A 56,617-nucleotide genomic window follows, 5' to 3' on the forward strand; every position below is an offset into this window, starting at 1 on the left:
TCTTGATCTGTAAGGCGACGTCGGAAGGCTGAGTGGAGGGATTGATCCGGGGGTGGGAGCGCAGCGACCGTTTGGCGCAGCCAAACACAGCGAGAGGAGGTGCAGCGAAGCAAACCGTAGGCGCTGCCCCCCGGATCGATCCCGGAGCGAAGGAACCCCGAGCCCCAGCGAGCGGGCCGAACGCAGGAGCAAAGCCTTTTCGGTTACCTTTTCGGCGTTTGGAAAAGGTGACTCGCCGTAAGGGCGAAACCGCCAGTCGCAACCCCCAAAAAAACGGATATACACCCAAAACCCCAAGAACATGGCCGGCCCAAAGGCCGCCAAGACATCCCCAAGGCAAAAATGTTAGCTTGCTTGGCATCAAGCCCGACAACGAGCCAAAACCAATGAAAAAAACTGTCCTGGCCTTCAGCCGCATCACCCCGCCAATGATCGAACGCCTGCAACAAGAGTTCGACGTCATCGTCCCCAACCCAAAAACCGGCGACATCAACGCCCAATTCAACGAAGCCCTGCCCCACGCCCACGGCCTCATCGGCGTCGGCCGCAAACTCGGCCAGGCCCAACTCGAAACCGCGACCAAACTCGAAGCCGTCTCCAGCGTCTCCGTCGGCTACGACAATTACGACCTCGACTACTTCAACCAACGCGGCATCATGCTCACCAACACCCCCGACGTCCTCACCGAAAGCACCGCTGATCTGGCTTTTGCACTGATCATGAGCAGCGCCCGCCGCGTCGCCGAACTCGACGCCTGGACCAAGGCCGGCCAATGGCAAGCCAGCGTCGGCGCCCCGCTGTTCGGCTGTGACGTGCACGGCAAAACTCTCGGCATCATCGGCATGGGCAACATCGGTGCCGCCATCGCCCGCCGTGGCCACCTCGGCTTCAACATGCCGATCATCTACAGCGGCAACAGCCGCAAAACCGACCTTGAACAACAACTCGGCGCCCAATTTCGCAGCCTCGACCAACTGCTGGCTGAAGCCGACTTCGTCTGCCTGGTCGTGCCACTCAGCGACAAAACCCGCCACCTCATCAGCCACCGCGAATTGGCCTTGATGAAACCAAGCGCCATCCTCGTCAACATCTCCCGTGGCCCGGTCGTCGACGAACCCGCGCTGATCGAAGCCCTGCAAAACAACCGCATTCGCGGTGCCGGTCTGGACGTTTACGAAAAAGAACCGCTGGCCGAGTCGCCACTGTTCCGGTTGAAAAACGCCGTAACCCTGCCGCACATCGGCTCGGCCACGAATGAAACCCGCGAAGCCATGGCAAACCGTGCCCTCGCCAACCTGCGCAGCGCCTTGCTCGGCGAACGCCCGCAGGATCTGGTCAACCCGCAAGTCTGGCGCGGATGACAGAACGGGCAAGTACGACAGTACTTGCCCGTTTTATTAAAAAACACAATGAAACACACACCTTGTAATTGAACCCGAACCAAAACCCGAAACAACCGTTATAAACTCTCCTCAACTATCGAATTCACGACAATAAGTTATGGAGAGATTTAACCTTGAACAGCCTTAGCACCGACGAAATAGTACGATATAGTAAAGTCATCCTCATGGCACTTATAAGCTTTTTTGGAATTCTGGTGATGTTCAGCAACTTTACCGACTATGCTTCAAATTATGAGTATGTCGGCCATGTTCTGAGCATGGACACCAGTCTGAAAAACCCCAATATACGCTATCGGGCAATCACTTCCCCCATGCTGCACCACCGGATCTACTGGCTGATCATAACGCTGGAGGCGCTCTATACAAGTTTCTGCCTCGTGGGAACTTATCACCTTTACCGAAAAATAAAACAATCGGCAGCGGTTTTTCATGAAGCCAAAAAGTATGCGGTTATCGGTTTGTTGATCGCAATATTCATTTACTACTTCTGCCTGCAAGTCGTTGGCGTCGAATGGTTCGACATGGACAACTCGGAAATCTGGAACGCCAAGGACTGGGCAAGGCATATAGTCGACTTTATATTCCCGCTAATGATTTTTATCATTCTGAAGATCGAGCAGTGATAAATAAGCGCTCGATCTTCAAAGCGATCAGGCTAACTTTTCCTGCGCTGAAAGTTGCGCTGGCCGAGGCTTGCGAAATACCAATAAGTTACCCAGCATCACCAGTACCAGGCCGGCCAGTGCTGGCGCTGTCCACTGATAACCTTCAGCAAACGCAGAAACGTTCAGTGCCACCACCGGGAACAGCACCGTGCAATAGGCAGCCCGTTCCGGCCCCATGCGCCCGACCAGCGTCAGATAAGCGGTGAAGCCGATGACTGAACCCGGTATCACCAGATACAAAAGCGCCCCGACATAGCGTGATGACCAGTCCATGTCGAACGGAATACCTTTGACCAGGCACCACAGCGATAACATCGCAGCACCGTAGGCCATGCCCCAGGCATTGGTGGTCAGCGGCTTGAGGCCGGCCTTCTGTTGCAGGCTCGAGAGCATGTTGCCCGCCGAGAAACACAGCGTGCCGCACAGCGCCAGACCGAGACCGAACAAGGTTTGCGGGGTAGCCTGATGCCCGGCCAGTTCCGGCCAGAACAACATGCCGAGGCCAGACAGCCCCAGCGCACCGCCCATCAGCACATTGCGCGCAATACGCTGAGCGAAGAACACCCGCGCATTCAGCGCGTTCCACAATGTCGCGGTGGAAAACACCACTGCTACCAGGCCACTGGGAATCCACTGACTGGCCGTCAGGAAACACATGAAGTTCACGCAGAACAGGCACAACCCCTGCGCGACACAGATCAGGTGACCGCGCCGGTTCATCGGTTGCAGACGCCGACTGAGCAGCAGCAATGCAAACAGCACCAGTGCAGCGAGGCCGAAGCGATAAACGATCGACACCGCAATCGCCACCACGCCCAGTTGCCATTTCAGGGCAATCCAGGTGGTGCCCCAGATCAGCACGGTCAGCAGATACAACGAAAGATTCATGACAGAGGCTCCTCGATAGGCCTTGAGTGTCGACTGCATCTGCCAGACTGCGCTTGCACAATCTTGCGCTTTTGTCGCCCGCCGGGCTGGCAGGGCGGCGCCTACGGAGTAGGATGCAAGGCGTTGGAGAGAAACGATCATGTCCGCCATCGATACCCTGCAAGTCTTTCAGGCACTTAACCGTTCGCCCAATGCACGTCTCGTGCATAGCGCCGAACTCGGTGACGGTTTGTCTGCGGCCCTGTGGACCAATCACCATGACGCCCAGGAATACGAGGCGCCGAGTCATCACACTCTTTCCTGCTATATCGCGGGCGGCACCGGCACCTTTCGTCGCGGGCAACCGGGGCACAAAGGCGGGCCGGACAAGTTGTGCATTCTGCCGGCGGATCACCAGTCCGGCTGGGTGATCAACGGCGATATTCGCCTCGCGCACCTGTATTTCAGCGCCGAACAATTTGCCCTGGGTTGCGTCACGCTGCTGGATCGCGAGCCACGGGAAATGCAATTGCGTGAACAGACCTTTCTTGAAGACCCGCAGCAGGCGCAGCGCTTTCGCCAGTTGCTGACGTTGAACTGGGATGAGCCCGCGGAACGTTTGCTGACCAGCAGCCTCGCCCATGAACTGCTCAGCCACACGCTGCTCAGCCAGGTCGGTGCTCGTCAGGGCTTGCGGCTAAAGGGCGGCCTGGCGCCGCATCAGCGCCGGCAATTGGTGGAGTTCATCGACAGTCAGTTGGCCGAACCGATCAGCCTCGGACAACTGGCCGGGATGTGTGCGTTGTCGGAATACCACTTTGCGCGGATGTTCCGTACGAGCTTCGGCCTGCCACCGCATCAATACGTGCTGGCGCGGCGCTTGAGTCGGGCGCGGGAGTTGTTGCGCAGCACTTCGCTGCCGTTGGGGGAGATTGCGCTGGCGTGCGGGTTTGCCAGCGCGAGTCATTTCACTAATCGGTTCAAGCAGGTGTTGGGTGGGACACCGGGCGAATATCGGCTGGCGTTTTTGCGTTGAAGCCTTTTCCCCTCACCCCAGCCCTCTCCCTGAGGGAGAGGGAGCCGACCGAGGTGTCTGGCGCTATACGTCGACCTGAAACACCGAAGCGATTATGTATTCAAAGCATCACGTTCAAGTCGGTGTACCTTTGGAATATCCCCCGGTCAGTCCCCTCTCCCTCGGGGAGAGGGTTAGGCGGGCGGCGTTCCGATGAGGGGTTTTTGATCTTGGCTTAAAACTCCAAAGTGCTGGACAGCGAAACCTGCCGCGAATCGCCCATCGACACGAAGAACCGGCTCGCCGCCGAGGTGTAGTAAGTGCGATCAAACAAGTTCTTCACATTGAGCTGAAACTTGACCTTCTGCCCTTCAACCTTGGTGTCGTAAGTGGCAAACGCATCGGCCACGGTGTAGCTCGGCAGATCAAAATCATTCACCGCGTTACCGGCACGCTCACCGACATAACGAGCGCCAGCGCCGACGCGTAGCTGATCGCCGCCGATCACGCTGCCGAAGTCATACACCGCCGACAATGAACCGGAATTTTTCGCCACATTCTGCAAACGCTTGCCTTTGTAGTCCGGGTCTTCGGTGACTTCGGCATCGGTGTAGGCGTAGCTGCCGATCATGCTCCAGTGCTCGCTCAACTGACCGGTCAGATCCATTTCCAGACCACGGGAGCGCACTTCGCCGGCCGCACTGTAGATCGTCGTCGGGCCTTCGGAATTGGCCACCAGCACGTTGCGTTTCTTGATGTCGAACAGCGCGATGTTGCCGGTGATTTGTCCCGGCATATCGAGGCGCGCGCCCAGCTCCCATGACTTGGCTTCTTCCGGTGCAATGCTGCCGTCGAGCACGGTGCTGCTGCCGCTCAACGGGGCGATGGTCGAGTTGGGTTTGAACGATTCGGTGTAGCTGCCGTAGAACGACAAGGCGTCGGTGTAGCGATACACCAGACCGGCGCGTGGCACCCACTTCTGGCCGTTGCTGTCGGTGTTGGCCTTGAACGGCACGCCTTTGCCTGCGTACTGGTCGTACTCCTGAAAGCGCCCGCCAGCGACCAGAATCCACTGGTCGGTGAGGTGGATCGAGTCCTGCAGGAAGATCGAATCGCTGCGCAGTTCATCGGTCTGCGCGCTGTCGGCGGCACTGACGGTGGTGCCTTCGACTTCACGGCCATACACCGGACTGACGTAGCTGAAAGTGCTCAGGCTTTTCTGGCGGATCAGGTCGGCACGGTAGATCTTGCGATATTCGTCGTCGACGCCGAACACCAGGTCATGCTGCAGGCCCAGCACGTTGACTTTGCCTTCAAGGCTGGCGGTGGTGAAACGGTCGGTGCTGATCGCGCCTTGGGTGCCGTCCATGCTGCGGGTCAGTGTGCCGTTTTTGGTGTTGATGGCGGTGACACGCACCTGGCTGGCGTCGTAGGTTTCACGGTTCCAGCTGTAGCCGAAGTGGGCTTTCCAGTCGTCGTTGAGTTCGTGGTCAGCTTCGAAATGGTAGAGGTCGGAACGCCCTTCCATGTCGTTGAACGGCTCGTCCAGACGCTCGTTGCGCGAGATATCCAGCGGATGATTGGTGCGCGGATCGATCAGCGTGCCACGGTCGAACGGCGTGAGGAATTCACGGTGTTCGTAAGCGAACAGCAGCTTGGTGCTTTCGCCGAACCAGGCCAGCGACGGCGCGATCAGGGTTTCGCGATGGGTGCCGAAATTGCGCCAGTAATCTTCGTCTTCATGATCAAGCACCATGCGATAGGCCAAACCGGTATCGCCCAGTGCACCGGTGCTGTCGAAGGTGCCGCCACTGCCATTCTTGCCGTCGCCGTAGGTCGAGCCACGCAAGGTCAGCGCGTTGTACGGCGTCAGTTCGGGTTTCTTGCTGACCATGTTGACCACGCCGCCCGGGTCCTGAATGCCATAGAGCAACGAGGCCGGCCCCTTGAGCACTTCGACGCGCTCGACCGTGGCGTTCATGCCACGGCCCTGCACGATCGGCATGCCGTCGCGCATGATCGAACCGTTACGGTTGTCACCGAAGCCGCGCGTCATCACCGAGTCTTGCGTGCTGCCGAGCGTGTTGCCTTGAGTGATGCCACTGACGTTGGCCAGCGCATCGTCGAGATTGCGCGGGGCCTGATCGCGGATGACCTGTGCCGCAATCACGTTGACTGTCTGCGGGACTTCCTGCAGCGAGGCCGAGGAACGCATCACCGAGCTGGTTTCCGGTGGCTGATAGCTCATTGAGTCGTTGCGCAACGAGGTTATGGTGGTGGCGCCAAGGTTCAGCGCGCCTTCAGTCGGTTTCGGTTCCAGCGCCAAGGTATGGCTGTCGGTGCGGCGGAAGCTCAGGCCCGAGCCGCTGAGCAGGCGCTGCAACGCCTGTTCGGCGTTCATCTGGCCGTTGACCGCCGGTGCAGTGAGGCCGTACGGCGCTTCATCGGTGTAGACCACGCTCTGCCCGGTGACACGACTGAAGTCGCTGAGGGCTTGGGGAAGCGGTTTGGCGGCCAAGGCGAAATTGAACTGTTTTTGCGTCTGACTGCTGGCCGCTTCAGCGGCGAGCGTCATGCTCGTCGGCAACAACGCCAATGCCGAAAAACTCAACGCCGACACGCCCAACCACTGTTTGACCGAACCCGATTTTGCCCTGGACTTCATTGCTCAATGACCTGTGTAGAACCGCTACGGATGCGAATGGATCGCAGTTTCAGTCACTACACGGATGGGGCAGATGTTTACCTCACCAACATTTGAAAATTATTTTTTGTGGTGTTCGATCGGGCGCCATCGCGAGCAGGCTCACTCCTACATTTGGAATGCGTTCCCCTGTAGGAGTGAGCCTGCTCGCGATGGCTTTAGCCGCCTCAACGCAAAATAATCAGATGCCCCAACACCTGATGCTGCTCAAACCCCATCACTCCCTGCAGGGACCTGAGCACCGCCTGTGGATCCTTGCTCGGAAAACTGCCACTGACCTTGCGCGCCGCCAACTCGTCGTTGAGCACAACAATCCGCCCCGGGTAATAACGCCGCAGATCTTCAACCACCTCGGCCAGCGTCGATTTGTAATACGTCAGCCAGCCCTGGCGCCAAGCCAGTTGCGCCTCACTGTCCGTCGCGTGAAGTTTTTCCGCCGCGCCGTCACCGTAAGCCACCTGCTGCCCGGCCGTGAGAATCTGCTGTTCGCCTTGACGATCGGCCTTTACCCCAACGCGCCCGGACAGCACCGTGACCTGCGCGCCGTGTGGCTGCAGGCGCACTTCGAATTGCGTACCGAGCACCCGCGCCTCGCCCTGCTCGGCCTCGACCACAAACGGATCACCGGTGTGCGTCACGCTGAAAAAACCGGCACCGCGACGCAGCTGCACATGCCGCTCGCCGTGACTGAAATCCACGGCAATGGCGCTGTCGGCATCGAGCGTGACTTGCGATTGATCGGCCAGGGTCACCGTACGAATTTCACCGGGGGCCGAGACGTAATCCGCGCCGAGATCTTCGACCCAACGCTGCGGCTGCCAGCCCGTACCGAGGCTGACCATCAACAGCAGACACGCCGCCATCGCCAGCGCTGCGGACCAACGCAACAGCGGCGAACGACGCGGGCGCGCCATCGCATCGAGATAGCCCTGCAACGCCAACGCCTCTTCAGCGGCCAGTGTCTGCGCCGGACCTTCGCTCAATTCCCAGAGCACTTGCGCCTGCGCGTATGCCTCGGCGTGGGCCGGATCGGCGCGCAGCCATTGGCTGAATGTCAATTGATCGCCAGCACTCGGACGATCGTGCAACAGGCTCAGCCAGGCCAGTGCGGCCTGCTCCTGAGCGGGCGTCGGACGGATGCAATCGGTGTGCTTCACGGTGCTTTCCCTGGCGGACGTGGCGCGGGTTCGCGCAGGCTGGCCTTGCAGGCCTCGAGGGCGCGCATCATATGTTTTTCCACAGCACTTTGGGAAAGGCCCATGGCTTTGGCGATTTGCGCGTACTTGCGACCGTGGATGCGATTGAGCAAAAAGATCTGTCGAGTACGCTCGGGCAACGCACGCAACGCCGCTTCGACATGGCGCAAATCGTTGCCCGCTTCCAGCGCGGCTTGCGGCTCGCTGCCGTGGCTGTGCGGTTCGTCCGGTTGCCAGCCTTCATTGACCCGTGTGCGCGTGCCTTCGCTGCGCAGATGGTCGATGGCAATGTTGCCGGCACAGCGCAAAAGGTAGGTGCTGAGTTCTTCGACCTGCACCAGCGGCCGTCGCCAGAAGCGCAGAAACAGGTCCTGCACCAGATCCGCCGCCGTCGCCCGGCAACCGACGCGCCGGCTCACCAGCGCTTCCATTTGCGAACGCTGGGACAGAAAAACCTGGAGAAAATGCGCACGTGCGCCAAGCGGCTCGTCGTCGCGCGATTCTGGCGGCAGACCGATCAGCACCTCAGCATTGCACCCAGGCTGCGACCGGACTGGCCAACAGGCTCAATCCGGCCAGTGCCAAGGCCAAACGCGGGCGATACGGCAGCAGCAACACCAAGGCCAGCGCACTGAGCATCAGCACGGCGAACCAGTCGACCAGACCGAAGCTCAAGCCGTTGGCCTTCACCGCTGCCGCGAGCGACAAGCACAGCAACAACCATCCGCCGATTTTCAGGCCTTGACGACGACGCTCAGAAGGCTTCTGCCCGAGTAGTTCATCGTGGTGCCGAGGCATCGACAGGCACAACGCGGTGAATCCGGCGTAGGTGAGCAACAAAGGCAAAAGCATCAGTTCGCCCCTTGCTCAAGGATGATCGGCGCAGCCTTTTCTCGACGGGGCTTTTTGGCGCTGGCGGTGTTTGCGGCGCGCTGCATTTTCCACCCAGCCCACGCCAGGAAGAGACCTGTTGCGACGCACGTCAGATCAAAACCGGCCAAGGTCCAATCGCCCTGCATCAGGGTTGCAGCAAGGTTCCACGGCGTGGTCAGCGCATTGACAAGCGGCACCGCGACGAACAGTGCAGCGCCCAGCACAAGCTGTTCAATCCAGGCCTTGCGCCCCGGACGCCACAACGCGTGCACCACACTCAAACCCCAAGCGATGAAGAACGCATTCACTTCCCAATCCGCACGTCCGGCAAGGCTCACCGGCAACAGACGATTGGCCAGAAAGAACACCGCCACCGCCGAAACCAGCCCGGCCATGCTGGCGATGTTCAGCACTTCCACCATTCGCAACTCGAACGGCATCACACCGCTCTTGGCGTGTTTGAGTTGACGCTTGCCGAGCCAGATCACCAGCCCGGTGCCGATCATTGCCGTCCCGGCCAGGCCACAGATGAAGTACAGCCAGCGCAAAACCGGGCCGGCGAAATGGCCCATGTGCAAACCATAGAACGCGCCGCCGACGGCCATCGCCACCGGTTGTTCCGGTGTGCTGCCGAGCCGTTCGCCGGTGACGCCGTTGAAGGTCACGGCGCTGCCGAAATCATGCACCACGCGATCACTGGCGCGTGACAGCACCACGCTGGCATTGGCGTCGTCCGGATTGTTCACTGACAGGCGTGCGGTGGCGCCACCCGACCATTGCTCGCTGGCCTTGGCCAACAGCGGCGCCATCGGCGCGAGTGTTGCGCTCACGTTGGCCCGCTCGGGAGTCTTCGAGGCGGGAAATACTTCGTCGTAGAACTTGCGCACGTCGCTGCCGTAAGACGCGACGATGCTCGCCGGCATGACCATCGACATGAAAATCACCAGGCTGCTGTAAGTGATCATCAAGTGAAACGGCAGCACCAGCACGCCGACGGCGTTATGCCCGTCGAGCCAGGAACGCTGGCCTTTACGCGGGCGGAAGGTGAAGAAGTCCTTGAAGATTTTCTTGTGGGTGATGATGCCGGTGATCAGCGCGACGAACATCACCATCGCAGCGATGGTCGCCAGCCAGCGGCCCCACGGGTAAGGCATCTGCAACTGAAAGTGGAAGCGGTAGAAAAACTCGCCGCCCATGCTTGCGCGGCCCTGCACTTCGGTGCCGGTTTGTGCGTCGAGGGTTTTCGATTCGAAGCGCCCGCGCTCGCCGGGATTGGCCGGCGCTTGCTGCCAGCGCACGGTCAGCCCGGGATCGCGGGCATCAGGCATATCGATCAGCCAGCGTGAGGCGCCAGCGGCATGTTGCTGCAGATAATCCTGGGCCAGGGTCAGGCTCGTCTCGGCACTCACCGAGCGCGCCGGGATTTCCGGCTGCATCCAGTGGCTGATTTCATCTTTGAAATAGGCCAGCGTCCCGGTCAGAAAAATCGCAAACAGCAACCAGCCGAACAGCAATCCGGTCCAGGTGTGCAGCCAGGCCATCGCCTGACGGAAACCTTCTTTCATGCCAGCCCCAATCCACGTGCAGCACCGGAAATGGTCGCCAGAATCACGCTCGGCACCAACAAACCGACCCACGCCGACCATGCGGTGCGGCATGCGAAACACCACAGTACGGCGACCAGATAGACCAGAAACGAAATGGTCATGCCGGTGACCACCGCTTCGGCGCGGCTCAACGGCAACCACAACGTCAGGGTGACGCTGGCCAGCGCGGCAACCAGATAGCCGCCGAACACCGCCGCCAATACTCGCGAGGTGACCGCCAGACGGTAGGACATGGGAAGTGTGGCGAGTTTGCCTTTCATGTTTCGACCCTGAAACGAAAAACGTCCGGCCGATGTGCCGGACTGCTAGGCGAGCAATATTAATGATAAATATTCTCATATGCAAAAGCATCTGATTGCCGGCTGAGCGCTTCACCCCCTACAATGCGAACAGTTCTTGTTCTCTAACGTACTCTCTACCGCGTCAAGAAAGCGCCCGGAGTTCACCGTTGTCGTCCGCCCACCCCGTCGAATCGCTCTATCAGGCTCATCACAGCTGGCTGACTGGCTGGCTGCGGCGCAAACTCGGCTGCCCGGACAGCGCAGCGGACCTGGCGCAGGACACGTTCATCAAGCTGCTGACCGCCCGCGAGCCACCGGTGATCAACGAGCCGCGCGCCTTCCTCACCACGCTGGCGAAGCGCGTTCTGTTCAATCATTACCGCCGGCAAGACCTCGAACGCGCTTATCTCGATACCTTGGCGCAGATGCCGGAGATGGTCGCGCCGTCGGAAGAAGACAAAGCGATCATCCTGCAAACCCTGATGGAGCTGGATCAATTGCTTGACGGCTTGCCGCGTCAGGTCAAACGCGCCTTTCTGCTGGCGCAGGTCGATGGCCTGACCTATCCACAGATCGCTGCGGAACTCGGCATTTGCGTGGCCACGGTCAAACGGCATCTGAACAAAGCGGCGATGCGTTGCTACTTCGCCCTATGAACCGCGCCCCGGATTTCTCTTCGCAAGTGGCCGAACAGGCCGTGCACTGGCTGATGGAAATGCAGCAAGGCGCACTCACCCCGCGTCAGCAACAGGCCTGGCAACAATGGCTGGACGCGCACAGCGAACATCGTCGGGCGTGGGAACACATTCAACGGGTCAATCAGCGCTTGCGCGGTGTGTCTTCACCGTTGGCGCATGCGGCGCTGAACGGACCGAAGTCGGGTAGCCGTCGTCAGGCGCTCAAGCTGCTGCTGATTCTTGGCGCCGGCTCAGCCGTCACCTGGAGCGTGCGCGAACACAACCCGCTGCCGTCAATGCTCGCCGATTACCGCAGTCCGGTCGGCCAGCGGCGCAAAGTGGCGCTCGGTGCTGGCGATCAGTTGCAGCTCAACACCGCCAGTGCGGTGGATGTGAACACTTCAGCACGCCTGATTCGTCTGCTCGAAGGCGAAATCCTCCTGACTGCCGCGCAATCCTTCGAAGTGCGCACGGCGCAGGGCACGCTGAAAACCCACGGTGCACGTCTCAACGTGCGCCAGTTTGCCGATCGTACGCAGGTCGCGCTGTTCGACGGTCGCGTCGAACTGAGCAGCAATGGACGCGCGCCAATGTTGCTGCCGGTCGCGCGCGAATCGAGTTTCACCTCGACATCCGTCAGCGCAGCAAAACCGCTGAATGCCAACAGCGGCGCCTGGGCCGACGGCATGCTGGTCGCGGCGCACATGCGCCTCGGCGACTTCCTTGATGAACTCGGCCGTTACCGTCGCGGGCAGCTCAATTGCGATAAAACAGTCGCCGATCTGCTGATCTCCGGGACGTATCCGCTGGACGACAGTGAGCGAATTCTCGATCTGCTGGAAATCAGCTTGCCGGTGAAAGTGAAGCGCTTCACCCGCTACTGGGTGACCGTCGAAGCGCGGGTTTAAAAAGCAAGATCAAGAGATCGCAGCCTTCGGCAGCTCCTACATTTGGAATGCATATTTCCGGTAGGAGCGGCCGAAGGCTGCGATCTTTTGATCATTGAAAAATAAATGAGCCGTTTTTCGGATCTGGCGTGACAGAGAAGGAAAGCCCCCTTGATTCAACCTTCTCAGGATCATCCGACATGCACCCCACCCGCCTCACGCCAATGGCTCGCAGCCTGCGCAACCTCGTCTTCGGCGCCAGCCTGAGTTTCAGTGCCATGCCTGCCGCACTGGCCGCCGATGCCAAGGCTTATCACATCGCGCCATCGTCGCTGGAAAGTGCGCTCAACCAGTTTGGCCGAGAAGCGGGTGTGCTGATTTCTTTTCGCTCGCAAGTCACCAGCGGCGTGCAAAGCCGTGGCCTGGAAGGCAGCTACACACCCGAGCAAGGTTTGAATGCATTGCTCGAGGGCACCGGCCTGCAAGCACGCGCCGAGGGCAATAACGCCTTCAGCCTGCAATCGGCGGGCGATGCGGCGCTGGAGCTGGACACCTCGAAAGTCGTCGGTGACTGGCTCGGCGACGCGGCGCAGATCAACGTCTTCGAACATCCTGGTGCCCGTGACGTGATCCGCCGCGAAGAATTCGAACGCCAGGGGGCGACCCAGGCACGCGACGTGCTCAACCGTATCCCCGGCGTCAACGCCCCGGAAAACAACGGCACCGGCAGCCACGACATGGCACTCAACTTCGGTATTCGTGGATTGAACCCGCGTCTGGCTGCACGTTCGACGGTGTTGATGGACGGCATCCCGGTACCGTTCGCACCTTACGGTCAGCCACAGTTGTCGTTCGCACCGATCAGCATGGGCAACATGGATGCCGTCGACGTCGTACGCGGCGGCGGCGCTGTGCGCTATGGCCCACAGAACGTCGGCGGCGTGGTCAACTTCGTGACACGCGCCATCCCGGATGAGCCGACGGTCAAGGGCGGCTTCCAGACCGAAACCAGTCCATCGTCGAGCCATGACGGCTTCAAGACCAGCGCCAACCTGCTGGCCGGCGGCACCAATGCCAACGGTCTCGGCGGCGCCCTGCTGTACTCCGGCACGCGTGGCGGTGACTGGCGCGAACACAGCGACACCGAGATCGACGACCTGATCCTCAAGGGTAAATATCAGCTCGACGAGGCCAACAGCTTCAACGCCATGGCCCAGTATTACGAAGGCAAGGCCGACATGCCCGGCGGCCTGAATGTCGCCGATTACGACGCCGATCCCTATCAATCGACGCGCCTCAAAGATCAGTTCTGGGGCCGCCGCACCCTGTTCAACTTTGGCTATCGCTATCAGGAAGATCGCCGCGAGTTCACCGCCAACACGTTCTTCACCAAAACCCTGCGCAGCGGTTATCTGGATCAGGGCACATTCCTTTCGCTGTCGCCGCGCGAGTATTGGGTACGCGGCCTGGAAACCCGTTTCGCCCAAGGCTTCGACCTCGGTCCGACCAGTCATGAAGTCGGCGTCGGCTACCGCTACATCAACGAAGCCGGCCACGAACTGCGGTACCGCACGCCGATCGCCAGCAATGAATACCCGACCACCAACAGCCGCAATGACCGCGACACCCGCGGCGGCACCGAGGCCAATGCGTTCTTCGTCGATGACCGAATCGACATCGGCAAATGGACAATCACCCCGGGCGTGCGCTACGAGATGATCGACTCGCAGCAGACCAACAACCTGACCAACGTCAAATACAAGGGCGACTACAACACCGCGCTGCCGGCGCTGAACGTGCTCTATCACCTGACCGACAGCTGGAACCTGTACGCCAACACCGAAGGTTCGTTCGGCAGCGTGCAGTACAGCCAGATGCCCAACCGCGTGAGCAGCGGCGAAGTGAAACCGGAAAAGGCCCGCACCTGGGAGCTCGGCACGCGCTATGACAACGGCGCGTTGCGGGCAGAGATTGGCGCATTCCTGATCAACTTCGACAATCAGTACGAAAGCAACCAGACCAACGACTCGGTGATCGCCCGTGGCGAAACTCGCCATCAGGGCATCGAGACCAGCGTCAACTACGCGCTGGATGACTTGAGCCCGGCGCTGGCCGGTTTCGATGTCTACGCCACTTACGCCTACGTTGACGCGACCATCCGCGAAGACGGGCCGAACAAAGGCAATCGCGTGCCGTTTTCTTCGAAGCACAAAGGCACGCTTGGCGTCGGATACACCGAAGGGCCGTGGAAGTTGAACCTCGACAGCAGCTTCCAGAGCGACCAGTTCGCCGACAACGCCAACACTTCGAAAGAAAGCGCCGACGGCAGCACCGGCAAGATCCCCGGTTACATGCTGTTCAGCAGCCGCGCGGGGTATGACTTCGGGCCGCAGCTAGCGGATCTGAATGTCGCGGTGGGGGTGAAAAACATCTTCAACACGCAGTACTTCACGCGTTCGTTTGATGACAACAACAAGGGCAAGTATGTGGGGGAGCCTCGGACGGTTTATGTGCAGACTTCTGTGGCGTTCTGAGGATTGAAAAGCCCCTCATCGGAACGCCGCCCGCCTAGCCCTCCCGAAACGTCGGACCGCCCAGAGGGAGAGGGGACTGATTGGGGGATGCTTGCGAGCTACGCCGACCTGAACGTGCTGTGCCGAATCCATAATCGACTCGACCTGAAACCGCTTTGCCGAATCTATAATCGACTCGGTCTTCAGGTCGATGTACCCCGCAAGACACCTCGGTCGGCCCCCTCTCCCTCCGGGCGGTCCGACGTTTCGGGAGGGCTGGGGTGAGGGTCAGCAGGTCAGCGGGTCAGCGGGTCAGCGGGTCAGCGGGTCAGCGGGTCAGCGGGTCAGCGGGTCAGCGGATCATGGTCTAAAGTAAAACTTCAAACCAACTTCACAAGGATCGTGAAGCATGCAAACTCGCCCTACCCTCGCCCAATTCGCTCGCCATCTACGCGTCAATCAAACCGACTGCGAACACCTGCTGTGGCAAAAACTCCGCTCCCGCCAGATCGCCAATCTGAAATTTCGCCGGCAGTTTCCCTGTCCGCCCTATGTGCTGGACTTTTACTGTGCCGAGCTGAAATTGGCGATTGAACTGGACGGTGGTCAGCACTATGAAACCTCGGGACTGATTCATGACCAGCGCCGGACACGCTATCTGAACCAAAAGGGCATTGAAGTCGTGCGCTTCAGTAATCTTGAGATGATCCAGCAGATGGACGATGTGCTAGAGCAAATCATAAGAATTGCGGCGAATCGAAAAATGCCCTCACCCTAACCCTCTCCCAGAGGGAGAGGGGACTGACCGGGGGATGCTTTAGAAATGCATCGACCTGAACGTATTGGACCGAATCCATAATCGACTCGGTCTCTCAAGTCGACGTACCTCTTCAGACACCTCGGTCGGCCCCCTCTCCCGGAGAGAGGGGGTACTGATGGCGGGATGCTTCAGAAATTCATAAACCTGAAAGTACATCACCCGAATCCATAATCGACTCCGTCTTTCAGGTCAACGTACCTCTTCAGACACCTCGGTCGGCCCCCTCTCCCGGAGGGAGAGGGCTGGGGTGAGGGGCCGCTCTCTTATGCCCTGCGCAAAAACCGCCACAAACAAAAACGGGCCTGCTTCCGCAGGCCCGTTCTCATTGGGTGGCTTACAAAATCAGCGCATCAACTGTTGATCGCTGCCTGCTCATTCTCATCAAATTCTTCCGCCAAGAGCTTGTCATTGGCCTTGCCGGTGAATGGCACTACAGCGGCGCGTGGTTTACCTCGCAGTTTGCCGAACAGGTGCTCCAGTGCGTGCTCGAGTTTTTCGGCAGCGCCGTCGATTGCCTGTTCCAGCGAATCGGCTTTATGGGTCACGGAAATCGGTTGATGGCCTTTTGGCCGCGCTTCCAGTTGGCAGCGCAAGTCATGGGGACCTGGTTTGTCACCGTTCTCGTCGCTCAGGTGGACTTCGACACGGGTCAGGTCTTCTTCATAACGGTCGAGCGTGCTCTCAATGGTTGTACGTACCCACTCCTCCAGTCGTTTACTGCCTTGAACATGGTTATCGCTGTTGACTTGGATTTGCATAGTTCATCCCTTATTTCAGCTAGCTCGTGAGAGGCCTTGAGTTGAATTTCCTGACCTCCTGGTTACAACAATCGGCCCGACCGGCGAACATTTCAACCCCTAAAAAAAGATAAATATTCATTCGCAAAAAAAGCCGGACACCCGAGCAAAGCACTGTTAAGGTCGGGAGTTGGGTCGCTTTGCAACCCGGCAAATTTTGCCCACAATGCCCCGTCGTCCAAGGGGTGCAAGCGGCAAAAAACCCCCGCCTCTTCCACCAGCCAATCATGCACCGCACGCACGCCAGGATGGCTCAAGGCCCCCGGCGCATAGAGCAACACGTAGCGTTTGTGATTGGGCACCGACAGGCCGAACGGCACAATCAACGTCCCCCGTTCCAGCTCATCATTGAGCAACGTGCGCCGGGCAATCGCCACGCCCATACCGGCAATCGCCGCTTCGATGGTCAGGTGATTGCGATTGAAAGTGTGCCCGCGCCGTACGTCGGCGCCCTCGAAGCCGATCGCGTTCAAATAAAATTCCCATTCCGCGTATTCATAACTGCCACGCCAGGCAGTGATGTCGTGCAGCAGCGGAAAATGCACCAGATCCGCCGGCCCATGCAGTGGCGGTCGTCCACGCAACAGGCTCGGCGCGCACACCGGGAAAATCTGCTCATCGAGCAACGCTGTGGATAACAAACCCGGGTAACTGCCGTCGTTCAAGTCGATAGCCAGATCAAAGTCACCCTCGTGCAACGGCACGCTGCTGTCCTCGGCCACCAGCCGTAGCTGAATGTCCGGATAGCGCTGCTGCAGACGTGGCAAACGCGGCGTCAGCCACTTGCTCAAGAACGAGGGAATCGAACGCACCCGCAAGATTCCGCTGATCATCCCGGCATCCAGTCGACGCAATTCCGCATCAATGCTGCCGTACGCCTCGTTGACGGTAATGGCCAACCGCTGCCCTTCTGCACTCAATTCCACGCCGCGCGCACGCCGGTGAAACAGGCGAAAACCGAGGCGCTCCTCCAGTTGGCGAATCTGCTGGCTGACCGCTCCCGGCGTGATGTGCAGCTCTTCCGCACAGCGGGTGAACGACAGGTGCCGCGCGGCACAGGAAAACACCTGCAGCCAGACGTATGTCTGGGCATGCAATTGACGACTCATCGTTTAGTCCTGCTAAAGGCTTACTTAGGAAGTTTCGTTAGTCACGTAGGACCGAGGTAGGCAGTATCGCCGACATTGCGCTTGTCCTACAAAAAATGGCAGCGATTCCTACTCCATTGCTTGTAAGGGTTTAGCATGGCTATCAGTGTTTTCGATCTATTCAAAGTCGGCATCGGCCCGTCCAGTTCCCACACCGTCGGCCCGATGCGTGCTGCCGCGACCTTCGCTCAGGCGCTGATTGATCAGCATTTGTTGAACGATGTGCGTCGTGTGGAAATCCGCTTATACGGCTCGCTGTCGGCTACTGGCGTCGGTCATGCCACTGACCGCGCCACGGTCATGGGCCTGATGGGTGAGTGGCCGGACAGCATCGATCCGGCGACCATCGATCCACGCATCCAGCAATTGCGCGAGACAGGCCAACTGTCCCTCGCCGGGCAAAGAGAAATTGCCTTCGACTGGCAGCGCGATCTCCTGCTGCTGGACGAGAGCCTGCCCTACCACCCCAACGCCATGTCGCTGACAGCCTTTGGCGAAACGGCCGAGCTGTTCGAGCAAACGTACTACTCGGTCGGCGGCGGTTTCATTATCGAAGCGGCCGAAGCGGAGTCCGGCGTAGCGCCGGCCGGTGATGTGGCGTTGCCGTACGACTTCTCCAGCGCCGCTGAACTGCTTGCACTGTGCAAACAGCACAACCTGCGCGTCTCCGAACTGATGATGGCCAACGAGCGTGCGTGGCGCACTGACGCGGAAATCCGTCAGGGCCTGCTGCACATCTGGTCGGTGATGCGCGAGTGCGTCGAACAGGGTTTGCGACACGAAGGCATCCTGCCCGGCGGGCTGAATGTGCCGCGCCGCGCCGCGAAATTGCATCGCAGCCTGTTAGAAATCGGCAAGCCGAACGTGATCAGTTCGACGCTGTCGGCGATGGAATGGGTCAACCTGTTCGCCCTCGCCGTCAACGAAGAAAACGCCGCGGGCGGGCGCATGGTCACCGCACCGACCAACGGTGCAGCGGGGATCATCCCGGCGGTTCTGCACTACTACATGAAATTCAATCCGGATGCGTCTGACGATGACGTCGTCGCTTTCTTCTTGGGCGCGGCCGCCGTCGGCATTCTCTGTAAGAAAAATGCCTCGATTTCCGGCGCTGAAGTCGGCTGCCAGGGCGAAGTCGGTTCGGCCTGTGCGATGGCCGCTGCCGGCCTCGCGGACGTGCTCGGCGCCACCCCGGAGCAACTGGAAAACGCCGCCGAAATCGGCCTTGAGCACAACCTTGGCCTGACCTGCGACCCGGTCGGCGGCCTGGTGCAAGTGCCTTGCATCGAGCGCAACGCCATCGCCGCCGTAAAAGCGATCAACGCCACGCAAATGGCCCTGCGCGGCGACGGCAACCACTTCATTTCCCTCGACCGGGTGATCCGCACCATGCGCGACACCGGTGCCGACATGCATGACAAATACAAAGAGACTTCACGGGGCGGCCTGGCTGTGAACTGGGTGGAGTGCTGAGGCGCATTCCCTGACTGCCCCGGCAGACCGCATTCGACGGTCTGCCAACCGTGAGCCCGAGCAAGAATAATAACGAGGCGATACCGATGACCGATGTACGTACACCTGCTGCCGAAAAACCCGCTGTAGACCGCACACGCAATACAGAAACCACCCACAAGGGCTGGAGCAAATTCGACACCACCTGGATGCTTGGCCTGTACGGCACGGCGATCGGTGCTGGCACCTTGTTCCTGCCGATCAACGCCGGTGTCGGCGGTTTCTGGCCGTTGCTGATTCTCGCCGTGCTGGCCTTCCCGATGACGTTTTTTGCCCACAGGGGCCTGACTCGCTTCGTGCTGTCCGGGCGCTCCGGGGACATCACCGAGGTGGTCGAAGAACACTTCGGCATCGGCGCCGGCAAGTTGATCACGTTGCTGTATTTCTTCGCGATCTTCCCGATCCTGCTGGTGTACAGCGTGGCGCTGACCAACACCTTGAGCAGCTTCCTCGAACACCAACTGCACATCGCCCCGCCGCCTCGGGCGATCCTCTCGCTGGCGTTGATTCTGGGTCTGATGGCCATTGTCCGCTGTGGCCAGAGCGTCATCGTCAAAGCCATGAGCGTGCTGGTTTACCCGTTCGTCGCCGCCTTGCTGCTGCTCGCGGTCAGCCTGGTCCCGAACTGGAATGGCGCGTTTTTCGCCAGCGCCCAAGAGGCGATGCCGATGTCGGTGTTCCTCAAGACAATGTGGCTGGCGATCCCGGTAATGGTGTTCTCGTTCAACCATTCGCCGATCATTTCCGCCTTCGCCGTTGATCAGAAGCAACGTTACGGCGATCAGGCCGAACGCAAGAGCAGCGGCATCCTTGCCATGGCTCACGGCATGATGGTCATCACGGTGATGTTCTTCTGCTTCAGCTGTGTGCTGGCGTTGTCGCCGGCAGATCTGGCAGCGGCGAAGGCGCAGAATATTTCGATCCTGTCGTACCTGGCCAACCACTTCCAGACTCCGGTCATCGCTTACGCCGCGCCGCTGATTGCACTGGTGGCGATCACCAAATCCTTCCTCGGTCACTACATCGGCGCCAGCGAAGGCTTTCAGGGCATGATCGTGAAAAGCCTGCGCAGCCGTGGCCGGGTGATGTCGGCGAGCTGGCTGAACCGAGCGACCGCGCTGTTCATGATCCTCAGCTGCTGGGCGGTGGCAACGTTCAACCCAAGCATTCTCGGCATGATCGAAACCCTCGGCGGGCCGGTGATTGCCTGCCTGTTGTTCCTGATGCCGATGTACGCCATCCGCCGCGTGCCGGCCTTGCGCCAGTATTCCGGCCAGGCTTCCAACGTGTTTGTGGTTCTGATCGGCCTGATTGCACTGTCAGCGATCATCTACTCGTTTCTGCCCTGAAAACGCGCCATAAAAAAAAAGGCGAGCCATGTGGCTCGCCTTTTTTATTCCCATGTTCATTGTTCGACAATTTTTCCGGCACAGCCCTTGCAAACTCCCCCTGTAGGAGCTGTCGAGTGAAACGAGGCTGCGATCTTTTGACCTTCATGACCGAAATCAAAACATTGAAGATCAAAAGATCGCAGCCTTCGGCAGCTCCTACATGAGTAACCAGGACAGGACACGGAATGGCCGGTGATCCGGTTTGGCGAACCAACCCGATCACGGCCGGTCAACAACTGCACGTTCAATCAGGCGGTGACGCATCATGGACAACCCTTTTCAGATCATTACCGATGCCTTCGCGCCGGACTATCAGATCAATCTGAGCATTCAGGGCCTGGACGGCAGCATCATGCTGACCCTGTCCAACAGCGGTCACATCGTGGCCAAACGCATGATCAGTGCCGAGCAGCGCAACGATCCTGCGCGCCTCAAGCGCCTGGTGCAGAGCATTCAATTCGGCATCGCCATCGAACAGGGTCACAGCGCCATGGCAATCCTCGAAGCGATGACCAGCGGCACCGGGCTGACCCCGCCACCGCCACGCGTCATCGGCCAGCCCCGACCGACGGCCGGGCTTTAAAGCTCGCCCTTTTCGACTTCAGGATGCTCGCTGGAACCGCTACCCAGTGTGCGCTGCGGTTTCTCGATCTTCACCGAAGGAAATTGTGACGAAGCGTAACGCACCACCAGAATCGCCAGCGCCAGCAGCAGAATCCCGCCGCACAGGTAGATGATGCCCATGTCCGGCGGGTTGTGGTGCGAGACGTTGGAGATCAGCAAACGGGTCAGCGCAGTGATCGCCACGTAGATCAGGAAGCGCACCGGCATGTGGTTGGTCTTGAAATAAATCCCGACCATCGCCCCCAGTTCGAGATAGATGAACAGCAACAGAATGTCATCGATCTTGATGTGGCCTTCCTCGAGCATGCCGAGAAACTCCATCACCGCCGCGTATGCCGTCACCGCACCGATGGCAAACAGCGCCAGGTAGTGGAAGGTCTCGACGAACAGGTTGCCCAGGGACTCGGCCAGTTGATGCACGTTTTGCCGCAGTTTCTCGGCCCAGTTGATTTTCACGATGAGGTTCCTTAGCCCGATTCGAGCGGATGATGCGTGTTGGACGTGACGGTTTTCTGCACGTAACGATTTTCATGCAGAAAAGAGGCCACGCCATCATGGCGAGCCGCCGCCAAACCCGCGCCGTGGCGTTTGGTCGCACCGCTGTGCTTTTGTGGGAGCGAGCCTGCTCGCGAATGCAGCGACACGGTCTCCCTGACAAACCCGAAATCCGGTCTACATTAAAAAGCCACTACCCATGGCGCAGGGATTCGCTTATCCTTTTCGCTGTATATGGATACAGTAGTCGTCAAGACAACTTAATGTGAAGGCATGTGAGGTGGTGAATGGCCGTCGAAGTGGTATACCGCAGCAGCCGAGATCTGGAGCGCTTGTTCATGGATAAAGCCGAAGCTGACCGTCATGACAAAATGCTCGAACTGGCCGAATATCTGGCCGATGTGCTGCAAAAAGCCGTTCCGTCCCTGACGGAGCAGCAAGTGGAGGAAGCCGGGATCTACATGGCGAAGAACCGCGATGTGTTCGCCCGGGCGTTCAAGAGCCAGCCGGATGCACTGTCCGAACTGCTCAACGCCCCGGCCGAGGCTGCTGAACAAGCTGAGGTGGTGGAAGCAGCTGAAGCGCTGGCCAAGCCTGCTAAAGCGGCAAAAGCGCCGAAGTAATCAGCGCCACATCAAAAGATCGCAGCCTTCGGCAGCTCCTACGGGGATAAATATTCCAAATGTAGGAGCTGCCGAAGGCTGCGATCTTTTGCGTTTCAGCGATATAAAACCTTTTCCGCCAACTCATCCGCCACCCGCGCCGGCGAACGCTTCTCCGCCTGCGCATGGGCGAACACCTCGGTCAACCGCGAACTGATCTTCGACAGATGCGCGGTGATCGTCGGCAATTCCTCTCCGCGATGCTTCAGCGAAACATAGATCAACCCTCCGGCGTTGATCACATAATCCGGCGCATACAGAATCCCGCGCCGCTCCAGATGATCAGCCACGTCCAGATGCGTCAGTTGATTGTTCGCTGAGCCCGCCACTGCCGAGCAACGCAATTGCGTGACGGTGTGGCTGTTCAGAACTGCGCCCAGACCGCACGGCGCAAGAATGTCGCAAGGCGTACTGAGCAACGCATCGTTGGCGATCGGGTGGGCATTGAGCTGCTCCATCGCCAACTGCACCTTACCGTGGTCGATGTCGCTGACCAATAGTTCGGCGCCCGCCGCATGCAGTTGTTCGGCCAAGGCGAAACCGACGTTGCCCAGCCCCTGGATGGCCACGCGCAAGCCTTCGAGGTTATCGCTGCCCAGACGAGCCATGGCCGTCGCGCGAATGCCGGTGAATACACCCATCGCCGCGTGCGGGGCCGGGTCGCCGGCCGAGGTTGTGCTGGTGACGTGTTGGGTCTGTTGGGCGATGCAGTCCATGTCGGCCACCGAGGTGCCGCTGTCGATGGCAGTGATGTAGCGGCCATCGAGCTGATCGATGCAGCGACCGAACGCTTCAAACAGCGCTGCGCGGTTCTCCACATGCGCCGCACGCACGATCACGGCGACGCCGCCGCCCTGCTCCAGCCCCGCCAGCGCAGCCTTGTAGCTCATGCCCTGGGCGAGGCGAATGGCGTCCTCGACAGCCGATTCGTCATTGGGGTAGGCAAGGTAACGACATCCGCCCAAGGCTGGCCCGAGGCGACTGTTATGAATGGCAATGACCGCCTTCAACCCGGACACCGGGTCAACGCTAAGGTGCAGCGATTCCAGGCGAGTGCTTTGCATGAGCGCAAACATCGTTGGGCTCCCGAATCACTTCTTGTAGAACGCCAGTATAGGCCTGCGCCTGAAAATTGCTGGAGCGCACCGGAATAAGCGCCTGAGCAGACCACGGCTTTGCGGCATAACCATAAACCTGCGCAGCGGGGGTACTGGACGAATGGCACGGACCGGGCTAAAACGAGGCATTCCCCGGAGATTTCGATGAGTGCGCGTCAACGTTTTTTCGAATGCCTGCACCGTTCACCGCCCGCGCTGTTCGAAGCCGCGCTGTGGATGGCGGCCGAGCACGAAAAAGCGGTCGATCCCGAAGCGCTGCTGCAAGAATTCAAAGACCTGCAACAACGTGTCAGTTACGGCTTGCCGATGCTGCCGGTCAGTGAACTGGCGCAGCCCCTGTTGCGCCGCATGACTGATCTGGGCTTTGCCCAAGACGACTTCCTGCCGCTGCGCCCGCAGGCGGCGCTGTTGCACAAAGTGATGCAGACTCGTCGCGGCCAGCCGCTGGCATTGGCGCTGATTGCTCTGGAGTTGGCGCGAGGGCTGGAGATCCCGCTGGTCGGGGTCAATTTCCCCGGGCACTTCCTGTTGCGGGTGCCCGGTGCCGATCACTTGCTCGATCCGTGTGGCGGCCGGCGTCTGTACCCCAATGATTGTCGGGAGCTGTTGCAGCGCCAGTACGGACCGAACATGAAGCTCAACGCCGAGCATCTGCTGACCGCCACACCGCAGCAGATGCTCCAGCGCCTGTCGCGCAACCTGCGCCAGTTGCACCTGACCCATGATGACTTTATTGCTGCGCTGATCGACGCCGAGCGCGTTCTCGAACTGGGTGACGCTGGCGCCGCCGATTATCTGGCTCGTGCCAGTCTGTATCAGCGGCTCGACTGCCCGAATGCCGAGCGCTTCGATCTGGAGCACGCCTTGCTGCTCAGCGACGATCCGATCCAGCGACTGCGCCTGACCGAACGACTCGGCCACCTGCCGCCCAATTCCGTCGTCCACTGAAAAACGCTCGCGATAGCGGTGTGTCAGGTAACGAATGTACTGAGAGAAACACCGCCTTCGCGAGCAAGCTCGCTCCCACAGGTTTGGTGTGGACCTAAATTATCGGCTCGGCACACATCACTGTGGGAGCGAGCTTGCTCGCGAAGCAGACGGCGCGATCTTTCAGTTAAACCGCGTTATCGTTCTTCGCGAGCAGGCTCGCTCCCACATTGGATAGGCATGTGTCATTGGGCGAACGCACCTGAATGATCAGCAGCGCAGCAATCACCGCCGGAATCGCGCAGAAAAAGAAAATCTGCTCCACCGGAATGTGCATCGCCAGCAGCAGGCTGCCGAACAGCGGCCCGAGGATTGAACCAAAACGCCCCACGCCCAACGCCCAACCGGTACCGGTCGCGCGCACATGCGCCGGATAGAAATTGCTGGCAAAGGCATTCAACGTCAGTTGCCCGCCAATGATGCAGAAGCCAGCGGCGAAAACGCAGGCCACCAGATAACGCGGATTGTCATGATTGAGTCCGAGCAGAATCGTGCACAGCGCTGCACCTGCCAACACCGCCGACAGCAAACGCACCTTGCGCTTCAAGCGGTCAGCGAACCAGGCCATGCAAATCGCGCCCAGGGTACCGGCGAACAGGAACATCGACGTCACCAGATTGGCTTCGTTGAGTTTCAGGCCACTTTCCAGCAGCAGCGTCGGCAGCCAGCTGATCATGAAATACAGCAGGATCAGGCTGACAAAAAACGTCGCCCAGATCAGCAAGGTCGGTCGCGCGTAGCCGCTGCGGAACAACTCGACCACCGTCAGCTTGCTGCCCTGCTCGCGTTCGTTCTGCTCGACGCTCGCCACTGGCGGTTGCCAGTCCGGCAACATCCGCGCGGTGACTTTGCGCAGTCGCGCATACGGCGGCGCATCACGCAGCAGACGTGGCAGCGACTCCGGCAGCTTCCACCACAGAAACGGAAACAGCAGCAACGGCGTGACGCCACCGGCGAGGAACACCGCTTGCCAACCGAATTGGTCGATGAAACCTGCGGCGACGAAACCACCGGCTGCCCCACCGAATGAAAAGCCACAGGCCGCCAGCGTCACCATCAAGGTGCGCAAACGCGGTGGCGAGTATTCCGACATCAACGCCATGGCACTGGGCATCGCCCCGCCCATGCCGATGCCGCAGATAAAGCGCGCGATCATCAGCGTATTGAGCGAATCAGCGAAGACCATCAGCACGGTCAGCGTGGCGTAGATCAGTACGCAAGCGAGCAGAATCCGTCGCACGCCAAAGCGATCGGCCAGCGGCGTAACCGCCAGTGAACCAAGGGTGAGGCCAAGCAGGTTGGCACTGAATACCGGGCCGAACGCCGATTTTTCCAGGCCCCAATCCTGCGCCAAAGCAGGTACCACGTAACCGAGAACCTGGGCGTCGTAGCCGTCGGTGACCAGCAACAGCGCGAGCAGGATCAACAGTAACCACTGATAGCGGGACACAGGACGGGCGTCGAGTGCCGTCCGGAAGCTGGCAATCTGGTTGTGCATCGCAAGGTACCTGTTTTGTTTTTATGATTATGCGAATAGCGATATTCCCTTGTAGGAGTGAGCCTGCTCGCGATAGCGGTGGTTCAGTCAGAACATGAGTGACTGACACTCCCTCATCGCGAGCAGGCTCACTCCTACAGGGTTATGGGGTGTCTGGTTGGTTGGCGGGATGGGCCTTGATGAACGCTGGATGTTCAGCCGCAAGTGCGGCGACCCGGCGGATTTTCGGGTAAGCCTCCAGCGAAACATTGAACCGCTGCGCCGCATACAACTGCGGGATCAGGTACACATCGGCCACGCACGGCCACTCGCCAAAACAGAAACCCTCGTCGCCAATCAACTCCTCCACCGTCGCCAACCCTTGACCGATCCAGTGGCTGATCCACTCGACCACCTGCGGCTCGTCCTGCCCCGACTGGCGCAAGCGATTGAGTACGCTGACGTTGTGCAACGGATGCACATCGCAACCGATCACCGCCGCCACACCGCGCACTTGGGCACGGGCAACCAGATCTTCCGGCAATAGCGGCACCTGTGGATAACGCTCCTCCAGATACTCGATGATCGCCGGCGATTGAATCAGCAACTCACCACTATCGGTACGCAGGGCCGGCACGCGGCCCTGTGGGTTGATCGCCAGATACGCCGCTTGCCGATGCTCGCCGCCGGCCGGCGCAATCAGGTTGACCGGCAATGCCTGATAGTCGAGCCCCTTCAACGCCAGCGCGATGCGCACCCGGTAAGACGATGTCGAGCGGTAGTAGGTATAGAGATCCATGAGCCGCTCCTGTCAGCGCGCCGCGAGCACTTTGCCGCGGCACTCACCGAAGCCGATCGACGCGAAACCGTCACGGGCACAACGTGCGCGAAGGATGATTTCGTCACCGTCCTCGAGGAATTTACGCACTTCGCCAGACGCCAGCTCGATCGGTTTTTTACCGCCCTCGGTGATTTCCAGCAGGCTGCCGAACTGACCGTTTTCAGGACCGGACAATGTGCCCGAGCCGAACAGGTCACCGGCCTGCAACTGGCAACCGTTGACGCTGTGATGCGCAACCATCTGCGCCACGGTCCAGTACATGTAACGGGTGTTGCTCAGGGTCAGGCGATGGGCCGGCAGGTTCTGCTCGCGCATGGCTTCGGTGAGCAGCAGCACTTCCAGTTCGATGTCGAAGGCGCCGCCGTCCTGATCACGCTTGTCGAACAGATACGGCAACGGTTGCGGATCACCTTCAGGACGCTTCGGCTGCGCGGTACGGAAGGGTTCCAGCGCTTCGGCAGTGACGACCCACGGCGAAACGCTGGTGATGAAACTCTTCGACAGGAACGGCCCCAGCGGCTGGTATTCCCAGGCCTGGATATCACGCGCCGACCAGTCGTTGAGCAGGCAGAAACCGGCGATGTGATCAGCGGCATCACCGATGGCTATCGAGTCGCCCATCTCGTTGCCCTGACCGATCCAGATGCCCAGTTCCAGTTCATAGTCCAGGCGTGCGCATGGGCCGAAGGTCGGCTCGCTCGCTCCCGCCGGCAGGGTCTGACCTTTAGGGCGGCGTACATCGGTGCCAGAAGCACGCACTGTAGAGGCGCGGCCGTGATAGCCGATCGGCACGTGCTTGTAGTTCGGCAGCAGCGGGTTGTCCGGGCGGAACAGTTTGCCCACATTTTGCGCGTGCTCGATACCGACGTAGAAGTCGGTGTAATCGCTGATGCGGGCAGGCAGATGCAGTTGGCAATCGGCAGCCAATGGCAGCAGTTTTGCGCCTTGGGCTTCGATGCTGCCTCGGTGCGTGCTGCCTTCGCTGAACAGTTCCAGCAGGCGCGTACGCAGGGCAACACGCGCCTCGCGACCGAGATTGAAAAACGCGTTCAGCTGTCCGCCCTGCATGGCTTCCACTGCACTGCGCGCAGCACCGTCGAACAGCCCGGCTTCCAGCGCCACTTGCAGATCGAAGATGTGCTCGCCAATCGCCACCCCAGCGCGCGGTGCCGAACCATCGCGGCTGAACACACCCAGCGGCAGATTCTGCAGCGGGAAATCGGCGTGGCCGTTGGCCGAAGCGACCCAACTGCGAGTGATGGAATTCTGCGTCATGGGTTATCTCCGGGTAGGGTCGAACGTAGCGGGCAGCGTGGCCCAGCAAGCGTCGTAAGTGGATTGCAGTTGTGGGCAGTCGAGGGCGAAGCGGCTTGGGCGCAGCACCTGGCTGGTCTCGAACATGAAGGCCATGGTGTTGTCGATCTTTGCCGGTTTGAGTTCGGCGTTGATTGCTTTGGTGCAGGTCTCGCCATCCGGGCCGTGCGCGCTCATGCAACTGTGCAGCGAGGCGCCACCGGGCACGAAGCCTTCGGCCTTGGCATCGTATTCACCCTGGATCAGCCCCATGAATTCGTTCATCAGGTTGCGGTGGAACCAGGGTGGACGGAAGGTGTTTTCGGCGACCATCCAGCGTGGCGGGAAGATCACGAAGTCGAGGTTGGCCAGGCCGTGCACGCTGGTCGGCGAGGTCAGCACGGTGAAGATCGACGGATCCGGGTGATCGAAACTCACCGTACCGATCGTATTGAAACGGCGCAGATCGTATTTATACGGCACGTTATTGCCGTGCCAGGCGACCACGTTCAACGGCGAATGATTGAGTTCGGTGGCCCACAACTGACCGAGGAATTTCTGCACCAGCGTGGTCGGTTGCTGGAGGTTTTCGTAGGCCGCGACCGGGGTCAGGAAGTCGCGCGGATTGGCCAGACCGTTGCTGCCGATCGGTCCCAGATCCGGCAGGCGCAGTGGCGCGCCATGGTTTTCGGCGACGTAACCGCGTGCTTGCGGGTCGAGCAATTCAACGCGGAATTTCAGGCCGCGTGGCAGCACGACGATTTCCAGCGGTGCGACGTCCAGCACGCCCAATTCAGTGGCGATGCGCAGACGGCCGAGTTGCGGCACCAACAGCAATTCGCCGTCAGCGTTGAAGAACACGCGCTCCATCGAACGGTTGGCAACGTAGTTGTAGATGCTGATCCCGGCCGGTTTTTCCGCACCGGCGTTAGCCGCCATGCTCACCAGACCGTCAATGAAATCGGTCGGCTCGGCCGGGATCTCCAAAGGATTCCAGCGCAGGCGATTGGGCGTCACTTCTCCCAGCGGCCCACCGGCCAGTTGCCGTTCCAGTTTGACGAACGCCGGGTGATTGGCCGACGGCTGAATGCGGTACATCCAGGTGCGCCGCGCTTCACTGCGGGTCATGGTGAACGCGGTGCCGGAGAACAATTCGGTGTAGAGACCGTACGGGGCTTTTTGCGGGGAGTTCTGGCCGACGGGTAGCGCGCCAGGCAACGCCTCAGAGCTGAATTCGTTGCCGAAACCGGACTGATACGCCAGCGCCTGCGCGGTTGAATCGAGGTTCATGGAGCCTCCTGAACAGGGAGTCGGCAGTGGCCCATCGCTCTGGCTCAGAGGTTTCGGCACGCCGGGGTTGTTATTATCGTAATTCGATTACGCATAACGTAATTTGCTCGCTATCCAGCGTCAAGCTATAAAGACGCCCATTCGTATCGGAACCCGGCCGCACCATGGAAAAAACCAGCGACAGCAATGGCAAACAGAAAGTCCGCTCCGCCGAGGTCGGCACCGACATACTCAAGGCCCTGGCCGAGTTGTCGCCATCGACTTCGTTGTCGCGCCTGGCCGAACACGTGCAGATGCCGGCGAGCAAGGTGCATCGCTATCTGCAGGCCTTGATCGCCTCCGGATTTGCCGAGCAGAACGCCGCTACCAACCATTACGGTCTTGGCCGTGAAGCGCTGCGCGTCGGCCTCGCCGCACTCAACAGTATGGACGTGCTGAAAGTCGCCGCCCTGCCACTGGCCGAATTGCGCGATGAGCTCAACGAAACCTGCTTCCTCGCGGTCTGGGGCAATCAGGGCGCAACCGTGGTGCACATCGAACCGGCGGTGCGCGCGGTGACCGTTGTAACGCAATTGGGCTCGGTGCTGCCGCTACTCAGTTCATCGACGGGATTGGTGTTCAGCGCATATCTGCCGCATCGGGAAACCGATGAACTGCGCGAAAAGGAGATCGCCGTAGCCGATCATCCGTTGAAGGATGACAAAGCCTACGCGACGCAGTGCGAACAGATCCGCGCGCGCGGCTTGCATCATGTCCACGGCCTGCTGATGCCCGGTGTCGATGCGTTGTCGGCGCCGGTGTTCAATTCCGTCGGCCAGATCGCGGCGGTACTGACGATTGTCGGCCCGACCTCGTTGTTTCACGCTGACGAAAATGGCCCTGCCGCCCGGCGCTTACTCGCGGCAACGCGCGCGGTGAGCTGGCGCATGGGCTATGACGCGGGCTAATTGACTTCGACCCTGTTCACATCAACACAGCCCGAGCACTTTAGCCTTTGCCACCGCTTGCGTTCTGCGCTCCACGCTTAACTTGGCGTTTATCCTGCGCGCATGGGTCTTGACGGTATGCAGCGAAATGTACAGTTGCTCGGCGATCTTCTGATTGGACTCGCCTTGGGCAATCAGCTTCAGCACTTCAACTTCACGCCGGCTCAACAGCGCCTCGGCGCCGACCGCAGGGGTTGCAGCGATGGCCTCGGCGGCTGCGCGGATCAGCGTTGTTTCAGGATGACGCAAGCGCCACTCGAGCAGCGATTGCTGCAACTGACACCGCGCTACCAACGCTTGCCCCTGATGCAGCGCTCGTTGAGCCAATGACACTTCACCTTTGTGCCAGGCGAGTTGCGCCAGCACCAGGTGCAACTCGGCTTCGAGGTTCAACATGCCTTTTTGCTGCGCGCCGATCAACGCGTGCTGGATCTCAACCAGATCGATCAGCTCAGGCTGCATCTGCGCCCTGGCGGTGAGCAACAGATATTCGAGACGCGGAATCAGCTCCAGAGTCGCCGGTGGCGCTTGCCGCGCCTGAGCCCCTTGAAAGTGGCGCAATACCCTGCTCAGTGCTTCATGCGCCAGCTCCGCCCTGCCCTGCTGCAACCAGAATTGGCTGCTGACCTGCAACAAGACGCCGCGATACACCGTGTCCGGAATCTGCCGCTGCTGCATCAACCGCTCAGCATCGCGCAGGTACACAAATGCTCGCGCGTAATCCTGCTGATTGGCCGCCAGTTGGGCCAGCCCCAGAAAACCATACAGCACGCGCTTGTCATGACTGCGCAGGCAGTCCTCCAGCCCCCTCTGGAATAGCTCGGCGGCGCGTGTTTCCTCACCCATGCACAGGGCCAGTCTGCCACGCCGCAACGCGATGCGACCGAGCAACGGCACGGGGCGATGTTCACGCTGACAAAGCAATTGCTGCATGCCGGCCAACAAACTGTCGGCGCGGGCCGGCGCACCGCGCTGCTCCAGCAGTTGTGCGTGATCGAGCTCCAGCAACCCCTCGAACAGCAATGACCCTTGAGCGCGCGCCAGACACAACGCCTCGCGGTTTATGCCCTGGGCCAGTTCCAGTTCGCCACAAAGCAAGGCTTGCTGGGTTTGCCCCGACAGGCACAACAGCCGCGCAGGCCAGGCATCGCTTGCCAACTCGGCCAGCGCTTGACGGAAATGCTCACGCGCAGGCGCCATTCGCCCCTGCAAATGTAGCAACCAACCTTGCAGCGCCTGCCATCGCGCCACCCATTGCCGCTGCTTTTGCGCCGAAGGTTGCGGAACGAATCTCGACATATGTTCGATGCTGGCAGCGGCCTGATCAAAACGGCCGGCGAACAGCAGCGCCGCCGTCATCAATCCGACCAATTGCGGCGAGCCCAACGTCAATTCTTCGCCTTGCTGCTCGTGCAGGCGCAACAGCAGCACTACCGTTTGATCGTCAAACAGATGCTCGAAAGTGAAGTGCTGCAACAAGCTCACCGCCACCTCGAACTCTTCGGCCAAAAGAGCTTGCTCGAACGCCGAGCGCCAGTCCTCCCGCGCGGTAAACCACTGGCACGCGCGCCGATGCCAAGAGCGCCCCTGTGGCCAGCGTGACTGCTGAATCACACGGGTCAGCGGCGGAAAAATCTGCAGCCATTGCGCCGAATCCTGCCACGGTTCGATAAAACAACCGAGGCTGTGCAACGTGCGCAAGAGATCAGCGCCTTCGCCGGCTCCGAACAGATGCTCACACAGTTCATTATTGAAGCGCGGTAAATGCGCCAATACACGCCAGGCCTCCGCCAGCTCCGGCGACAGGCTGTTGAACAGTTCGTGTTGCAGGTAATCGAGCAAGGTGTCGACCCGTTGCTGCGGCTGATTGCTCTGCGCCCAATCGCACTTTTGCAGCAACGCCATACGCACCCCGGCGCACCAGCCACCGGTACGTTGCACAATGCGCCCGGCAACACTCAGCGCTTGCTCGGCAGGCAAATGGTGCAGCACCTGAGCGATTTCACTTTGGCTCAAGGCCAGCGTCACGGGTTCACACTCATACAGCTCATCGTCGAGCAACAGGCGCGGCCAGTTGCACTGCGGGCGCCGGCGCGTGCCGATCCACCAGATCAAGGCCGGACTGCTGACTGCCAACAATCGATCGAGCAAAGCATCCAGCACCGGATCCGGCTGACGGCAATAATCGTCGATAAACAGCCACGTCGATACCGACCAGCGAGCCAGGGCAGCAACCAGGCCGGCTTCATCCGTGTCGATCAAGCCCAGCGCTTGCGTCAACCGCCGACAGAATTCCCCCTTACTGAGCGCGCCGCCCGCCAGCGCTATCCAGTGCACCGAACACTGTGCGGGCGCCTGCAACAGGCATTCGGTGAGCAGTGCACTCTTGCCGCTGCCGGCTGGCGCGCAGATCAGCCTCACCCGTGCCACTGACGCCAGCAATGGTTCGCACAAGCGTGCGCGCGCCTGGTGGTGAGAGGACAGTCGGGGAAGAAATCCGGGGCGATCCAGGCACGGTGTCATGGCGGTCATCGGGTGAGCCTTTTTATCGTTGTACGGTCACCCTAGCCCTCTCCAGTGAGCTTGTTGACGAGTATTCAGCGCGCTGATTGCCAGCCATAAAAAAGGCGACCGTGCGGTCGCCTTTTGTACAGCCGGTGTATCGCAAACGTTACCGAACGCCCTCTGCGCGCAGGGCCGACGGGGTGTAGTCGGCGGCCTTGGCTTCGAAGCCGAATTCGAAGCTGTGTTTCTCTTCGTTCTTCATTCCCAAGGCAATGTAGCGGCCGGCAATGATGTCGTAGAGGGCTTCCAGCGTATAAGCCTGAGCCTGGTGATCGTAGTAGTACTGCGCATGCCCTTCGGCGACCCGCCACAGTTGACCGCGGCCATCGTAGTGATCAACCAGTGCCACCTGCCAGCTGTCCTCGTCGATGTACATGTGGCGCTTGGCATAGATATGCCGCTCGCTCGGCTTCACCGTGCCGATGACTTCCCAGACACGGTGCAATTCATAACGGGTCAGGTCCTGGTTGATGTGCCCGGCCTTGACGATGTCGTCGTACTTGAGCGTCGGTGAATCAAGCTTGTAGCTGTTGTACGGAATGTACATTTCCTTCTTGCCGACCAGTTTCCAGTCATAGCGATCCGGGGCACCGGAAAACATGTCGAAGTTGTCCGAGGTACGCAGACCATCCGCTGCGGTGCCCGGGCCGTCATACGCCACCTGCGGCGCGCGGCGCACCCGGCGCTGACCGGCGTTGTAGATCCACGCCAGGCGCGGTTCCTTCACCTGATCGAGGGTCTCATGCACCAGCAGCACGTTACCGGCCAGACGCGCCGGCGCAGTCACCGATTGCTTGAAGAAGGTCAGCACGTTGGCCGCTTTGTCCGGATCGAGATCCTTCATCAACTGCGGCACGGCGATTTCTTCTTCGAAGCGGATAGGCGTGTAGCTGCCGTTTGTCTGCGGCGTCACCTGCGTGATGATGCGTTTGACGTTGCCACCGTGGTAACGAGTGATGTGGTTCCACAACACCTCGACGCCGTTTTTCGGAATCGGGAAGGCGTAATAGCGATTGCCAGTGAAATTGGCCAGGCCGTTACCATCGTTGATCGTCGTCACGTTCAGCGCACTGCGTTTGGCCGACTCGTAGATGTCCGCCGGGGCGGCGACGGTTCGGTGAGTTGGATAGACCGGGATCTTGTAGGTTTGCGGGTAGCGTTTGAACATCGCCACCTGGCCTTCGGAAAGCTTGTCCTTGTACTTGTCGACGTTGGCCGGGGTGATGGTGAACAACGGTTTTTCGTTGGCGAACGGATCGGCGAGAAAACCCTTGCTGTCCACCGTCCCGGCGTTCTTCGGAATCCCGCCGGTCCATGGCGGAATCGAACCGTCAGCATTACCGGCCTTCTCGGCGCCGAGCGGGGTCAGGCTGGTGCCAAGCTTGTTCGCCTCATCCGCTGACACCGCCGCCATCACGTTGGCCGCCAGCAGACTCAGGGCGAGGACACCACATTGCAGAATCATTTTGCGCATTGCTTTCATCCTTCTCGGGCAGATCAGAAGTTCACGCCGAAGCTCAGGGCCACGAAGTCACGGTCTTCGAGAACGTTGTAGTCACCACCAAAAAAGTCGGTGTAACTGAGGCTCGCGGTGTAGGTGTTGCGATAGTCGGCATCGACGCCGACGCTGATCGCTTTCGCCCCTTCGTTGAACAGCCCGTTAGGGCCGTAGCCGGCGACGTCATGCGACCACGACAGGTTGGGTTTGAGGTTGATGCCGCCGATCACGTTGGCGTAGTCGAGGATGGCCCGGGCGCGGTAGCCCCACGAAGTCGAGGTGACAAAACCGTCGGTGTCGCCACCGAAACCATACTGGCCGTAGACCGAATCACGGCCATAACGCAGCTGGCTGCGCGACTCCAGACCGCCGACATGCACGACCGCCGCTTCACCGACCACGGTCAGACGCTCAGCGCCCAGCACCTGATCGAAGAAGTGCGTGAGCGTGCTCTGGATCTGCGTGACTTCCTTGCGGCGATAGCCCTTGTTGTCCGCACCCGGCGCGGTTACCAGTGGAGATGCCGTGCCACCGGCAATCGGGTTGAGCAGTGCCAGTGTCAGGTCATTGGTGTTGACCTGTACCGGCGCGTTTGGCCGATAGCTGATCTCGCCGGTCCAGGCAGTGCCGGTGGGCAGCGTGGTCGAGAAGCTCGCGCCGTAGAGACGAATGTCTTCCGGGTATTCAAGGTAGTACTGACCGCGCCCGAGCATCACGCTTTGCGCCAGGCCTGAGCCGCTGCCAGGCGCCAGCCCGTTGGCGATACCGACCATCGCCGGCAACGCCGAGAGGGTCGATAGCCCCGCCGTGGTGGTACCCACCGACGGCGTGCGACTGTGGTAATTCATGAAATAGAGACCGTACTCGGTGTCATCACCGAGCCAGCGCAATGCCGTACCCCACTGCCCGGAATCGCGCGCATCGCGGTCGCCGCCACGGGGAATCACCACGCCTTCGCGCGTCACCTGAATGCCTTGGCCAAACGCGGTGGTCAACGGCACCAATGGTGCGATCGCCGGGTTGCCAACGGTGTAACCGTTGTTGCAACCGTCCGCAGCCACATCGACGCCGAAGAACGTGCCGCAGTTGTCGAGAACGGTCTGGTCCCATTCCAGTTGATAGAAACCTTCAACCGAGAGTTTGTCCGTCAGGCTCTGCGAGCCGAACAGCATGTTCACCGGGATCAGGCCTTCCTTGATCTCCGCACCGGGACGCCGGAACGCGGAGACATCGATCGGGTTGATGCTGTTGATCGAGTTGCCAATGAACGTGCTCTCGCCCCAACTCACCACCTGTTTTCCCGCGCGCACGGTGCCCGGCAGGTCAGCGATGGTGTAGTTGTGATACACGAAGGCATCGAGAATCTGCGCACCGGACGACTTGGCGCCCTCCTTGCGGCCACTGTCACTGATCGGCTTGAACTCGCGGTCTTCGTCCTTGAGCTCGAAGTCATACCAATACTTGCCACGCACAAACACACCGGTGTCGCCGTACTTCAGTTCGAGGTCGTGAATACCTTTGAAGATTTTCGAGAAGGTCTCGCCCTTCTTGAAGTTCAAACGCCCGTCATCCCCGGTGGAGGATTGCCCGGTGCCGCCGTTGACCGTGCCGACCAACGACTTGTCGGCATCGCGCAGGCCCCAACTCGCGCCCACCGACAGCGACGAGTCGAACGTCCCCTCGATCTCGCCGATATTGAACGAAACCGCGTGCGCCTGGGCGCAGCAACCCAGAGCCACCGCAGCGGCCAGCGCCTGCGGTGTGAAGATGGCGCGCATTGTTGTTTTTGTCATGCGTCTTCCCCGGTGAGTGACAGAAGGCCCCACCCTACTGCCGGGCAACCGGGTCGATAAGCGCTCCAAGGAGGTATTCGCGTTGTCGCTCGAAAGGATGAATGCCCGCACGCGCCGTGGCTTTGCGCAACTCATGAGTGAGCTGGATGGAGGATCATCAATGCAGCGCATGGCGCACATCGGGTCACGGGACTGTTGCATGCCCCGCAACAGTGCATGTCCGGAATCGGTATTTTTCCTACGCGCTCATGACCTTATTCTGAACGCGCTTTCACGGCAGCCGCCGAAAAGCGCGAAGCCAGCTACGCTGAGTCACTGAAGCGATTGGCAACAGATTTCAGAGGAATCGAAGGATTCGGTTTCTTAACCCCGTGTTCACTGACGTTGATTTGTAGCTCCTTGATCCAACGTCTTACCTTGGCCGCTGCGTTTGCAGCGGCCTTTTTTATGCCTGATGAAAAGTTAAACGCCTCCCTCAGCGAAAAACTTCCGAGAACAATGTCGGACGTTTCTCTGTTCGCAGGAGAACGATGACCGACAAATTGAAAGTCCTGAAAAGTTCTTCCAAAACAAAACCTGTTTACTTACGAAGTTCTCAGATTTTGTAACCTGAAATCTGTTGTAACTTGAAACGCCTCAAACACTCGCCGGTGACATGGACGTCACTATTGGCCGCACTGACTTGCCGGCGACTTATCGCGCACATTCAAAAGGATATGAATATGCAAAAGCCTCCACCATGGGAATTGACCGAGCTATCCATACAACGGCAATAGCGAGCAAAGGCCTGTCACCAAGTGCAGACATTGCAGAACACATTGGCAAGAGAAGAAAATTTGAAATCCACCATATCAATCCGATAAATGAGGGTGGCTCAGTCTACGATATATCCAACCTGACCCTATTAACACCAAAGCAGCATATCGATGCACATTCCAAAAAAGGCGAGACTCCATGATCAAACTTAAAAGCAAACTTGAAGAGTACACAGAGTCGGAATATGCGAGCCTTATCAACAGATTATTTGAGGGAAATTACTCCTCAGAAAAAGAACACGACGCGATAGTCGATAACATTGTGGATACATCGCAGCATCCCAATGGGACAAATATTTTGTATTATCCTGAAGACGGTGTCGAAGACAGCCCTACTGGTGTGCTGATAGCGATAAAACAATGGCGCGCTGCCAACGGAAAACCAGGCTTCAAACCTGAAGAATAACAACCAAGCGAGCAGGCATCTTGGCCTGCTCGCTTGGTTCTCCATTTACAACGAATACTTCTGCAAATTCGCCATCATTTCCTTCAGCGCTTCAATATTGTCCTTCGGATGCGCCGCCCCCTCAAAATCGCAAATCTGCTGCCAGTGCGCCGCGACATCTTCCGGCGAGAACCCGACTCGTGGATCAAAGCCGGCGCCGAGGCTACGCTCCCAACGCACTTTGCCCATCCAGCCACCGCCGACCTCGAACAACCCGGAAGTCTCCTGGCATTGCTCGCTGGCCAGATACACCACCAACGGGCTGACCAGTTCCGGTTTGAGTTGCTCGAACACTTGCGGTGGAATCAAACCCTCGGTCATGCGCGTGCCGCCGGTTGGCGCGATGGCATTGACCAGAATGTTGTTCTTGCGGCCTTCGATGGCCAGGGTGCGGGTCAGGCCGTAGAGACCAAGTTTGGCCATGCCGTAGTTGGACTGGCCAAAGTTGCCGTAGATGCCTGAAGTCGAAGCGGTGAAGATCACCCGGCCATAATTTTGCTCGCGCATATGCGGCCACGCGGCGCGGGTGACTTTGTAGGCGCCTTCGACGTGAACCCGGTAAACCAGATCCCAATCGGCGTCATCCATTTTGTGGAAGGTCTTGTCGCGCAAGATGCCGGCGTTGTTCACCACCACGTCAACACGGCCGAACACATCGAGGGCGTTCTGCACCAGTTTGTCGCCGTCGGTGACGGAGTCGTGGTTGGCCTCGGCGATGCCGCCGGCCTCGCGGATTTCCGCGACCACGCGATCGGCGGCGGAGGCATTGGCGCCCTCGCCCTGAGCCGAGCCGCCGAGGTCGTTGACCAGCACTTTCGCGCCTTGTTTGGCGAACAGCAGAGCGTGCGCCCGTCCGAGGCCACCACCGGCTCCGGTGACGATTACGACTTTATCTTCGAAACGCACAGACTCATTCATCAGGGCAACTCCAGCAGTCCAATGGAACATTGACCCCGAGTGTCAGGCACGGGGCTTTTGGTCACAATGAACACGGTTGGGGCTGAATGGTGTGCGATAAGGCTGAGGGATAGTGAGACACGGTAGTACTAAAAATCAAAAGATCGCAGCCTGCGGCAGCTCCTACACAAATCTATGTAGGAGCTGCCGCAGGCTGCGATCTTTTGATCTTCAGGAGCAGGCGACTTTGCGCGGCGGCTGCACAAAACGCTCGCGAAACTCCAGATAATGCTTGAGCACCTGCACCGGCGCTTCGGTCTGTGGATAGTGACCGATACCCGGTAACTGCACGGTGTCTGCGTCAGGTATCAACTCCCGATAGCGCTCGACCATGTGCGCACCGGAGATCGGGTCGACTTCACCATCAATCAACCGCAGCGGAATTTCCCCACGCTGCATGGCCGCCACCCAGCGGTCGCGCTGAACGCGGCGCTCGGGAATATAGTTGATCAACTTGTGCATGATGCGCGGCCCGCGATTGCTGTCGACCAGGCTCCAGAAATCATCCATCTCGCTTTCACTGGGCCGAGTCTGCGGTCCGAAGATCTGGCGAAAGCTTTTCACCAGGGCATCACGGGTAAACGCGCGGCCGATCATCCAGCCCAGCGGACTGAGCAGCAGCTTTTGCATCAGCACCGGACGATGGGTTTCCGGAAACAGGCCACCGTTGAGGAATACGCAACTGGCGATTTCGATGCGATCTTCGTAATGCCGGGCCAGCAGTTCTTGCGCAACGCTGTCGCCGTAATCGTGCGCCAGCACATGCACCGGTTGCTCGATCTGCAAATGCGCGAGCAATGCCTGTTGCAGATCGGCCTGTTCCAGCAGGCTGTAGGTGTGATTGAGTGGTTTCGCCGAGTCGCCAAAACCCAGCATGTCACAGGCGATCATCCGATAGCGCTGAGCCAGTGGCTGCCACAGGTAATGCCAATCCCAACTCGCCGTCGGGAAGCCATGGATCAGCAGCAGCGGCTCACCCTGCCCCGTCGTCCAGTAACGAATCGGCTGGCCACGGAAGACAAACGTCTGGCTGCGTTTGCGCCAGACACACAGAGGAATCTCGGCGAGAGGCATTAGAGTTTATACCCCGGGTCTTGTTTATCGAGTTTGCGCAGCAACGCTGGCCAGGCCAGCGCGCCACCCATGCCTTGAGCACTTTTGGTGACGCCGGCGATCATCGCTTTGGCGCCCGCCAGAATCTGCGGTTCGATGACGATGAGTTCCGCGCCACCGGTTTGCGCCATCACCTGGATGTCGCAGGCGCGCTGGAAGGTGAACATCATCAGAAAGGTGTCGGCGATGGTGCCGCCACAGGTCAGCAGTCCGTGGTTGTGCAGCATCAGGAAATTGTTTTCGCCCAGATCGGCCTGCAAGCGCGCCTTTTCTTCGTGGTTCAGCGCCACGCCTTCATAGGCGTGACAGGCCAGGCTCGACAGCACGAACAGCGACTGCTGGCTGATCGGCAACACGCCTTGCTTTTGCGCCGACACCGCGACGCCCGACGCGGTGTGGGTATGCAGCACGCAAACCACATCGTGCCGCACTTCGTGCACAGCACTATGGATGGTGTAGCCAGCGGGATTGATCTCGTAAGGGCTGTCCATGAGCTTGTTGCCGGCCTGATCGACTTTCACCAGGCTCGACGCAGTGATCTCATGGAACATCAGGCCGAACGGATTGATCAGGAAATCTTCGGTGCCCGGCACCTTGGCGGAAATGTGCGTGAAGATCAGATCGTCCCAGCCATGGGCGGCGACCAGACGATAACAAGCGGCGAGATCGACACGGGTCTGCCATTCCGCGGCACTGACCTGGTCTTTGACATTCAGGGACGATTGGACGGGGGCTACGCTCACTGTATGCACCTCTGCGTTCTTATTGTTCTGCACGTGACAGCAGTCTAGTCAGGTGCAGGCAATCGCGTAGTTGCATTGGCAGCCAGCTTGATGACTGATCGAGTCAGCGATGCAAACAGCTTGGATCCATGTCAAAGCAACGACGCCAACAAAGGCGCGGCGAACAGATTGAGCAGTCCGGTGAGGACCATCACCAGGCCCGCCACAGAGCCTTCTTCACCGCCGACTTCGTGCGCCCGACTGACCCCGGCTCCGTGTGCGCCCACACCGAACAACGCGCCCCGCGCCAGGGCGCTCCGCAACGGCAGCCACTTGAGCAGAACCCCGCCAAGCATCGCGCCGAACACGCCAGTGAACATCACGAACACGGCGGTCAATTCTGGTACGCCGCCGAGGTTTTGTGCCAACGGCATGGCGAACGGCGTGGTGATCGAGCGTGGCACCAGCGACAGCGTCACCGAACTGTCGAGCGCCAATGCCTTGGCCAAGCCGAACGAGGTGCCAATCGAAGCCGCACTGCCCGCCACCATGCCCAGCATCAGCGCCGACCAGTGCCGTATCAATAAATGTCGTTGCTGCCAGATCGGCACGGCGAAGGCGACGGTCACCGGGCCCAGTACCAGCATCAGCCAATGAGTGTTGCTGGAATATTCGGCGTACGCGGTGTGCAGCGGTACGGCGAGCGCGAGAAGCAACGCCGGCACCAGGATCAGCGGCGACAACACATAACGCCCGGTGCGCCGATAAATCCAGCGGCTGAACAAGTACGCCAACAACGTGAAGGCGAGCCAGAACATCGGCATCCATTCAAGCTTCATGGGAACGCCTCGCGCGCACGGCCAGTTCCACGGTGAACGCGGTCACCAGCATCACCATCAAGGTGCTGGCGGCGATCACCAGCAAAATCCGCCAGCCGTCATCGCGCAGCAACGTGCCGTAATCGAGCAGGCTCATCAACGCGGGAATGAAAAACAGCAACATCTCGGCCATCAACAGGCCCGCGCCCAATTGCAGCGCTGCCGGTTTGACCCAGCCGAACGCGAACGCCAGCAGCAACAGCGCCATGCCAATCACCCCGCCAGGAATAGGCCAGGGCAACCACGCGGCGATCAGGCAGCCGAGCAGGTAGAGCCCGAGCAGTACGGCAAGTTCGACGAACAGACGGGAAAAGTGTTTGAGACGGGCGGCGTTCATGAGGTCGGCTCCTTACAGAAGCCTATTTTACGAAGCGACCTGCCATCCCCGAAGCGAATTGTTAGACTCGTAGCCATTCCAAACTGGAATCAGACTTATGGAACTCAAACAGCTGCGCAGTTTTGTCGAAGTCATGCATCAGGGCGGTTTTACCCAAGCGGCGAAAACCCTGCACATCAGTCAATCAGCGGTGAGTAAACAGGTCGCGCAATTGGAGCAAAGCCTCGGCACGCCGCTGCTCGAGCGGCTCGGCTCACAGCTGCGCCTGACCGCCGCTGGCAGCGTGGTGCTGCAACGCGCCGAAGCCATGCTGCGTTTGCGCAATGAGCTGCTGGTCGAGTTGGACGACCTCAGTCATCTGGCCCGTGGCGAGCTGCGCCTCGGTCTGCCGCTGTTGGGCAGTGATGCCCTGTTTGCCGGGCTATTCGCCGAATACCGCCGGCGCTATCCGAACATCAGCGTGCAGTTACTCGAGGGCGGCAGCCGTCATATCGAGCAAGCTGTGCTCAACGGTGAACTGGAATTGGGTGGCAGTCTGTTGCCGAAGGATCCGCAGTTTGACTGTCAGCCGTTCTGCGACGAGAAGCTCGATGCGTTGCTGCCGGTCGATCACCCACTGGCCGAGCGCGGCGAGATCGGCCTGGAGGAACTGGCCGACACACCGTTCCTGCTTTATCAACGCAGCTTCGTGCTCAACGACCGCTTGCTGCAGGCGTGCCAGCAAATGGGCTTCACGCCGAAGGAAGGCGGGCGCAGCGGGCAGGCGGATTTTCTCGCAGCGCTGGTCGCCGCCGGGCAAGGCGTGGTCCTGTTGCCCAGGGTGGTCGCACGCGGGCTGGTGCGGCCAGGCGTGGTGCGCCTGACCTTGCGCGCGCCGGATTATCTGCGTTGGGACATCGCGTTTATCTGGCGTCAGGGCGCTTATCTGTCGAAAGCCGCGCAGGCGTGGCTGGCACTTTTACGCGAGCGGCCGATCAGCCCTTGAGTGCGTCGATCAACTGCGCCAGCCATGGCTCGGCGTCGGTTTCCGGGGTCACGCTTTCGCTGGCATCAATGCGCAGCATGTCCTGCACCTCACGCACGCCCAGCTCGCCGAACAGTTCGCGCATCTGCTCGCCACCACCGCAGAACGTGTCGCCATAACTGGCGTCGCCCAACGCAATAACGGCACCGGGCAAACCGCGCCAGGCTGCCGGCAACTGATCGCGAATGGTCGAATACAACGGTTGCAGGTTATCCGGCAACTCACCCATGCCAGTAGTCGAGGTCACGGCGAGCAACGCTTCGGGACCGAACGCTTGAAGGTCCGTCAGGCTGGCGCGCGAGTTGTAGAAGGTTTCAAAGCCAGCGGCTTTCAACAGGTTCTGGGCGTGGCGGGCGACTTCTTCGGCGGTGCCGTAGACCGAACCGGAGAGGATGGCGACTTTCATCAATCTGATCCTGAAACTGAAAAAATGAGCGGCGATAGTAGCAGCCTGAACTGCAAAGCTGCGATTGGATCTCATCTGCCGATAATGGCCAGTAGACAGCGCCGATGGTTCTTCTAGAATGCGAGCCACTGACAACTCTTGAAAGGATTCAAAGATGATCAAAGCCAGTCTGCTGCAAATGGTGATCAATGCGTCGAACGACGGCATCGTGGTCGCCGAAAAAGAAGGTGAGCAGGACAACATTCTGATCTACGTCAACCCCGCTTTCGAACGTCTCACCGGTTACAGCAGCGAAGAGATTCTCTACCAGGACTGCCGGTTTTTGCAGGCAGGAGATCGCGATCAAGAGAGTCTTGAGCTGATTCGCAACACGCTGCGCGACGGCGGAACGTGCCGGGAAATCCTGCGCAACTATCGCAAGGACGGCACGCCGTTCTGGAATGAACTGTCGCTTTCAACGGTGAATGCTGATGATGGAATGACTTATACCGTCGGCGTGCAGAAAGACGTAACGGTTCAGGTCAAAGCTCAGCAGCGTGTTGTACAGCTCGAGGCAGAGATTGCGGCGCTACGTGCAGAGCTGGCGCAGCTGAAAGCGACGAACGGTTCAAACAAAACAGCGAACTAATTGTCATTAACTACAATCACCAATGACTTTGTAACTATTCCTTTCGAGTTAGCCATGCAGCGCGACGCCCTCCTCACTCAGGATGAGCTGGATTTCATCCAGACCATGCAGCACAACCCGCAACTGAACGTGCGGGATGCGACGTCGAGTCTGCTGGTCAATGGCGGATCGCAGATTCGTGATTTGCTCACGCGTCTCGCGGCTCATGAGCAAGTGACCATTCAGGCCAACTTCGAAAATCAGCAAATGACTTTTCCGTTGCACCTGGTGGAAGACGAGTTTCATGCGCTGCATTTGCGCCTCGGCGTTCCGAGCATTTACGAAGACGGCCCGATGGTGCGCCCATGGCGGCTGGTGCTCGAAGAGCCGGTAGCGCTGGAAAATGCCAAAGGCCAGCCAGGCATGATGTGGGTGCACGAGGTGTCGCACAAAGGTGTGTTGCTGGAAATGCGCAACAAGACCAAACCACCCAAGCACTTTGCCTTGTGGTTCAGCCCTTCGGGGTATGAGCGGATTGCATTGCGCGGCAATTTCGAACGGGAAACCGAACACGGCTTCTACGCTTACGAGCTGAACCAGACCGATGCCGATGAAACCGAACGTCTGCGTCAGTTCATCCTGCAACAGCATCGCTTGACCCATCCTGCCCTGCACACCTGATTTTCAGGTATCCAGTTTTCCGGCAAGAAACTGCGTCAGACGCTGACGCATGGTTGCACCTTCGTTACCAATACAGCCAATCGAACTTGCCGCCAGACTGTCCTGCGCCAGATCGGCTGCATCCCCCGCCAGTAACAGCTGACAATCGAGACTCAACGCCAGCCGATGCAGGCGCCGTGGCAATTGCGCGCTGGGCGCATGATTGGAAAACAGCACCAGCGCTTCGGGTTTGATCTTCTCGCAAATCAGTGTCAGCTCGTCGAACGGCTGGCCTGTGGTCAGCACCCGCACGCCCGATTCGCTGGTACTCAGAAATAACGCCGCCACCAGCAATTCCAGTTCGCGGCACTGACCGGCCAAGGCGCTGACGACGATCCTGCGTGGCTGGGAAGCGCGCAACGTGACGATTCGCTGCAACACTCGCGCGCGGAGAAAACCATCGAAAAACAGCCATTCGCTGGTTTGCCCGAACGCGTCCTGGCGCTGCAACAATGCTCGCCAGAGCGGCATCAGAATGTCCTGAAAGACCACGGCCAATGAATACGAAGAAAATATCTGGCCATAGACCCGATCCATTTCCTGATCATCGAACGAACTGATCGCGCGCTGCACCTGATGCTGCCATTGCAGATAGTCCGCCTGCACCAGATCGTCGGAAATGATGTGCGCCAGCGCTTTCAAGGGTTCGGTCTTGGCGAGAATCCTGCCGATCTTGCTGACCGCTACGCCACGGTCGATCCATTCGACGATGCTGCGAACGCGCTCGATATCGTTCATCGAATACAGCCGATGCCCACTTTCGGTGCGTGTTGGCTCGATTAATCCGTAGCGTCGCTCCCATGCACGCAAGGTAACCGGGTTGACGCCGGTCAACCGCGAGACTTCGCGGATGGGGAACAGATCCTCGCGTTCAATCGCCGTAGATGCCTGAGAAACAGGGAGTACGTCAGTTATGACGGGCATTGTGCGGTCAACTTCCATGCTGGTTAATTGGATCCCATTCTACTCCTGACCGCCCTTCATCGTTCAAGTACAGATCTGCGACGAATGTCGCTGGTGTAATCGCTAAAATCAGGAATAATCCTTGCTTGTTGAAAAGCGCAGGCCTCTACCCCGGCCTGCGTCAGGCGAACTTCCTACCCGGAACGACGCAACCGAAATACGGAGATACACAATGTCTACTTCCCCCGTCACGTTGATGGTTGCGCGTCGCGTTGCCGATGGCCGCTATCAGGATCTGATTGCCTGGCTGCGCGAAGGCGAACAGCTGGCCACCGACTTTCCCGGTTATCTCGGCTCCGGCGTGCTCGCTCCGCCGCCCGGCGATAACGAATTCCAGATTATTTTCCGCTTCGTCGATGAACAGACCCTGCATGCCTGGGAGCACTCCGCTTCGCGCACTGCGTGGCTGGATCGTGGCAGCGATCTGTTTGCGCATCCGAAGGAACATAGAGTCAGCGGTATCGAAGGCTGGTTCGGTGCAGCCGGTCAGCGTCCTGCTCGCTGGAAGCAGGCGGTAGCAATCTGGCTGGCGTTCTTTCCGGTGTCGCTGCTGTTCAACTTTGTCCTCGGCCCACTGCTCGCTGAAATGAGCTTGTTGCCGCGTGTGTTGATCAGCACGGCGTGCCTGACACCTTTGATGGTTTACTTCTTTATTCCACTGTCGACGCGCCTGCTGGCGAACTGGCTGAACAGCACGCCGGTGCGACTGCCGGTGACGGCAGCACCTCAGAAACATTGAAGATCGCAGCCTCGTTGCACTCGACAGCTCCTACGGGAACGTAAGCCGGCCTGTGCAGGAGCTGCCGCAGGCTGCGATCTTTTCCGGCGTGTCGCTGTTATAGTTTTTGCTCCCTCCGCGATGCGAGCCGTTCATGCCAGATTCCGCAGCCCCGATCCTCATCACCGGCGCCGGCCAGCGAGTCGGCCTGCATTGTGCGCAGCGTTTGCTCGAGGATGGTCATCGCGTCATCTTCACCTACCGCACTGAACGTCCCGGCGTGCAGACATTGCGTGATCTGGGCGCCCTCGGAATGTTCGCCGACTTCTCCAGCGAAGCCGGGATTCTCGCCTTCATCACTGAACTGAAAAACCATACCGACAGCCTGCGCGCCATCGTGCATAACGCCTCCGAATGGCTGGCCGAAACCCCGGGCAGCGAGACCGAAGCCTTCACGCGCATGATCAATCTGCACATGCTTGCCCCCTACCTGATCAACCTGCACTGCGCCGATTTGCTGCAGTGCTCGACGCCCGCCGACATCATCCACATCAGCGACGACGTCACCCGCAAGGGCAGCAGCAAACACATCGGCTATTGCGCCAGTAAAGCCGGGCTCGACAGCCTGACCCTGTCCTTTGCCGCGCGTTATGCGCCAGCCATCAAGGTCAACGGCATCGCGCCGGCCCTGCTATTGTTCAATCCCGACGACGACGCGGCGTACCGCGCCAAGGCCCTGGCCAAATCCGCGCTGGGTATCGAACCCGGCAGTGAAGTGATCTATCAGAGCCTGCGCTACCTGCTCGACAACCCCTATGTCACCGGGACGACCCTGACCGTCAACGGCGGACGGCACATCAAATAAGCCGCTTCGCGAGGATGTTCCATGACCCGCTCACTGCCCGAGAACTACCGCGACATCCTCATCGGCCTCGGTGAAGATCCCGACCGTGAAGGACTGCTCGACACCCCGGCGCGCGCGGCCAAGGCCATGCGATACCTGTGTCACGGTTATGAACAGAGCGTCGACGAGATCGTCAATGGCGCGCTGTTTGCCTCGGACAGCGACGAGATGATCATCGTCGCCGACATCGAGCTGTATTCTTTGTGCGAACATCACCTGCTGCCCTTCATCGGCAAGGCCCATGTGGCTTATATTCCGACGGGCAAGGTGCTGGGGTTATCGAAGATCGCGCGGCTGGTGGACATGTTTGCCCGGCGCCTGCAGATTCAGGAAAACCTCACCCGACAGATCGCCGATGCGGTGCAACAGGTCACCGATGCCGCCGGTGTCGCCGTGGTCATCGAAGCCAGACACATGTGCATGATGATGCGCGGCGTTGAAAAACAGAATTCGACGATGAACACCTCGGTCATGCTCGGCGCCTTCCGCGAGTCGAGCAACACCCGCCAGGAGTTCCTGCAATTGATTGGACGGAGCAAGTAAATGCCACAACTTCAACCGGGAATGGCGCGCATCCGGGTCAAGGATCTGCGCTTGCGCACCTTTATCGGGATCAACGAGGACGAAATCCTCAACAAGCAGGATGTACTGATCAACGTGACAATCCTGTATGCCGCACAAGAAGCGGTGCGTGACAACGACATTGATCACGCGCTGAACTACCGCACCATCACCAAGGCGATCATCGCCCACGTCGAGGGCAATCGCTTTGCGCTGCTCGAACGCCTGACTCAGGAATTGCTCGATCTGGTGATGAGTAACGGTTCGGTGCTGTACGCCGAAGTCGAAGTCGACAAGCCGCATGCGCTGCGTTTTGCCGAGTCGGTATCGATAACGCTCGCGGCAAGCCGCTGAGCTTCAAGCTTCAAGCTTCAAGCTTCAAGCTTCAAGCTTCAAGCGGTAAGCTAACGGCCGACCCCGATCCAATCTTGCAGCTTGAAGCTTGCCGCTCAAAGCTGTCTCGCAGAGACCCCCATGACTGATCAACAACGCCTCGAACTCGAAGCCGCCGCCTTTCGCCGGCTGGTCGCCCATCTGGACAGCCGCAAGGACGTGCAGAATATCGACCTGATGAACCTCGCCGGCTTCTGCCGCAACTGCCTGTCGAAGTGGTACAAGGCCGAAGCCGACGAGCGCCAGATCGAGGTCAGCCTCGACGACGCCCGCGAAGTGGTTTACGGCATGCCGTACGCCGAATGGAAAGCCCAATATCAGCAAGAAGCCAACGCTGAACAACAAGCAGCGTTCGCCAAAGGAAAAACCCATGAGTGATCTGAATACCCTGCGCGCCAGTCTGAAGAGCGGCGATCATGCTTTCGCCGACACCCTGGCCTTCATTGCTGCCGGTTACGACTACCAGCCGCAAGCGTTCAACAACGGTGGCGTGGAAAACGCCGCCGGGCAGAACGAAGGCTCGTGCAAGACCTTGGGTCTGGCGCTGCTGGAAGGGCTGAGCGATGAAGAAGCGCTGTTGGCGTTTGGTGAGCATTACCGTTCGGTGGTCGCGACGCCAGAGGGCAGTGATCACGGCAATATCCGGGCGTTGATCAAGCATGGTCTGGCCGGCGTCAAATTCACCGCGCAACCCCTGACCCGCCGCTGATCAAGATCAAAAGATCGCAGCCTTCGGCAGCTCCTACACCGTGATCGTTCCCACGCTCCGCGTGGGAATGCAGCCGGGGACGCTCCGCGTCCCATCGGACGCAGAGCGTCCAGATGAGGCATTCCCACGCAGAGCGTGGGAACGATCATCACGTGGCTGAATCTGCGGGCACAAAAAAACCGGCCAATATGGCCGGTTTTTTTATGTCTGCGATTTAGAACGAAGCGTTCTGCAGACCGTCCAGGTAACGCTCGGTGTCCAGTGCCGCCATGCAGCCGGCGCCGGCCGAGGTGATCGCCTGGCGGTAAACGTGGTCAGCCACGTCACCGGCGGCGAAGATACCTTCAACGCTGGTCGCAGTGGCATTGCCTTCACGGCCGCCCTGCACCACCAGGTAACCGTCTTTCAGGGTCAACTGGCCTTCGAACAGCGAAGTGTTCGGGGTGTGGCCGATGGCGATGAACACGCCGTCGACGGTGATTTCGTCGAAGCTGCCGTCGTTGTTCTTCAGACGCGCGCCGGTCACGCCCATGTTGTCGCCCAAGACTTCGTCGAGGTTGGCGTTCAACTTGAGGATGATCTTGCCTTCAGCGACGCGAGCGTTGAGCTTGTCGATCAGGATCTTCTCGGCGCGGAAGGTTTCGCGACGGTGGATCAGGGTCACGGTGCTAGCGATGTTGGCCAGGTACAGTGCCTCTTCAACAGCGGTGTTGCCGCCGCCGACCACTGCAACTGGCTTGTTGCGGTAGAAGAAACCGTCGCAGGTCGCGCAGGCCGAAACGCCTTTGCCCATGAACGCTTCTTCCGATGGCAGGCCCAGATAACGCGCGCTGGCGCCAGTGGCGATGATCAGGGCGTCGCAGGTGTAAGTCGCGCTGTCGCCGGTCAGGGTGTAAGGCTTGGCGGCGAAGTCGACGGCGTTGATGTGATCGAACACGATCTCGGTTTCAAAACGCTCGGCGTGTTCACGCATGCGCTCCATCAGCACAGGGCCGGTCAGACCGTGGACGTCGCCCGGCCAGTTGTCGACTTCGGTGGTGGTGGTCAGTTGACCGCCAGCCTGCATGCCGGTGATCAGCAGTGGCTTGAGGTTGGCACGGGCCGCGTATACCGCAGCGCTGTAACCGGCAGGGCCGGAACCGAGAATAATCACTCGCGAATGACGGACTTCAGACATGACCTGCTCCTGTTGACCGGGCCGAAAAACAGACCCGGATCGCCGGACTGCCGGCGGGAATAAAAAAGGACTGTGGATAACCTTGGGGAAGGCGTGAGCTCGACAGTCCTGTAAAAAGTTGGGTGCAGCGTATCGAGGGGGGCAAGATTAAGGAAATACGGTTTAACAATCCAGCTCATAGGTGGTCTCTATGCCGACACACTGACGAGATGGACGTCTTTGTTACAGTGAATGTCGATCGCTCTGCCGCGCTTTCGCCACCCGTGCAAAGTCGGTAAGGTCGGCGCGTTTTCCCTTGCTCGGAGCACCTTATGCCCGCCCCCGTTCTGTCCGGCCCGCAATACCTGCGCGAAGGCCTCAAACTGGTCTTGAGCCCAGGCTTGCGCCTGTTCGTGTTGTTGCCGCTGCTGATCAACCTGGTGCTGTTCGTCGGATTGATTTATCTGGCCGGCCACCAGTTCAGCCTCTGGGTCGATACGCTGATGCCGTCGCTGCCCGAATGGCTGAGTTTCCTCAGTTACATCCTCTGGCCTTTGTTCGTGGTGCTGGTGGCGCTGATGGTGTTCTTCACCTTCACCATGCTCGCCAACGTGATCGCCGCGCCGTTCAACGGTTTCCTTGCGGAAAAAGTCGAAGTGGTGGTGCGCGGCACCGATGACTTTCCGGCGTTCAGCTGGGGTGAACTGATTGCGATGGTCCCGCGCACCCTCGCCCGGGAAATGCGCAAACTGGGCTACTTCCTGCCCCGCGCCATCGGCCTGTTCATCCTCTCGTTCATCCCGGTGGTAAACATCATCGCTGCACCGCTGTGGCTGCTGTTCGGCGTATGGATGATGGCGATCCAGTACATCGACTACCCGGCGGACAACCACAAACTGGGCTGGAACGAGATGCTCGCCTGGCTGCGGCAGAAGCGCTGGCAGAGCATGAGTTTTGGCGGGATCGTCTATCTGGTGCTGCTGATTCCGGTGGTCAACATTCTGATGATGCCGGCGGCTGTTGCAGGCGCGACACTGTTCTGGGTGCGTGAGCGTGGCGCGGAAAATCTGGTGACCCAGCGCTAGGTTCGTCACAAATCCATCATCCGAACGTCACAAGCACGACATGGCCTCAGTCGACACTGAGGTCATGACGACAGCTCTACATATCACCCTGATCAGCGAAACCTTCCCACCGGAAATCAACGGCGTGGCCAATACGCTTGGCCGCTTGTGCGATGGACTGCGCGCGCGTGGGCATCAGGTCGAATTGGTGCGCCCGCGTCAGGCCGGCGATCCGCAGCGCAGTGAGGATGATGCGCTCCTGTTATGTCGGGGCTGGCCACTGCCGGGGTACCCGGGGCTGCAATGGGGGCAGTCGTCGATGCATAAACTGCTGCGGCGCTGGAAGCGCCAGCGTCCCGATGTGCTGTACATCGCCACGGAAGGCCCGCTCGGGTTGTCGGCGCTGCGGGCGGCGCGCCGTTTGGGGATTTCGGTGGTCAGCGGTTTCCATACCAATTTTCAGCAGTACACCAGTCAGTACGGCCTCGGCTTGCTGACGCGGATGCTCACGCATTATCTGCGCTGGTTTCACAATCGTTCGGCCATGACGCTGGTGCCGAGTGTCAGCCAACGCCTGGAGCTGGAGCGGCGGCATTTCGAGCGGTTGGCGTTGTTGTCGCGTGGTGTCGACAGCCAGTTGTTTCATCCGAGCAAACGCCTGAATGCCTTGCGTGAGCAATGGGGGCTGGGCGAGCGCGATATCGCCGTGATTCACGTAGGACGCCTCGCCCCGGAGAAAAATCTGGGCTTGCTCAAGCGCAGTTTCGACACCCTGCGCAGCAGTTATCCACAGCGCAATCTGAAACTGATCGTGGTTGGCGACGGTCCGCAACGGTTAGCGCTGGAAAAGGAACTGCCCGAGGCGATTTTCTGCGGTGCGCAGCGCGGTGAAGCGTTGGCGGCGCACTATGCGTCCGGGGATCTGTTTGTGTTTCCAAGCCTGACGGAAACCTTCGGCAATGTGGTGATGGAGGCGTTGGCTTCAGGGTTGGGCGTGGTGGCTTACGATCAGGCTGCGGCGGCGCAGCACATTCGCCACGGTTACAACGGCGTGTTGGCGATGCCGGGTGATGAGCAGGCGTTTTGCGAGGCGGCGGCGTGGTTGCTGGAGGAGGATGAGACGTTGCGTTGCGTGCGCCTGAATGCGCGGCAGCATGCGAGTCGCCAGGGGTGGGCGGCGATCATTGAGCAGTTTGAGGAGCACTTGCGTGGGGCTTGTGTGGGGGAGCAAGTGGTGCCGAATGCGCAGACATTGCCTTGAGTTCAGGCGACTCGGAGACCGTCATCGCGAGCAGGCTCACTCCTACAGGGGAACGCCTTCCAATTGTAGGAGTGAGCCTGCTCGCGAAGGGATCATTGAGAACGCCGCTTAAACCAGCGTCATCAACGCCTCACGGCTGAACGGCAGAATATCCTGCTCACGCCCTTCGCGAACTTTTTGCGCCCAGTCCGGGTCGACCAGCAACGCACGGCCCACGGCCACCAGATCGAATTCCTCTTTGTTCAGACGCTCCAGCAGATTCTCCAGACTGGCCGGTTGCGCGACCTTGTCGGTGTTGACCATGAATTGCAGGAACTCGCCATCGAGGCCAACACTGCCGACGGTGATGGTCGGTTTGCCGGTCAGCTTGCGGGTCCAGCCCGCCAGGTTCAGCTCGGAGCCGTCGAACTCCGGCTCCCAGAAACGCCGCGTCGAGCAGTGGAAAATATCCACGCCGGCGTCAGACAAAGGCTTGAGGAACTCGCCCAGTGCTTCTGGGGTTTGCACCAGACGCGCGGTGTAATCCTGCTGCTTCCACTGCGAGAAGCGGAAGATGATCGGGAAACCTTCGCCGACTGCTGCACGCACCGCTTGAATCAGCTCGATGGCGAAACGTGAACGATTGGCCAGGCTGCCGCCGTATTCGTCGGTGCGCTGGTTGCTGCCTTCCCAGAAGAACTGGTCGACCAGATAGCCGTGGGCACCGTGGATTTCCACGCCGTCCATACCGATGCTTTGTGCGTCCTTGGCGGCTTGGGCGAATGCGGCGATTACGTCCTTGATGTCCTGTTGGGTCATGCCGTGCACCACGACCTGACCGTCCTTGAGTTTTTCCGACGGACCGTAAGCCGGCACGCTGGCGTCCGGCTCGGTGCCGATGCGGCGTACGCTGCCGACATGCCAGAGTTGCGGAACGATCTTGCCGCCTTCAGCGTGAACAGCGTCGACGACTTTCTTCCAGCCGGCCAACGGCGCTTGACCAAAGAATTGCGGCACGTTCGGGTAACCGTTGGAGGCGATGTGGCCGACGGTGGTGCCTTCGGTGATGATCAGGCCGACACCGGCGGCTGCGCGACGGCGGTAGTACTCAATGACTTTCGAATTCGGCACGCCACCCGGGGAGAAGGAGCGGGTCATCGGCGCCATGACCACGCGGGTCGGCAGTTCGAGGGCACCGAGGTGGAACGGTTTGAACAAGGCTTGAACGGGCATCGAAGGGCTCCACAGAAAAGGCTTTATGACGGCGATAATATGGAGAGTCGAAGCCGTTGAACAGCATTATTGATTTTGGTGATTAAGGATCAGAAACGAAAAGACCGCAGCCCCGTCAGTCCCGTGTAGGAGCTGCCGAAGGCTGCGATCTTTTGATCTTGCTGTTTCAGCTCAGCGCTTTTTCAATCGCATGAACAATGGTCGGATCATCCGGCGCCGTGCGCGGCGAGAACCGCGCCAATACGCGGCCGTCCTTGCCGAGCAAAAACTTTTCGAAATTCCAGGTGATGTCACCGGGAAACTCCGCGCCCTCGCCCGCCAGCAGGCGATAGAGCTGATGCCGTTCGTGACCGTTGACTTCGAGCTTGCTCGACAACGGAAACGTCACGCCATAGTTAAGGCTGCAGAAATCCTGAATTTCCTTTTCAGAACCGGGTTCCTGGCCGGCAAACTGGTTGCACGGCAGGCCCAGCACACTGAAGCCTTTGCCTTTGAATTGCTGATAGAGGTTTTCCAGCGCCGCGTACTGAGGGGTCAAGCCGCACTTGGAGGCGACGTTGACCACCAGCACGACTTGGCCCTTGAACGGCGCCAGCGGTAGCTCCTGACCATCCAGGGCTGTCAACTTAAGGTCGTGAAAAGCACTCATGACGAACTCCAGGATTCCGATGTTCTACTCGAAACAGCCACTTGGCGAGGCCACCAAGGACAGCCGCGGACTAAAAAGGCGCCCGCAGGCGCCTCTCCAGTACTCGAAGCTTAGCGCAGAAAATCAGTGGTGATGGCCACCTTCGCCATGGACGTGGCCATGAGCGATTTCTTCCTGGCTGGCATCACGGATGTCAACGATCTTCACTTTGAAGTTCAGACGCTGACCGGCCAACGGGTGGTTGCCGTCGACGGTCACGTCGTCGCCGTCGAGGTCACGGATGGTGACGATCTGCATCTGGCCGTCCGGCGCCGAAGCGTGGAACTGCATGCCGACTTCCAGCTCGTCAACGCCTTCGAACATGCTGCGGCTCAGGGTGCTGACCAGCTCGGCGGCGTATTCGCCGTAAGCGTCTTCCGGTTCAACGGCGACTTCCAGTTCGTCACCAACCGTTTTGCCTTCCAGCGCTTTTTCCAGGCCCGGGATGATGTTGCCTGCGCCTTGCAGGTAGACCAGCGGAGCGCCGCCGGCGGAGCTGTCGATGACCTCACCAGCGTCGTTGGTCAGGGTATAGTCGATGGAGACAGCCTTATTGGCGGCGATCAGCATGGGGCGAGACCTTTTGCAGAAGAATATAGAAAGGCCAAGTTTAGCGAAGCAATCGCGCGAAAGCGAACACAACCCGGACAAACGGGTTTCGACGATCACAGGCTTCCATCAGGACGAAGACGCTCATTGGGTGGTCGAGCTTTCCTGTGGCCACACCCAGCACCTGCGCCACCAGCCGCCGTGGCAATCCCGCGCCTGGGTGCTCGACCCGGCGCAACGTATTGAAAAAATAGGCCAAGCCTTTGCCTGCGGTTGGTGCGCACAAGGCTCGGTTAGCGATAACCTTGGCGACTGAATTTCGGTAGGTCGTCAGACATAAGCGACCGCCATTGCCATGCAACTTTAGAGAATTCGCATGCAAACTTTTTTTATCGCCCCCACCGATTTTGGCGTGGGTCTGACCTCCATCAGCCTCGGGCTGGTGCGCACGCTTGAGCGCGCAGGCCTCAAAGTCGGCTTCTTCAAGCCGATTGCCCAGCCGCATCCGGGTGACACCGGCCCTGAGCGTTCCACCGAACTGGTAGCGCGCACTCACGGCCTGAAACCGCCGCAACCGCTGGGCCTGGCCCACGTCGAGCGGATGCTTGGCGACGGTCAGCTCGATGAACTGCTTGAAGAAATCATCACCCTCTATCAGCAAGCGGCCATCGGCAAAGACGTGCTGGTCGTCGAAGGCATGGTGCCGACCCGCAGCGCCAGCTACGCCGCACGGGTCAACTTGCACCTGGCCAAGAGCCTCGACGCCGAGGTGATTCTGGTCTCGGCGCCGGAAAACGAAGTGCTCGCCGAACTGTCCGGCCGGGTCGAATTGCAGGCGCAACTGTTCGGTGGGCCGAAAGACCCGAAAGTCCTCGGCGTGATCCTCAACAAGGTCAAAACCGACGAGAGCATGGACGCCTTCGCCACGCGTCTGAAAGAGCATTCGCCGTTGCTGCGCAGCGGTGATTTCCGCTTGCTCGGTTGCATCCCGTTCCAACCCGAACTCAACGCACCACGCACCCGCGACGTCGCCGACCTGATGGGCGCGCAAGTGCTCAATGCCGGCGACTACGAAGCCCGGCGGATGACCAAAATCATCATTTGCGCACGGACCATGCGCAACACCGTCGAGCTGCTCAAGCCCGGCGTGCTGGTGGTGACGCCAGGGGACCGCGACGACATCATCCTCGCCGTCAGCCTCGCGGCGATCAACGGCGTGCCGCTGGCCGGCCTGCTGCTGACCAGCGACACGCTGCCGGATCCGCGCATCATGGATCTGTGCCGTGGCGCGTTGCAGGCCGGTTTGCCGGTGTTGTCGGTGAGCACTGGCTCTTACGACACGGCCAACCTGCTCAACGGTTTGAACAAGGAAATCCCCATTGATGACCGCGAGCGTGCGGAGATCATCACCGATTTCGTCGCCAGCCATCTCGACGCCAAATGGCTGCATCAGCGCTGCGGCACGCCACGGGAAATGCGCCTGTCGCCGGCGGTGTTCCGTTATCAATTGATCCAGCGCGCGCAAGCGGCGAACAAGCGCATCGTCCTGCCTGAAGGCAGCGAGCCGTTCACTGTGCAAGCGGCGGCGATCTGTCAGGAACGCGGGATTGCCCGTTGCGTGTTGTTGGCCAAACCTGCAGATGTCGAAGCCGTCGCCCGCGCCCAAGGCATCGTCTTGCCGCCTGGGCTGGAGATTCTTGATCCCGATCTGATCCGCGAGCGCTACGTCGAGCCGATGGTGGCCCTGCGCAAAACCAAAAGCCTTAATGCGCCGATGGCCGAGCAGCAACTGGAAGACACCGTGGTGATCGGCACCATGATGCTCGCCCTGGATGAAGTCGACGGGCTGGTCTCGGGCGTGATCAACACCACCGCCAACACCATCCGCCCGGCGCTGCAACTGATCAAGACCGCACCGGGCTGCACGTTGGTGTCGTCGGTGTTCTTTATGCTGTTTCCGGAGGAAGTGCTGGTCTACGGCGACTGCGTGATGAACCCGCACCCGAGCGCGACCGAACTGGCCGAGATCGCTCTGCAGAGTGCCGACTCGGCAGCGGCATTCGGCATCACCCCGCGCGTGGCGATGATCAGTTACTCCAGCGGCGAATCGGCGACCGGCGAAGAAGTCGAAAAAGTCCGCGAAGCCACCCTGCTCGCCCACGAACAGCAACACTCGCTGCTGATCGACGGTCCGCTGCAATACGACGCGGCAGCCAACGCAGAAGTCGCCCGGCAATTGGCGCCGAACAGTCAGGTCGCCGGTCGCGCTACGGTGTTCGTCTTCCCCGATCTGAACACCGGCAACACCACCCACAAAGCGGTGCAACGCAGCGCCGATTGCGTCAGCCTCGGGCCGATGCTGCAAGGCCTGCGCAAACCAGTGAATGACTTGCCGCGCGGCGCGCAAGTCGATGACATCGTCTACACCAT

The 56,617-nt window shown here is 59.7% G+C and carries 55 protein-coding genes and 2 pseudogenes (1 of these 57 cut by a window edge); 28 read left to right on the top strand and 29 right to left on the bottom strand.

The features are described from left to right. Positions 1-386: 386 nt before the first annotated feature. Positions 387-1,361: a 2-hydroxyacid dehydrogenase gene (locus AK821_RS02260; protein WP_064387941.1), complete on the top strand. Its 975-nt coding sequence runs from the start codon at positions 387-389 to the stop codon at positions 1,359-1,361. A gap of 155 nt (positions 1,362-1,516) precedes the next feature. Continuing rightward, a complete protein-coding gene (locus AK821_RS02265; RefSeq protein WP_064387942.1) occupies positions 1,517-2,026 on the top strand; it encodes a DUF2165 family protein in 510 nt (169 codons plus the stop codon). A gap of 27 nt (positions 2,027-2,053) precedes the next feature. Here the strand turns inward: AK821_RS02265 and AK821_RS02270 are convergent, their stop codons facing one another. After that, positions 2,054-2,956: a DMT family transporter gene (locus AK821_RS02270; RefSeq protein ID WP_064387943.1), complete on the bottom strand. Its 903-nt coding sequence runs from the start codon at positions 2,954-2,956 to the stop codon at positions 2,054-2,056. A 139-nt stretch (positions 2,957-3,095) separates the two neighbouring features. Here AK821_RS02270 and AK821_RS02275 point away from each other — a divergent pair, with 139 nt between their 5' ends. After that, positions 3,096-3,971, top strand: a complete 876-nt coding sequence (locus AK821_RS02275) for an AraC family transcriptional regulator (RefSeq protein WP_064387944.1) — start codon at positions 3,096-3,098, stop codon at positions 3,969-3,971. Between the two features lie 214 nt (positions 3,972-4,185). Here the strand turns inward: AK821_RS02275 and AK821_RS02280 are convergent, their stop codons facing one another. From AK821_RS02280 to AK821_RS02305, 6 genes are all read right to left on the bottom strand, one after another. Next, the gene (locus tag AK821_RS02280) at positions 4,186-6,615 is read right to left on the bottom strand and encodes a TonB-dependent siderophore receptor (protein ID WP_064387945.1); all 2,430 of its coding nucleotides are present in this window, start codon (positions 6,613-6,615) and stop codon (positions 4,186-4,188) included. 206 nt (positions 6,616-6,821) lie between these two features. Beyond that, entirely contained in the window at positions 6,822-7,811 is a 990-nt protein-coding gene (locus AK821_RS02285; RefSeq protein ID WP_064387946.1) for a FecR family protein, read from the bottom strand. Continuing rightward, positions 7,808-8,374, bottom strand: a complete 567-nt coding sequence (locus AK821_RS02290; RefSeq protein WP_064387947.1) for an RNA polymerase sigma factor — start codon at positions 8,372-8,374, stop codon at positions 7,808-7,810. Before AK821_RS02290 ends, AK821_RS02285 begins: the two co-directional genes overlap by 4 nt. Before the next feature lies 1 nt (position 8,375). Then, the gene (locus AK821_RS02295) at positions 8,376-8,702 is read right to left on the bottom strand and encodes a DUF3325 domain-containing protein (protein ID WP_064387948.1); all 327 of its coding nucleotides are present in this window, start codon (positions 8,700-8,702) and stop codon (positions 8,376-8,378) included. Beyond that, entirely contained in the window at positions 8,702-10,288 is a 1,587-nt protein-coding gene (locus tag AK821_RS02300) for a PepSY-associated TM helix domain-containing protein (RefSeq protein WP_064387949.1), read from the bottom strand. Before AK821_RS02300 ends, AK821_RS02295 begins: the two co-directional genes overlap by 1 nt. Next, complete coding sequence (locus AK821_RS02305) at positions 10,285-10,590, bottom strand: DUF3649 domain-containing protein (protein ID WP_016986986.1); 306 nt, start codon at positions 10,588-10,590, stop codon at positions 10,285-10,287. The genes AK821_RS02300 and AK821_RS02305 overlap by 4 nt, the downstream gene beginning before the upstream one ends. 188 nt (positions 10,591-10,778) lie before the next feature. Between AK821_RS02305 and AK821_RS02310 the strand changes: the two genes are divergently transcribed. The 4 genes from AK821_RS02310 to AK821_RS02325 all read left to right on the top strand — a co-directional run bounded on the left by AK821_RS02310 (position 10,779) and on the right by AK821_RS02325 (position 15,466). Then, a complete protein-coding gene (locus AK821_RS02310; protein WP_064387950.1) occupies positions 10,779-11,267 on the top strand; it encodes a sigma-70 family RNA polymerase sigma factor in 489 nt (162 codons plus the stop codon). After that, entirely contained in the window at positions 11,264-12,196 is a 933-nt protein-coding gene (locus AK821_RS02315) for a FecR domain-containing protein (RefSeq protein ID WP_064387951.1), read from the top strand. Before AK821_RS02310 ends, AK821_RS02315 begins: the two co-directional genes overlap by 4 nt. A gap of 179 nt (positions 12,197-12,375) precedes the next feature. Continuing rightward, positions 12,376-14,709, top strand: coding sequence for a TonB-dependent Fe(3+) dicitrate receptor FecA (gene fecA / locus AK821_RS02320; protein WP_064387952.1), 2,334 nt, complete (start codon positions 12,376-12,378; stop codon positions 14,707-14,709). A gap of 388 nt (positions 14,710-15,097) precedes the next feature. After that, positions 15,098-15,466 (top strand): endonuclease domain-containing protein, encoded by a 369-nt coding sequence (locus tag AK821_RS02325; protein WP_064387953.1) that lies wholly within the window; start codon positions 15,098-15,100, stop codon positions 15,464-15,466. A 392-nt stretch (positions 15,467-15,858) separates the two neighbouring features. Here the strand turns inward: AK821_RS02325 and AK821_RS02330 are convergent, their stop codons facing one another. Together AK821_RS02330 and AK821_RS02335 are read right to left on the bottom strand one after the other, a co-directional pair. Next, on the bottom strand, positions 15,859-16,266 hold the full coding sequence (locus tag AK821_RS02330) for an HPF/RaiA family ribosome-associated protein (protein ID WP_064119419.1): 408 nt from the start codon (positions 16,264-16,266) through the stop codon (positions 15,859-15,861). Positions 16,267-16,472: 206 nt separating this feature from the next. Next, positions 16,473-17,414, bottom strand: a pseudogene (locus AK821_RS02335) (LysR substrate-binding domain-containing protein); the annotation flags it as partial. Positions 17,415-17,549: 135 nt separating this feature from the next. On the opposite strand from AK821_RS02335, the gene AK821_RS02340 reads away from it, so the two are divergent. The 3 genes from AK821_RS02340 to AK821_RS02350 all read left to right on the top strand — a co-directional run bounded on the left by AK821_RS02340 (position 17,550) and on the right by AK821_RS02350 (position 20,939). Beyond that, positions 17,550-18,926, top strand: a complete 1,377-nt coding sequence (locus AK821_RS02340) for an L-serine ammonia-lyase (protein WP_064387954.1) — start codon at positions 17,550-17,552, stop codon at positions 18,924-18,926. Between the two features lie 86 nt (positions 18,927-19,012). Further along, complete coding sequence (locus tag AK821_RS02345; protein WP_064387955.1) at positions 19,013-20,314, top strand: serine/threonine transporter; 1,302 nt, start codon at positions 19,013-19,015, stop codon at positions 20,312-20,314. 307 nt (positions 20,315-20,621) lie between these two features. Further along, complete coding sequence (locus AK821_RS02350; RefSeq protein WP_064387956.1) at positions 20,622-20,939, top strand: DUF3509 domain-containing protein; 318 nt, start codon at positions 20,622-20,624, stop codon at positions 20,937-20,939. Here AK821_RS02350 and AK821_RS02355 read toward each other — a convergent pair. Continuing rightward, complete coding sequence (locus AK821_RS02355; protein ID WP_064387957.1) at positions 20,936-21,436, bottom strand: phosphate-starvation-inducible protein PsiE; 501 nt, start codon at positions 21,434-21,436, stop codon at positions 20,936-20,938. The genes AK821_RS02350 and AK821_RS02355 overlap by 4 nt on opposite strands. Positions 21,437-21,762: 326 nt before the next feature. Between AK821_RS02355 and AK821_RS02360 the strand changes: the two are divergent. Continuing rightward, a pseudogene (locus tag AK821_RS02360) lies at positions 21,763-22,017 on the top strand (YebG family protein); the annotation flags it as partial. A gap of 176 nt (positions 22,018-22,193) precedes the next feature. Here AK821_RS02360 and AK821_RS02365 read toward each other — a convergent pair. Further along, positions 22,194-23,213 (bottom strand): Glu/Leu/Phe/Val dehydrogenase family protein, encoded by a 1,020-nt coding sequence (locus AK821_RS02365; RefSeq protein ID WP_064387959.1) that lies wholly within the window; start codon positions 23,211-23,213, stop codon positions 22,194-22,196. A gap of 186 nt (positions 23,214-23,399) precedes the next feature. Here AK821_RS02365 and AK821_RS02370 point away from each other — a divergent pair, with 186 nt between their 5' ends. After that, positions 23,400-24,203 carry a SirB1 family protein gene (locus tag AK821_RS02370; protein ID WP_064387960.1) on the top strand — a complete coding sequence of 268 codons (804 nt, stop codon included), beginning with the start codon at positions 23,400-23,402 and terminating at the stop codon, positions 24,201-24,203. Between the two features lie 166 nt (positions 24,204-24,369). Here the strand turns inward: AK821_RS02370 and AK821_RS02375 are convergent, their stop codons facing one another. The 4 genes from AK821_RS02375 to hmgA form a co-directional block, all read right to left on the bottom strand. Continuing rightward, positions 24,370-25,740, bottom strand: a complete 1,371-nt coding sequence (locus AK821_RS02375) for an MFS transporter (RefSeq protein ID WP_064387961.1) — start codon at positions 25,738-25,740, stop codon at positions 24,370-24,372. A 142-nt stretch (positions 25,741-25,882) separates the two neighbouring features. Continuing rightward, positions 25,883-26,518: a maleylacetoacetate isomerase gene (gene maiA / locus AK821_RS02380; RefSeq protein WP_064387962.1), complete on the bottom strand. Its 636-nt coding sequence runs from the start codon at positions 26,516-26,518 to the stop codon at positions 25,883-25,885. Between the two features lie 12 nt (positions 26,519-26,530). After that, positions 26,531-27,835, bottom strand: coding sequence for a fumarylacetoacetase (fahA, locus tag AK821_RS02385; RefSeq protein WP_064387963.1), 1,305 nt, complete (start codon positions 27,833-27,835; stop codon positions 26,531-26,533). Positions 27,836-27,838: 3 nt separating this feature from the next. Then, positions 27,839-29,143 carry a homogentisate 1,2-dioxygenase gene (gene hmgA, locus AK821_RS02390; RefSeq protein ID WP_064387964.1) on the bottom strand — a complete coding sequence of 435 codons (1,305 nt, stop codon included), beginning with the start codon at positions 29,141-29,143 and terminating at the stop codon, positions 27,839-27,841. 164 nt (positions 29,144-29,307) lie between these two features. Here hmgA and AK821_RS02395 point away from each other — a divergent pair, with 164 nt between their 5' ends. Next, positions 29,308-30,090, top strand: a complete 783-nt coding sequence (locus AK821_RS02395) for an IclR family transcriptional regulator (protein WP_064387965.1) — start codon at positions 29,308-29,310, stop codon at positions 30,088-30,090. A 21-nt stretch (positions 30,091-30,111) separates the two neighbouring features. Here AK821_RS02395 and AK821_RS02400 read toward each other — a convergent pair whose 3' ends face one another. From AK821_RS02400 to AK821_RS02410, 3 genes are all read right to left on the bottom strand, one after another. Next, entirely contained in the window at positions 30,112-32,661 is a 2,550-nt protein-coding gene (locus AK821_RS02400) for a LuxR C-terminal-related transcriptional regulator (RefSeq protein ID WP_064387966.1), read from the bottom strand. Positions 32,662-32,800: 139 nt separating this feature from the next. After that, positions 32,801-34,168 carry a DUF1329 domain-containing protein gene (locus tag AK821_RS02405; protein WP_064387967.1) on the bottom strand — a complete coding sequence of 456 codons (1,368 nt, stop codon included), beginning with the start codon at positions 34,166-34,168 and terminating at the stop codon, positions 32,801-32,803. Positions 34,169-34,191: 23 nt separating this feature from the next. Next, a complete protein-coding gene (locus tag AK821_RS02410; RefSeq protein ID WP_064387968.1) occupies positions 34,192-35,985 on the bottom strand; it encodes a DUF1302 domain-containing protein in 1,794 nt (597 codons plus the stop codon). Between the two features lie 655 nt (positions 35,986-36,640). On the opposite strand from AK821_RS02410, the gene AK821_RS29250 reads away from it, so the two are divergent. Beyond that, positions 36,641-36,943 (top strand): HNH endonuclease signature motif containing protein, encoded by a 303-nt coding sequence (locus tag AK821_RS29250; RefSeq protein WP_177330935.1) that lies wholly within the window; start codon positions 36,641-36,643, stop codon positions 36,941-36,943. Beyond that, complete coding sequence (locus AK821_RS29255) at positions 36,940-37,206, top strand: bacteriocin immunity protein (protein WP_201783034.1); 267 nt, start codon at positions 36,940-36,942, stop codon at positions 37,204-37,206. The genes AK821_RS29250 and AK821_RS29255 overlap by 4 nt, the downstream gene beginning before the upstream one ends. A gap of 45 nt (positions 37,207-37,251) precedes the next feature. On the opposite strand, the gene AK821_RS02420 is transcribed toward AK821_RS29255, so the two are convergent. The 5 genes from AK821_RS02420 to AK821_RS02440 all read right to left on the bottom strand — a co-directional run bounded on the left by AK821_RS02420 (position 37,252) and on the right by AK821_RS02440 (position 41,252). After that, on the bottom strand, positions 37,252-38,163 hold the full coding sequence (locus AK821_RS02420; protein WP_064387970.1) for an SDR family oxidoreductase: 912 nt from the start codon (positions 38,161-38,163) through the stop codon (positions 37,252-37,254). 210 nt (positions 38,164-38,373) lie between these two features. After that, on the bottom strand, positions 38,374-39,276 hold the full coding sequence (locus tag AK821_RS02425) for an alpha/beta fold hydrolase (RefSeq protein ID WP_064387971.1): 903 nt from the start codon (positions 39,274-39,276) through the stop codon (positions 38,374-38,376). Continuing rightward, positions 39,276-40,058 (bottom strand): class II aldolase/adducin family protein, encoded by a 783-nt coding sequence (locus AK821_RS02430; RefSeq protein ID WP_064387972.1) that lies wholly within the window; start codon positions 40,056-40,058, stop codon positions 39,276-39,278. Before AK821_RS02430 ends, AK821_RS02425 begins: the two co-directional genes overlap by 1 nt. Before the next feature lie 131 nt (positions 40,059-40,189). Further along, positions 40,190-40,876 (bottom strand): LrgB family protein, encoded by a 687-nt coding sequence (locus AK821_RS02435; RefSeq protein ID WP_064387973.1) that lies wholly within the window; start codon positions 40,874-40,876, stop codon positions 40,190-40,192. After that, the gene (locus AK821_RS02440) at positions 40,866-41,252 is read right to left on the bottom strand and encodes a CidA/LrgA family protein (RefSeq protein WP_064387974.1); all 387 of its coding nucleotides are present in this window, start codon (positions 41,250-41,252) and stop codon (positions 40,866-40,868) included. The genes AK821_RS02435 and AK821_RS02440 overlap by 11 nt, the downstream gene beginning before the upstream one ends. A 97-nt stretch (positions 41,253-41,349) precedes the next feature. Between AK821_RS02440 and AK821_RS02445 the strand changes: the two genes are divergently transcribed. Beyond that, entirely contained in the window at positions 41,350-42,237 is an 888-nt protein-coding gene (locus tag AK821_RS02445) for a LysR family transcriptional regulator (protein ID WP_064387975.1), read from the top strand. Here the strand turns inward: AK821_RS02445 and AK821_RS02450 are convergent. Beyond that, a complete protein-coding gene (locus AK821_RS02450) occupies positions 42,227-42,682 on the bottom strand; it encodes a flavodoxin (protein WP_064387976.1) in 456 nt (151 codons plus the stop codon). The genes AK821_RS02445 and AK821_RS02450 overlap by 11 nt on opposite strands. 154 nt (positions 42,683-42,836) lie before the next feature. Between AK821_RS02450 and AK821_RS02455 the strand changes: the two genes are divergently transcribed. Both AK821_RS02455 and AK821_RS02460 read left to right on the top strand, forming a co-directional pair. Further along, positions 42,837-43,310 (top strand): PAS domain-containing protein, encoded by a 474-nt coding sequence (locus AK821_RS02455; protein ID WP_064387977.1) that lies wholly within the window; start codon positions 42,837-42,839, stop codon positions 43,308-43,310. A gap of 54 nt (positions 43,311-43,364) precedes the next feature. Beyond that, entirely contained in the window at positions 43,365-43,970 is a 606-nt protein-coding gene (locus AK821_RS02460; RefSeq protein ID WP_064387978.1) for a hypothetical protein, read from the top strand. 3 nt (positions 43,971-43,973) lie between these two features. On the opposite strand, the gene AK821_RS02465 is transcribed toward AK821_RS02460, so the two are convergent. Then, a complete protein-coding gene (locus tag AK821_RS02465; protein WP_064388013.1) occupies positions 43,974-44,933 on the bottom strand; it encodes a MerR family transcriptional regulator in 960 nt (319 codons plus the stop codon). A 211-nt stretch (positions 44,934-45,144) separates the two neighbouring features. Between AK821_RS02465 and AK821_RS02470 the strand changes: the two genes are divergently transcribed. The 6 genes from AK821_RS02470 (at position 45,145) to AK821_RS02495 (ending at position 48,257) form a co-directional block, all read left to right on the top strand. Further along, on the top strand, positions 45,145-45,711 hold the full coding sequence (locus tag AK821_RS02470) for an antibiotic biosynthesis monooxygenase (protein ID WP_064387979.1): 567 nt from the start codon (positions 45,145-45,147) through the stop codon (positions 45,709-45,711). A gap of 133 nt (positions 45,712-45,844) precedes the next feature. Beyond that, positions 45,845-46,555, top strand: coding sequence for a dihydromonapterin reductase (gene folM / locus AK821_RS02475; RefSeq protein WP_064387980.1), 711 nt, complete (start codon positions 45,845-45,847; stop codon positions 46,553-46,555). A 21-nt stretch (positions 46,556-46,576) separates the two neighbouring features. Next, positions 46,577-47,137, top strand: a complete 561-nt coding sequence (gene folE, locus AK821_RS02480; RefSeq protein ID WP_064387981.1) for a GTP cyclohydrolase I FolE — start codon at positions 46,577-46,579, stop codon at positions 47,135-47,137. After that, a complete protein-coding gene (gene folX, locus AK821_RS02485) occupies positions 47,138-47,509 on the top strand; it encodes a dihydroneopterin triphosphate 2'-epimerase (RefSeq protein WP_053117178.1) in 372 nt (123 codons plus the stop codon). A gap of 120 nt (positions 47,510-47,629) precedes the next feature. Then, complete coding sequence (locus AK821_RS02490) at positions 47,630-47,926, top strand: DUF1244 domain-containing protein (protein WP_064387982.1); 297 nt, start codon at positions 47,630-47,632, stop codon at positions 47,924-47,926. After that, positions 47,919-48,257 (top strand): HopJ type III effector protein, encoded by a 339-nt coding sequence (locus tag AK821_RS02495; RefSeq protein ID WP_064387983.1) that lies wholly within the window; start codon positions 47,919-47,921, stop codon positions 48,255-48,257. The genes AK821_RS02490 and AK821_RS02495 overlap by 8 nt, the downstream gene beginning before the upstream one ends. A 214-nt stretch (positions 48,258-48,471) precedes the next feature. Here the strand turns inward: AK821_RS02495 and trxB are convergent, their stop codons facing one another. Continuing rightward, entirely contained in the window at positions 48,472-49,434 is a 963-nt protein-coding gene (gene trxB, locus AK821_RS02500; protein WP_064387984.1) for a thioredoxin-disulfide reductase, read from the bottom strand. Between the two features lie 311 nt (positions 49,435-49,745). On the opposite strand from trxB, the gene cysZ reads away from it, so the two are divergent. Both cysZ and AK821_RS02510 read left to right on the top strand, forming a co-directional pair. Then, positions 49,746-50,498, top strand: coding sequence for a sulfate transporter CysZ (gene cysZ / locus AK821_RS02505; RefSeq protein WP_064387985.1), 753 nt, complete (start codon positions 49,746-49,748; stop codon positions 50,496-50,498). 40 nt (positions 50,499-50,538) lie between these two features. Further along, positions 50,539-51,738, top strand: coding sequence for a glycosyltransferase family 4 protein (locus tag AK821_RS02510; protein ID WP_064387986.1), 1,200 nt, complete (start codon positions 50,539-50,541; stop codon positions 51,736-51,738). Positions 51,739-51,846: 108 nt separating this feature from the next. On the opposite strand, the gene AK821_RS02515 is transcribed toward AK821_RS02510, so the two are convergent. The 3 genes from AK821_RS02515 to AK821_RS02525 all read right to left on the bottom strand — a co-directional run bounded on the left by AK821_RS02515 (position 51,847) and on the right by AK821_RS02525 (position 54,208). Further along, a complete protein-coding gene (locus AK821_RS02515) occupies positions 51,847-52,950 on the bottom strand; it encodes an NADH:flavin oxidoreductase (RefSeq protein ID WP_064387987.1) in 1,104 nt (367 codons plus the stop codon). 166 nt (positions 52,951-53,116) lie between these two features. Beyond that, positions 53,117-53,599, bottom strand: a complete 483-nt coding sequence (locus tag AK821_RS02520; RefSeq protein WP_064387988.1) for a glutathione peroxidase — start codon at positions 53,597-53,599, stop codon at positions 53,117-53,119. 123 nt (positions 53,600-53,722) lie between these two features. After that, a complete protein-coding gene (locus tag AK821_RS02525; RefSeq protein ID WP_064387989.1) occupies positions 53,723-54,208 on the bottom strand; it encodes an FKBP-type peptidyl-prolyl cis-trans isomerase in 486 nt (161 codons plus the stop codon). On the opposite strand from AK821_RS02525, the gene AK821_RS02530 reads away from it, so the two are divergent. Next, positions 54,177-54,503 carry a DUF3565 domain-containing protein gene (locus AK821_RS02530; RefSeq protein ID WP_064387990.1) on the top strand — a complete coding sequence of 109 codons (327 nt, stop codon included), beginning with the start codon at positions 54,177-54,179 and terminating at the stop codon, positions 54,501-54,503. The two genes, AK821_RS02525 and AK821_RS02530, sit on opposite strands and share 32 nt — an antisense overlap. A 60-nt stretch (positions 54,504-54,563) precedes the next feature. Next, positions 54,564-56,617, top strand: partial view of a phosphate acetyltransferase gene (gene pta / locus AK821_RS02535; protein ID WP_064387991.1) — the 5' portion only. 46 nt of this gene lie beyond the right edge of the window; only the first 2,054 of its 2,100 coding nucleotides appear in the window; the start codon lies at positions 54,564-54,566; its stop codon lies beyond the right edge, outside the window.

This window comes from Pseudomonas sp. RIT-PI-r (assembly GCF_001297015.1).
In the GTDB taxonomy this organism is placed as follows: domain Bacteria; phylum Pseudomonadota; class Gammaproteobacteria; order Pseudomonadales; family Pseudomonadaceae; genus Aquipseudomonas.

Bases quoted from the DNA above. Each gene is read 5' to 3' on its own strand.
- AK821_RS02490 (WP_064387982.1), top strand. From the start codon at position 47,630: ATGACTGATCAACAACGCCTCGAACTCGAAGCCGCCGCCTTTCGCCGG.
- AK821_RS02410 (WP_064387968.1), bottom strand. From the start codon at position 35,985: ATGACAAAAACAACAATGCGCGCCATCTTCACACCGCAGGCGCTGGCC.
- AK821_RS02530 (WP_064387990.1), top strand. From the start codon at position 54,177: ATGGAGACAGCCTTATTGGCGGCGATCAGCATGGGGCGAGACCTTTTG.
- fecA (WP_064387952.1), top strand. From the start codon at position 12,376: ATGCACCCCACCCGCCTCACGCCAATGGCTCGCAGCCTGCGCAACCTC.
- AK821_RS02520 (WP_064387988.1), bottom strand. From the start codon at position 53,599: ATGAGTGCTTTTCACGACCTTAAGTTGACAGCCCTGGATGGTCAGGAG.
- folX (WP_053117178.1), top strand. From the start codon at position 47,138: ATGCCACAACTTCAACCGGGAATGGCGCGCATCCGGGTCAAGGATCTG.
- maiA (WP_064387962.1), bottom strand. From the start codon at position 26,518: ATGGATCTCTATACCTACTACCGCTCGACATCGTCTTACCGGGTGCGC.
- AK821_RS02470 (WP_064387979.1), top strand. From the start codon at position 45,145: ATGTCTACTTCCCCCGTCACGTTGATGGTTGCGCGTCGCGTTGCCGAT.
- AK821_RS02330 (WP_064119419.1), bottom strand. From the start codon at position 16,266: ATGCAAATCCAAGTCAACAGCGATAACCATGTTCAAGGCAGTAAACGA.
- AK821_RS02425 (WP_064387971.1), bottom strand. From the start codon at position 39,276: ATGCCTCTCGCCGAGATTCCTCTGTGTGTCTGGCGCAAACGCAGCCAG.
- folE (WP_064387981.1), top strand. From the start codon at position 46,577: ATGACCCGCTCACTGCCCGAGAACTACCGCGACATCCTCATCGGCCTC.
- hmgA (WP_064387964.1), bottom strand. From the start codon at position 29,143: ATGAACCTCGATTCAACCGCGCAGGCGCTGGCGTATCAGTCCGGTTTC.
- AK821_RS02465 (WP_064388013.1), bottom strand. From the start codon at position 44,933: ATGCCCGTCATAACTGACGTACTCCCTGTTTCTCAGGCATCTACGGCG.
- AK821_RS02515 (WP_064387987.1), bottom strand. From the start codon at position 52,950: ATGCCCGTTCAAGCCTTGTTCAAACCGTTCCACCTCGGTGCCCTCGAA.
- trxB (WP_064387984.1), bottom strand. From the start codon at position 49,434: ATGTCTGAAGTCCGTCATTCGCGAGTGATTATTCTCGGTTCCGGCCCT.
- AK821_RS02260 (WP_064387941.1), top strand. From the start codon at position 387: ATGAAAAAAACTGTCCTGGCCTTCAGCCGCATCACCCCGCCAATGATC.
- AK821_RS02450 (WP_064387976.1), bottom strand. From the start codon at position 42,682: ATGAAAGTCGCCATCCTCTCCGGTTCGGTCTACGGCACCGCCGAAGAA.
- AK821_RS02400 (WP_064387966.1), bottom strand. From the start codon at position 32,661: ATGACCGCCATGACACCGTGCCTGGATCGCCCCGGATTTCTTCCCCGA.
- AK821_RS02280 (WP_064387945.1), bottom strand. From the start codon at position 6,615: ATGAAGTCCAGGGCAAAATCGGGTTCGGTCAAACAGTGGTTGGGCGTG.
- AK821_RS02405 (WP_064387967.1), bottom strand. From the start codon at position 34,168: ATGCGCAAAATGATTCTGCAATGTGGTGTCCTCGCCCTGAGTCTGCTG.
- AK821_RS02345 (WP_064387955.1), top strand. From the start codon at position 19,013: ATGACCGATGTACGTACACCTGCTGCCGAAAAACCCGCTGTAGACCGC.
- AK821_RS02495 (WP_064387983.1), top strand. From the start codon at position 47,919: ATGAGTGATCTGAATACCCTGCGCGCCAGTCTGAAGAGCGGCGATCAT.
- fahA (WP_064387963.1), bottom strand. From the start codon at position 27,835: ATGACGCAGAATTCCATCACTCGCAGTTGGGTCGCTTCGGCCAACGGC.
- AK821_RS02420 (WP_064387970.1), bottom strand. From the start codon at position 38,163: ATGAATGAGTCTGTGCGTTTCGAAGATAAAGTCGTAATCGTCACCGGA.
- folM (WP_064387980.1), top strand. From the start codon at position 45,845: ATGCCAGATTCCGCAGCCCCGATCCTCATCACCGGCGCCGGCCAGCGA.
- AK821_RS02340 (WP_064387954.1), top strand. From the start codon at position 17,550: ATGGCTATCAGTGTTTTCGATCTATTCAAAGTCGGCATCGGCCCGTCC.
- AK821_RS29255 (WP_201783034.1), top strand. From the start codon at position 36,940: ATGATCAAACTTAAAAGCAAACTTGAAGAGTACACAGAGTCGGAATAT.
- AK821_RS02305 (WP_016986986.1), bottom strand. From the start codon at position 10,590: ATGAAAGGCAAACTCGCCACACTTCCCATGTCCTACCGTCTGGCGGTC.
- AK821_RS02375 (WP_064387961.1), bottom strand. From the start codon at position 25,740: ATGCACAACCAGATTGCCAGCTTCCGGACGGCACTCGACGCCCGTCCT.
- AK821_RS02350 (WP_064387956.1), top strand. From the start codon at position 20,622: ATGGACAACCCTTTTCAGATCATTACCGATGCCTTCGCGCCGGACTAT.
- AK821_RS02300 (WP_064387949.1), bottom strand. From the start codon at position 10,288: ATGAAAGAAGGTTTCCGTCAGGCGATGGCCTGGCTGCACACCTGGACC.
- AK821_RS02440 (WP_064387974.1), bottom strand. From the start codon at position 41,252: ATGAACGCCGCCCGTCTCAAACACTTTTCCCGTCTGTTCGTCGAACTT.
- AK821_RS02510 (WP_064387986.1), top strand. From the start codon at position 50,539: ATGGCCTCAGTCGACACTGAGGTCATGACGACAGCTCTACATATCACC.
- AK821_RS02315 (WP_064387951.1), top strand. From the start codon at position 11,264: ATGAACCGCGCCCCGGATTTCTCTTCGCAAGTGGCCGAACAGGCCGTG.
- AK821_RS29250 (WP_177330935.1), top strand. From the start codon at position 36,641: ATGGACGTCACTATTGGCCGCACTGACTTGCCGGCGACTTATCGCGCA.
- AK821_RS02435 (WP_064387973.1), bottom strand. From the start codon at position 40,876: ATGAAGCTTGAATGGATGCCGATGTTCTGGCTCGCCTTCACGTTGTTG.
- AK821_RS02270 (WP_064387943.1), bottom strand. From the start codon at position 2,956: ATGAATCTTTCGTTGTATCTGCTGACCGTGCTGATCTGGGGCACCACC.
- AK821_RS02370 (WP_064387960.1), top strand. From the start codon at position 23,400: ATGAGTGCGCGTCAACGTTTTTTCGAATGCCTGCACCGTTCACCGCCC.
- AK821_RS02275 (WP_064387944.1), top strand. From the start codon at position 3,096: ATGTCCGCCATCGATACCCTGCAAGTCTTTCAGGCACTTAACCGTTCG.
- AK821_RS02525 (WP_064387989.1), bottom strand. From the start codon at position 54,208: ATGCTGATCGCCGCCAATAAGGCTGTCTCCATCGACTATACCCTGACC.
- AK821_RS02445 (WP_064387975.1), top strand. From the start codon at position 41,350: ATGGAACTCAAACAGCTGCGCAGTTTTGTCGAAGTCATGCATCAGGGC.
- AK821_RS02395 (WP_064387965.1), top strand. From the start codon at position 29,308: ATGGAAAAAACCAGCGACAGCAATGGCAAACAGAAAGTCCGCTCCGCC.
- AK821_RS02325 (WP_064387953.1), top strand. From the start codon at position 15,098: ATGCAAACTCGCCCTACCCTCGCCCAATTCGCTCGCCATCTACGCGTC.
- cysZ (WP_064387985.1), top strand. From the start codon at position 49,746: ATGCCCGCCCCCGTTCTGTCCGGCCCGCAATACCTGCGCGAAGGCCTC.
- AK821_RS02460 (WP_064387978.1), top strand. From the start codon at position 43,365: ATGCAGCGCGACGCCCTCCTCACTCAGGATGAGCTGGATTTCATCCAG.
- AK821_RS02295 (WP_064387948.1), bottom strand. From the start codon at position 8,702: ATGCTTTTGCCTTTGTTGCTCACCTACGCCGGATTCACCGCGTTGTGC.
- AK821_RS02455 (WP_064387977.1), top strand. From the start codon at position 42,837: ATGATCAAAGCCAGTCTGCTGCAAATGGTGATCAATGCGTCGAACGAC.
- AK821_RS02365 (WP_064387959.1), bottom strand. From the start codon at position 23,213: ATGTTTGCGCTCATGCAAAGCACTCGCCTGGAATCGCTGCACCTTAGC.